Annotated in this window: 65 protein-coding genes and 1 pseudogene (1 of these 66 only partly in view); 26 read left to right on the forward strand and 40 right to left on the reverse strand. The window is 69.3% G+C overall.

The annotated features are described in order from the left end of the window. Window positions 1-906, forward strand: a 906-nt coding sequence (locus ABQE89_RS18820) for a 1,4-dihydroxy-2-naphthoyl-CoA synthase (RefSeq protein WP_448419362.1), incomplete at its 5' end; no start/stop codon positions are given. A 55-nt stretch (window positions 907-961) separates the two neighbouring features. Here ABQE89_RS18820 and ABQE89_RS18825 read toward each other — a convergent pair. Then, on the reverse strand, window positions 962-1,456 hold the full coding sequence (locus ABQE89_RS18825; protein WP_448419637.1) for a pyridoxamine 5'-phosphate oxidase family protein: 495 nt from the start codon (window positions 1,454-1,456) through the stop codon (window positions 962-964). Window positions 1,457-1,521: 65 nt separating this feature from the next. On the opposite strand from ABQE89_RS18825, the gene ABQE89_RS18830 reads away from it, so the two are divergent. The 9 genes and pseudogenes from ABQE89_RS18830 (at window position 1,522) to ABQE89_RS18870 (ending at window position 9,562) form a co-directional block, all read left to right on the forward strand. Then, window positions 1,522-2,400 carry an SDR family oxidoreductase gene (locus ABQE89_RS18830; RefSeq protein WP_448419364.1) on the forward strand — a complete coding sequence of 293 codons (879 nt, stop codon included), beginning with the start codon at window positions 1,522-1,524 and terminating at the stop codon, window positions 2,398-2,400. Window positions 2,401-2,402: 2 nt separating this feature from the next. Next, the gene (locus ABQE89_RS18835) at window positions 2,403-3,968 is read left to right on the forward strand and encodes a long-chain-fatty-acid--CoA ligase (protein WP_448419366.1); all 1,566 of its coding nucleotides are present in this window, start codon (window positions 2,403-2,405) and stop codon (window positions 3,966-3,968) included. 55 nt (window positions 3,969-4,023) lie between these two features. Continuing rightward, window positions 4,024-4,395, forward strand: a complete 372-nt coding sequence (locus ABQE89_RS18840) for a VOC family protein (RefSeq protein ID WP_448419368.1) — start codon at window positions 4,024-4,026, stop codon at window positions 4,393-4,395. 53 nt (window positions 4,396-4,448) lie between these two features. Beyond that, complete coding sequence (locus tag ABQE89_RS18845) at window positions 4,449-5,681, forward strand: inorganic phosphate transporter (RefSeq protein WP_448419370.1); 1,233 nt, start codon at window positions 4,449-4,451, stop codon at window positions 5,679-5,681. 18 nt (window positions 5,682-5,699) lie between these two features. Then, window positions 5,700-5,993, forward strand: coding sequence for a hypothetical protein (locus tag ABQE89_RS18850; RefSeq protein WP_448419372.1), 294 nt, complete (start codon window positions 5,700-5,702; stop codon window positions 5,991-5,993). A 14-nt stretch (window positions 5,994-6,007) separates the two neighbouring features. After that, complete coding sequence (locus tag ABQE89_RS18855; RefSeq protein ID WP_448419374.1) at window positions 6,008-6,310, forward strand: DUF3349 domain-containing protein; 303 nt, start codon at window positions 6,008-6,010, stop codon at window positions 6,308-6,310. After that, window positions 6,307-7,437, forward strand: coding sequence for an o-succinylbenzoate--CoA ligase (gene menE / locus ABQE89_RS18860; RefSeq protein WP_448419639.1), 1,131 nt, complete (start codon window positions 6,307-6,309; stop codon window positions 7,435-7,437). The genes ABQE89_RS18855 and menE overlap by 4 nt, the downstream gene beginning before the upstream one ends. A 124-nt stretch (window positions 7,438-7,561) precedes the next feature. Beyond that, window positions 7,562-8,175 (forward strand): annotated as a pseudogene (locus ABQE89_RS18865) (pyridoxamine 5'-phosphate oxidase family protein). 22 nt (window positions 8,176-8,197) lie between these two features. Then, on the forward strand, window positions 8,198-9,562 hold the full coding sequence (locus tag ABQE89_RS18870) for a hypothetical protein (RefSeq protein WP_448419376.1): 1,365 nt from the start codon (window positions 8,198-8,200) through the stop codon (window positions 9,560-9,562). Here ABQE89_RS18870 and ABQE89_RS18875 read toward each other — a convergent pair. Genes ABQE89_RS18875 through ABQE89_RS18900 form a run of 6 tightly spaced genes read right to left on the reverse strand, consistent with a single transcriptional unit; the run spans window position 9,488 to window position 14,637 of the window. Continuing rightward, the gene (locus ABQE89_RS18875; RefSeq protein WP_448419378.1) at window positions 9,488-10,207 is read right to left on the reverse strand and encodes a TIGR04282 family arsenosugar biosynthesis glycosyltransferase; all 720 of its coding nucleotides are present in this window, start codon (window positions 10,205-10,207) and stop codon (window positions 9,488-9,490) included. The genes ABQE89_RS18870 and ABQE89_RS18875 overlap by 75 nt on opposite strands. After that, complete coding sequence (locus tag ABQE89_RS18880) at window positions 10,204-10,848, reverse strand: glycosyltransferase family 2 protein (protein ID WP_448419380.1); 645 nt, start codon at window positions 10,846-10,848, stop codon at window positions 10,204-10,206. Before ABQE89_RS18880 ends, ABQE89_RS18875 begins: the two co-directional genes overlap by 4 nt. A gap of 12 nt (window positions 10,849-10,860) precedes the next feature. Beyond that, window positions 10,861-11,985, reverse strand: coding sequence for an NAD(P)H-dependent flavin oxidoreductase (locus tag ABQE89_RS18885; protein WP_448419382.1), 1,125 nt, complete (start codon window positions 11,983-11,985; stop codon window positions 10,861-10,863). A 13-nt stretch (window positions 11,986-11,998) separates the two neighbouring features. Beyond that, complete coding sequence (locus ABQE89_RS18890; RefSeq protein WP_448419384.1) at window positions 11,999-12,814, reverse strand: alpha/beta hydrolase; 816 nt, start codon at window positions 12,812-12,814, stop codon at window positions 11,999-12,001. After that, entirely contained in the window at window positions 12,815-13,846 is a 1,032-nt protein-coding gene (locus tag ABQE89_RS18895) for an NAD-dependent epimerase/dehydratase family protein (RefSeq protein ID WP_448419386.1), read from the reverse strand. It abuts the gene before it with no gap. After that, window positions 13,843-14,637 (reverse strand): S-methyl-5'-thioadenosine phosphorylase, encoded by a 795-nt coding sequence (locus tag ABQE89_RS18900; RefSeq protein WP_448419388.1) that lies wholly within the window; start codon window positions 14,635-14,637, stop codon window positions 13,843-13,845. The genes ABQE89_RS18895 and ABQE89_RS18900 overlap by 4 nt, the downstream gene beginning before the upstream one ends. Before the next feature lie 15 nt (window positions 14,638-14,652). On the opposite strand from ABQE89_RS18900, the gene ABQE89_RS18905 reads away from it, so the two are divergent. Next, window positions 14,653-15,525, forward strand: a complete 873-nt coding sequence (locus tag ABQE89_RS18905) for a 1,4-dihydroxy-2-naphthoate polyprenyltransferase (RefSeq protein WP_448419390.1) — start codon at window positions 14,653-14,655, stop codon at window positions 15,523-15,525. A 34-nt stretch (window positions 15,526-15,559) separates the two neighbouring features. Here ABQE89_RS18905 and ABQE89_RS18910 read toward each other — a convergent pair whose 3' ends face one another. Further along, window positions 15,560-16,660: a DUF1214 domain-containing protein gene (locus ABQE89_RS18910; protein ID WP_448419392.1), complete on the reverse strand. Its 1,101-nt coding sequence runs from the start codon at window positions 16,658-16,660 to the stop codon at window positions 15,560-15,562. Then, on the reverse strand, window positions 16,657-17,232 hold the full coding sequence (locus tag ABQE89_RS18915; RefSeq protein ID WP_448419394.1) for a TetR/AcrR family transcriptional regulator: 576 nt from the start codon (window positions 17,230-17,232) through the stop codon (window positions 16,657-16,659). Before ABQE89_RS18915 ends, ABQE89_RS18910 begins: the two co-directional genes overlap by 4 nt. A 28-nt stretch (window positions 17,233-17,260) precedes the next feature. On the opposite strand from ABQE89_RS18915, the gene ABQE89_RS18920 reads away from it, so the two are divergent. The 7 genes from ABQE89_RS18920 (at window position 17,261) to ABQE89_RS18950 (ending at window position 23,583) form a co-directional block, all read left to right on the forward strand. Continuing rightward, complete coding sequence (locus ABQE89_RS18920) at window positions 17,261-18,508, forward strand: sulfotransferase family protein (protein WP_448419396.1); 1,248 nt, start codon at window positions 17,261-17,263, stop codon at window positions 18,506-18,508. 149 nt (window positions 18,509-18,657) lie between these two features. Further along, on the forward strand, window positions 18,658-19,659 hold the full coding sequence (locus ABQE89_RS18925) for an AAA family ATPase (protein ID WP_448419398.1): 1,002 nt from the start codon (window positions 18,658-18,660) through the stop codon (window positions 19,657-19,659). A gap of 8 nt (window positions 19,660-19,667) precedes the next feature. Then, window positions 19,668-20,528, forward strand: a complete 861-nt coding sequence (locus tag ABQE89_RS18930; protein WP_448419400.1) for a DUF58 domain-containing protein — start codon at window positions 19,668-19,670, stop codon at window positions 20,526-20,528. Further along, window positions 20,518-20,991 (forward strand): hypothetical protein, encoded by a 474-nt coding sequence (locus ABQE89_RS18935; protein ID WP_448419402.1) that lies wholly within the window; start codon window positions 20,518-20,520, stop codon window positions 20,989-20,991. The genes ABQE89_RS18930 and ABQE89_RS18935 overlap by 11 nt, the downstream gene beginning before the upstream one ends. Further along, complete coding sequence (locus ABQE89_RS18940; protein WP_448419404.1) at window positions 20,982-21,977, forward strand: vWA domain-containing protein; 996 nt, start codon at window positions 20,982-20,984, stop codon at window positions 21,975-21,977. Before ABQE89_RS18935 ends, ABQE89_RS18940 begins: the two co-directional genes overlap by 10 nt. Further along, the gene (locus ABQE89_RS18945) at window positions 21,974-22,879 is read left to right on the forward strand and encodes a vWA domain-containing protein (RefSeq protein WP_448419406.1); all 906 of its coding nucleotides are present in this window, start codon (window positions 21,974-21,976) and stop codon (window positions 22,877-22,879) included. The genes ABQE89_RS18940 and ABQE89_RS18945 overlap by 4 nt, the downstream gene beginning before the upstream one ends. Continuing rightward, on the forward strand, window positions 22,879-23,583 hold the full coding sequence (locus ABQE89_RS18950) for a hypothetical protein (protein WP_448419408.1): 705 nt from the start codon (window positions 22,879-22,881) through the stop codon (window positions 23,581-23,583). Before ABQE89_RS18945 ends, ABQE89_RS18950 begins: the two co-directional genes overlap by 1 nt. Before the next feature lie 8 nt (window positions 23,584-23,591). Here ABQE89_RS18950 and ABQE89_RS18955 read toward each other — a convergent pair whose 3' ends face one another. Next, window positions 23,592-24,629, reverse strand: a complete 1,038-nt coding sequence (locus ABQE89_RS18955) for an aminotransferase class V-fold PLP-dependent enzyme (protein WP_448419409.1) — start codon at window positions 24,627-24,629, stop codon at window positions 23,592-23,594. Further along, window positions 24,626-24,934: a DUF4229 domain-containing protein gene (locus ABQE89_RS18960; protein ID WP_448419411.1), complete on the reverse strand. Its 309-nt coding sequence runs from the start codon at window positions 24,932-24,934 to the stop codon at window positions 24,626-24,628. The genes ABQE89_RS18955 and ABQE89_RS18960 overlap by 4 nt, the downstream gene beginning before the upstream one ends. A 52-nt stretch (window positions 24,935-24,986) precedes the next feature. Between ABQE89_RS18960 and ABQE89_RS18965 the strand changes: the two genes are divergently transcribed. Then, window positions 24,987-25,148, forward strand: coding sequence for a hypothetical protein (locus tag ABQE89_RS18965; RefSeq protein ID WP_448419413.1), 162 nt, complete (start codon window positions 24,987-24,989; stop codon window positions 25,146-25,148). 9 nt (window positions 25,149-25,157) lie between these two features. Here the strand turns inward: ABQE89_RS18965 and ABQE89_RS18970 are convergent, their stop codons facing one another. From ABQE89_RS18970 to ABQE89_RS19010, 9 genes are all read right to left on the reverse strand, one after another. Continuing rightward, window positions 25,158-26,279, reverse strand: coding sequence for a MinD/ParA family ATP-binding protein (locus ABQE89_RS18970; protein WP_448419641.1), 1,122 nt, complete (start codon window positions 26,277-26,279; stop codon window positions 25,158-25,160). A gap of 158 nt (window positions 26,280-26,437) precedes the next feature. After that, window positions 26,438-27,760: a PGRS repeat-containing protein gene (locus tag ABQE89_RS18975; protein ID WP_448419415.1), complete on the reverse strand. Its 1,323-nt coding sequence runs from the start codon at window positions 27,758-27,760 to the stop codon at window positions 26,438-26,440. Window positions 27,761-28,226: 466 nt separating this feature from the next. Next, window positions 28,227-29,201, reverse strand: a complete 975-nt coding sequence (ccsB, locus tag ABQE89_RS18980) for a c-type cytochrome biogenesis protein CcsB (protein ID WP_448419417.1) — start codon at window positions 29,199-29,201, stop codon at window positions 28,227-28,229. Continuing rightward, window positions 29,198-30,772 carry a cytochrome c biogenesis protein ResB gene (gene resB / locus ABQE89_RS18985; protein WP_448419419.1) on the reverse strand — a complete coding sequence of 525 codons (1,575 nt, stop codon included), beginning with the start codon at window positions 30,770-30,772 and terminating at the stop codon, window positions 29,198-29,200. Before resB ends, ccsB begins: the two co-directional genes overlap by 4 nt. After that, entirely contained in the window at window positions 30,772-31,608 is an 837-nt protein-coding gene (locus tag ABQE89_RS18990) for a cytochrome c biogenesis CcdA family protein (RefSeq protein WP_448419421.1), read from the reverse strand. Before ABQE89_RS18990 ends, resB begins: the two co-directional genes overlap by 1 nt. Beyond that, window positions 31,605-32,201, reverse strand: a complete 597-nt coding sequence (locus ABQE89_RS18995) for a TlpA disulfide reductase family protein (RefSeq protein WP_448419423.1) — start codon at window positions 32,199-32,201, stop codon at window positions 31,605-31,607. Before ABQE89_RS18995 ends, ABQE89_RS18990 begins: the two co-directional genes overlap by 4 nt. Then, complete coding sequence (locus ABQE89_RS19000; protein WP_448419425.1) at window positions 32,198-32,806, reverse strand: histidine phosphatase family protein; 609 nt, start codon at window positions 32,804-32,806, stop codon at window positions 32,198-32,200. Before ABQE89_RS19000 ends, ABQE89_RS18995 begins: the two co-directional genes overlap by 4 nt. Further along, window positions 32,803-34,119 (reverse strand): glutamate-1-semialdehyde 2,1-aminomutase, encoded by a 1,317-nt coding sequence (gene hemL, locus ABQE89_RS19005; RefSeq protein ID WP_448419427.1) that lies wholly within the window; start codon window positions 34,117-34,119, stop codon window positions 32,803-32,805. Before hemL ends, ABQE89_RS19000 begins: the two co-directional genes overlap by 4 nt. 53 nt (window positions 34,120-34,172) lie before the next feature. After that, window positions 34,173-34,553, reverse strand: coding sequence for a nitroreductase/quinone reductase family protein (locus ABQE89_RS19010; RefSeq protein WP_448419429.1), 381 nt, complete (start codon window positions 34,551-34,553; stop codon window positions 34,173-34,175). 23 nt (window positions 34,554-34,576) lie between these two features. On the opposite strand from ABQE89_RS19010, the gene ABQE89_RS19015 reads away from it, so the two are divergent. Further along, the gene (locus ABQE89_RS19015) at window positions 34,577-34,966 is read left to right on the forward strand and encodes a nitroreductase family deazaflavin-dependent oxidoreductase (protein WP_448419431.1); all 390 of its coding nucleotides are present in this window, start codon (window positions 34,577-34,579) and stop codon (window positions 34,964-34,966) included. An 80-nt stretch (window positions 34,967-35,046) separates the two neighbouring features. Here ABQE89_RS19015 and ABQE89_RS19020 read toward each other — a convergent pair whose 3' ends face one another. Then, window positions 35,047-35,406 (reverse strand): Rv2640c family ArsR-like transcriptional regulator, encoded by a 360-nt coding sequence (locus ABQE89_RS19020; protein ID WP_448419433.1) that lies wholly within the window; start codon window positions 35,404-35,406, stop codon window positions 35,047-35,049. Window positions 35,407-35,504: 98 nt separating this feature from the next. On the opposite strand from ABQE89_RS19020, the gene ABQE89_RS19025 reads away from it, so the two are divergent. The 4 genes from ABQE89_RS19025 to ABQE89_RS19040 all read left to right on the forward strand — a co-directional run bounded on the left by ABQE89_RS19025 (window position 35,505) and on the right by ABQE89_RS19040 (window position 38,310). Continuing rightward, complete coding sequence (locus ABQE89_RS19025) at window positions 35,505-35,984, forward strand: ArsI/CadI family heavy metal resistance metalloenzyme (RefSeq protein WP_448419435.1); 480 nt, start codon at window positions 35,505-35,507, stop codon at window positions 35,982-35,984. A gap of 153 nt (window positions 35,985-36,137) precedes the next feature. Beyond that, window positions 36,138-36,518 (forward strand): ArsR/SmtB family transcription factor, encoded by a 381-nt coding sequence (locus ABQE89_RS19030; RefSeq protein WP_448419437.1) that lies wholly within the window; start codon window positions 36,138-36,140, stop codon window positions 36,516-36,518. 41 nt (window positions 36,519-36,559) lie between these two features. After that, the gene (arsB, locus tag ABQE89_RS19035) at window positions 36,560-37,648 is read left to right on the forward strand and encodes an ACR3 family arsenite efflux transporter (protein ID WP_448419439.1); all 1,089 of its coding nucleotides are present in this window, start codon (window positions 36,560-36,562) and stop codon (window positions 37,646-37,648) included. After that, on the forward strand, window positions 37,645-38,310 hold the full coding sequence (locus ABQE89_RS19040; protein WP_448419441.1) for an arsenate reductase ArsC: 666 nt from the start codon (window positions 37,645-37,647) through the stop codon (window positions 38,308-38,310). Before arsB ends, ABQE89_RS19040 begins: the two co-directional genes overlap by 4 nt. 142 nt (window positions 38,311-38,452) lie before the next feature. Here the strand turns inward: ABQE89_RS19040 and ABQE89_RS19045 are convergent, their stop codons facing one another. From ABQE89_RS19045 to ABQE89_RS19110, 14 genes are all read right to left on the reverse strand, one after another. Beyond that, complete coding sequence (locus ABQE89_RS19045; RefSeq protein WP_448419443.1) at window positions 38,453-39,811, reverse strand: cytochrome P450; 1,359 nt, start codon at window positions 39,809-39,811, stop codon at window positions 38,453-38,455. 1 nt (window position 39,812) lies between these two features. Continuing rightward, window positions 39,813-40,268, reverse strand: coding sequence for a pyridoxamine 5'-phosphate oxidase family protein (locus tag ABQE89_RS19050; protein ID WP_448419445.1), 456 nt, complete (start codon window positions 40,266-40,268; stop codon window positions 39,813-39,815). A 59-nt stretch (window positions 40,269-40,327) separates the two neighbouring features. Then, window positions 40,328-40,606 (reverse strand): hypothetical protein, encoded by a 279-nt coding sequence (locus ABQE89_RS19055; protein ID WP_448419447.1) that lies wholly within the window; start codon window positions 40,604-40,606, stop codon window positions 40,328-40,330. Between the two features lie 44 nt (window positions 40,607-40,650). Continuing rightward, window positions 40,651-41,247 (reverse strand): TetR/AcrR family transcriptional regulator, encoded by a 597-nt coding sequence (locus tag ABQE89_RS19060; protein WP_448419449.1) that lies wholly within the window; start codon window positions 41,245-41,247, stop codon window positions 40,651-40,653. Then, complete coding sequence (locus ABQE89_RS19065) at window positions 41,234-42,112, reverse strand: oxygenase MpaB family protein (protein ID WP_448419451.1); 879 nt, start codon at window positions 42,110-42,112, stop codon at window positions 41,234-41,236. Before ABQE89_RS19065 ends, ABQE89_RS19060 begins: the two co-directional genes overlap by 14 nt. Before the next feature lie 109 nt (window positions 42,113-42,221). Further along, the gene (locus ABQE89_RS19070) at window positions 42,222-42,461 is read right to left on the reverse strand and encodes a hypothetical protein (protein ID WP_448419453.1); all 240 of its coding nucleotides are present in this window, start codon (window positions 42,459-42,461) and stop codon (window positions 42,222-42,224) included. Beyond that, window positions 42,458-42,949 (reverse strand): transport-regulating membrane protein Mce1N, encoded by a 492-nt coding sequence (locus tag ABQE89_RS19075; protein ID WP_448419455.1) that lies wholly within the window; start codon window positions 42,947-42,949, stop codon window positions 42,458-42,460. Before ABQE89_RS19075 ends, ABQE89_RS19070 begins: the two co-directional genes overlap by 4 nt. Then, window positions 42,946-43,323, reverse strand: coding sequence for a hypothetical protein (locus ABQE89_RS19080; protein WP_448419457.1), 378 nt, complete (start codon window positions 43,321-43,323; stop codon window positions 42,946-42,948). The genes ABQE89_RS19075 and ABQE89_RS19080 overlap by 4 nt, the downstream gene beginning before the upstream one ends. 20 nt (window positions 43,324-43,343) lie before the next feature. After that, window positions 43,344-43,790, reverse strand: a complete 447-nt coding sequence (locus ABQE89_RS19085) for a hypothetical protein (RefSeq protein ID WP_448419459.1) — start codon at window positions 43,788-43,790, stop codon at window positions 43,344-43,346. Next, window positions 43,787-44,767, reverse strand: coding sequence for a porphobilinogen synthase (gene hemB / locus ABQE89_RS19090; RefSeq protein ID WP_448419461.1), 981 nt, complete (start codon window positions 44,765-44,767; stop codon window positions 43,787-43,789). Before hemB ends, ABQE89_RS19085 begins: the two co-directional genes overlap by 4 nt. 21 nt (window positions 44,768-44,788) lie before the next feature. Continuing rightward, window positions 44,789-46,498, reverse strand: a complete 1,710-nt coding sequence (locus ABQE89_RS19095) for a bifunctional uroporphyrinogen-III C-methyltransferase/uroporphyrinogen-III synthase (RefSeq protein WP_448419463.1) — start codon at window positions 46,496-46,498, stop codon at window positions 44,789-44,791. 48 nt (window positions 46,499-46,546) lie between these two features. Beyond that, a complete protein-coding gene (gene hemC, locus ABQE89_RS19100; protein WP_448419465.1) occupies window positions 46,547-47,482 on the reverse strand; it encodes a hydroxymethylbilane synthase in 936 nt (311 codons plus the stop codon). A 3-nt stretch (window positions 47,483-47,485) separates the two neighbouring features. Further along, a complete protein-coding gene (locus tag ABQE89_RS19105; RefSeq protein WP_448419467.1) occupies window positions 47,486-48,832 on the reverse strand; it encodes a glutamyl-tRNA reductase in 1,347 nt (448 codons plus the stop codon). Between the two features lie 78 nt (window positions 48,833-48,910). Beyond that, entirely contained in the window at window positions 48,911-49,165 is a 255-nt protein-coding gene (locus ABQE89_RS19110; RefSeq protein ID WP_448419469.1) for a glutaredoxin family protein, read from the reverse strand. 72 nt (window positions 49,166-49,237) lie between these two features. Between ABQE89_RS19110 and ABQE89_RS19115 the strand changes: the two genes are divergently transcribed. Further along, on the forward strand, window positions 49,238-50,122 hold the full coding sequence (locus ABQE89_RS19115) for an HAD family hydrolase (protein ID WP_448419643.1): 885 nt from the start codon (window positions 49,238-49,240) through the stop codon (window positions 50,120-50,122). Window positions 50,123-50,146: 24 nt separating this feature from the next. Then, window positions 50,147-50,686, forward strand: a complete 540-nt coding sequence (locus ABQE89_RS19120) for an FAS1-like dehydratase domain-containing protein (protein WP_448419471.1) — start codon at window positions 50,147-50,149, stop codon at window positions 50,684-50,686. Between the two features lie 19 nt (window positions 50,687-50,705). On the opposite strand, the gene ABQE89_RS19125 is transcribed toward ABQE89_RS19120, so the two are convergent. From ABQE89_RS19125 to proC, 5 genes are all read right to left on the reverse strand, one after another. Further along, window positions 50,706-51,779 (reverse strand): lysophospholipid acyltransferase family protein, encoded by a 1,074-nt coding sequence (locus ABQE89_RS19125; RefSeq protein ID WP_448419473.1) that lies wholly within the window; start codon window positions 51,777-51,779, stop codon window positions 50,706-50,708. 42 nt (window positions 51,780-51,821) lie between these two features. Continuing rightward, window positions 51,822-52,910, reverse strand: coding sequence for an SDR family oxidoreductase (locus tag ABQE89_RS19130; protein WP_448419475.1), 1,089 nt, complete (start codon window positions 52,908-52,910; stop codon window positions 51,822-51,824). Between the two features lie 29 nt (window positions 52,911-52,939). Next, window positions 52,940-53,041 (reverse strand): 30S ribosomal protein bS22, encoded by a 102-nt coding sequence (locus ABQE89_RS19135; RefSeq protein WP_003402602.1) that lies wholly within the window; start codon window positions 53,039-53,041, stop codon window positions 52,940-52,942. A gap of 113 nt (window positions 53,042-53,154) precedes the next feature. Continuing rightward, window positions 53,155-53,421: a helix-turn-helix domain-containing protein gene (locus tag ABQE89_RS19140; RefSeq protein ID WP_448419477.1), complete on the reverse strand. Its 267-nt coding sequence runs from the start codon at window positions 53,419-53,421 to the stop codon at window positions 53,155-53,157. 150 nt (window positions 53,422-53,571) lie between these two features. Then, window positions 53,572-54,333 carry the 3' portion of a pyrroline-5-carboxylate reductase gene (gene proC / locus ABQE89_RS19145; protein WP_448419479.1) on the reverse strand. It continues 120 nt past the right edge of the window, so 762 of the gene's 882 nt are visible here — the last part of the coding sequence; its start codon lies off the right edge, out of view; the stop codon is at window positions 53,572-53,574.

Consider the following 54,333-nt stretch of genomic DNA (forward strand, 5'->3'; position numbering starts at 1 on the left):
GACAACCCCTTTGACGAGTCACTGTGGCAGCCCATCGACGGCTTCGAGCTGACCGACATCACCTACCATCGCCACGTCGTGGACGGGCGCCCGCAGCCGACGGTGCGGGTGGCGTTCGACCGGCCCGAGGTGCGCAACGCGTTCCGGCCGCACACCGTCGACGAGCTCTATCGGGTGCTCGACCACGCCCGGATGTCGTCGGACGTCGGTGCGGTGCTGCTGACCGGCAACGGCCCGTCGCCCAAGGACGGCGTCTGGGCGTTCTGTTCCGGCGGTGACCAACGCATCCGCGGCCGCACCGGCTACCAGTACGCCTCGGGCGAGACGGCCGAGACGGTGGATCCCGCGCGGGCCGGACGGCTGCACATTCTCGAGGTGCAGCGGCTGATCAGGTTCATGCCGAAGGTGGTGATCTGCCTGGTCAACGGCTGGGCGGCCGGCGGCGGGCACAGCCTGCACGCGGTGTGCGACCTGACGCTGGCCAGCCGCGAGCACGCCCGGTTCAAGCAGACCGACGCCGATGTCGGCAGCTTCGACGGCGGATACGGCAGCGCGTATCTGGCCAAGCAGGTGGGGCAGAAGTTCGCCCGCGAGATCTTCTTCCTCGGCCGTCCCTACACCGCCGAACAGATGCACGCGATGGGCGCGGTCAACGAGGTCGTCGAGCATGCCGAGCTGGAGAACGTCGGGCTGCAGTGGGCCGCGGCCGTCAACGGCAAGTCTCCGCAGGCGATCCGGATGCTCAAGTACGCGTTCAACCTGACCGACGACGGACTGGTCGGCCAGCAGTTGTTCGCCGGTGAGGCCACCCGCCTGGCGTACATGACCGACGAGGCTGTCGAGGGCCGCGACGCGTTCCTGCAGAAGCGGGACCCCGACTGGAGCGATTTCCCGCGCTACTTTTAGCGGTTTCGGCGTGGGCAGTCGCGCTCAGCGCGACCCAGCACGCCGAAATCACCAGCTACCAGGTGAACGTGGTCTGGCCGTGCGGGGACTTCGCGAACGCGATCACCTTCGTCGGCTGTACCCGAAACACGCGTGCGCGCCCGCCCTCGGGGTCGAAGACCTCCTCGTCGGCGTCGAAATCCCAGTCGTCGCCGTACTTGTCGCGGTAGTCGTCGGCCAGCGCGGTCAACGTGTAGATCCCGGTGACGCGTTCTGCGCGGCCCTCCACGACCACGTCGAGCCCGAGGTTCCAACTGTTGGCGCCGGTGGTGACGGCGACGGTGTCGCGGTGCTCGAGATTGCGGGCCTTCTGCTCCTCGCCGCCGGTGCAGAACACGAAGGTGTCGTCGACCCAGACCCCGACCAGCGGTGTGACATGCGGCCGTCCGTCCCGCCGCACCGTGGTCAGCCAGTAAAGCTCCGCGTTGGCCAACGCCTTTCGGACGGTGTCGCCGTCGAGCGCCTCTTCGGCCTCGCTGAACCGCTTGTCGAGCCTGCCTCTCATCGTCATGGTGACCTCGACCATATGACGACCGCCCGACCGTGGGGGCGACAACCGGACCTACACTCCCGATCGTGAGCAAGAAACCGCTGCGGCGGTTCACCGAGCAGCTCGTGCTGGCGGGCATGCGGCCGCCGCTGTCCCCGCAACTGCTGCTGTACCGGCCTGACCTCGGCGATGTCGACCTGCGCGGTAAGCGCGTGCTGCTGACCGGCGCGTCGTCGGGCATCGGCGAGGCCGCCGCGGAGAAGTTCGCCCGCAGCGGCGCCGTGGTCGTCGTGACCGCGCGCCGGCGCGACCTGCTCGATGCGGTCGTGGAGCGGATCACCGCGGCCGGGGGCACGGCGACCGCGCACACCTGCGACCTGGCCGACCTGGACGCCGTCGACGAGTTGGTCGCCACCGTGCACGACGATCTCGGCGGAGTCGACATCCTGGTCAACAACGCCGGACGGTCCATTCGCAGACCGCTGGCCGACTCGCTGCAGCGCTGGCACGACGTCGAACGCACCATGGCGCTGAACTACTACTCGCCGCTGCGGCTCATCCGCGGCGTGGCGCCCGGCATGCGCGAGCGTCGCGACGGCCACATCATCAACGTGTCGACATGGGGCGTGCTCAGCGAATCCTCGCCGCTGTTCTCGGTGTACAACGCGTCCAAGGCCGCGCTGTCGACGGTGAGTCGGGTGATCGAGACCGAGTGGGGCGGCGCCGGGGTGCACTCCACCACGCTGTACTACCCGCTGGTGGCCACCCCGATGATCGCGCCCACCAAGGAATACCAGGGCCTACCCGCGCTCACCCCGGCCGAAGCCGCCGAGTGGATGATCGTCGCGGCGCGCAAACGGCCGGTGCGGATCGCGCCGCGCGTGGCCATGACGGCCCGCGCGCTGGACACCGTCGCGCCCGCGTGGGTCAACAGACTGATGAAGCGCCAGAGCGTCCAGCCCTGACCATGCCCGGCCCCGACATCGCCACGATCGCCGATCTCGCGCGGGTGCACGGCGCGTGCCGGCCCGACGCCGTGGCGCTGGTGGTCGGCGAGCGGACGCTGACCTTCGGCGAACTCGACGCGCGCTCAAACCAAGTGGCCCAAGCGTTTCGCGCCGCCGGGGTCGGATTCGGCGACCGCGTCGCGTTCGTCGAGAAGAACGGCGCGGAGTTCTTCGAGGTCACGCTCGGACTGGCCAAACTCGGCGCGGTCGGCGTGCCGGTGAACTGGCGGCTGACCGGCCCGGAGATGCTGGCGATCATCGAGGACGCCGGGGCCCGGGCGATCGTGGTCGGCTCGGAATTCTTCGGACGCGTCGAGGTCATCGAGGACCGGCTCACCACCGTCGAGACCGTCGTCGCGATCGGACGGCACCGACGCTGGCCCGCCTTCGACGACTGGATCGCCGGTCACCGTGCCGAAGATCCCGGCGTCACAACGGAATCCGACGACATCGCGGCGCTGGTCTACACCTCGGGCACCACCGGCAGACCCAAGGGCGTGATGCTGACCAACGCCAACTACATCAGCAAGTCCGTCGGCGTCGCCGAACCGTGGCGCTTCGGCGCGGACAGCGTCAGCCTGGCCGTGATGCCGCTGTTCCACCAGGCCGGGTCGGGTTGGGCGCTGGTCGGGCTGCTCGTCGGCCGCCCGACCGTGGTGCTGCGCGACGTCGACCCCGCCGCGATCATCGACGCGGTCGTGCGCCACCGGATCACCAACATGCTGCTGGTACCGGCCGTCATCCAGATGCTGCTCGTCACACCGGGTGTCGACGAAGCGGACCTGTCCAGCCTGCAGACCATCGTCTACGGCGCGTCGCCGATCACCGACGACGTCCTGGTGAAGGCGCTCGCGCGGTTCGACTGCGAGTTCATCCAGGTCTACGGCATGACCGAATCCACCGGCTCGGTAACCCAACTCGACGGCGTCGACCATGATCCGGTGGGCCGGCCGCACCTGCTGCGCTCGTGCGGTAAGCCGTTCGGATGGGTCGAGGTCCGCATCGTCGGCGCCGACGGACGGGACGCGGCCACGGGCGCGGTGGGTGAACTATGGACCCGCTCGACACAGACCATGCGCGGCTACTGGAACAACCCGCGGGCCACCGCGGAGGCGATCACCCCCGACGGTTGGCTCAAGACCGGCGACGCCGGCTATCTGGACGCCGACGGCTACCTCTATCTCTACGACCGGGTGAAGGACATGATCGTCTCCGGCGGCGAGAACGTCTATCCCGCCGAGGTGGAGAACGTGTTGATGACCCACCCGGGCGTGGCCGACGTGGCGGTGATCGGAGTGCCCGACGAGAGGTGGGGCGAAGCGGTGAAGGCGATCGTGGTGCCCGAGCCGGGCGCCTCGGTGACCGCCGCGCAGCTGGTGGCGTTCGCGCGCGACCGGCTGGCCGGCTACAAGCTGCCCAAGTCGGTCGACTTCGCCGCGGAGCTGCCCCGCAACCCCAGCGGCAAGCTGCTCAAGCGCGAATTGCGCGAGCCGTACTGGGAAGGTGTGCAACGTCGCGTTCGATGACGGATTTGAGGGTGTCGCAGCCGATCGAGGCGCGCGACGTGATACACAAATCGGTATGGAGATCCTGGCCAGCCGGATGCTCATCCGACCGGCCGACTACCAGCGTTCGCTGCGGTTCTACCGCGACGAGCTGGGCCTGGCGATCGCCCGTGACTATGGCGCAGGCACCGTCTTCTTCGCAGGTCAGTCGCTGATCGAGGTGGCCGGTCACGGCGGCCCGCTGGCCGGCGGCACCCTGTGGCTGCAGGTCCGGGACGTCTACGCCGCCGAGGCCGAACTGGCCGGCCGCGGTGTGCCGATCGCGCGGGAATCCCGACAGGAGCCGTGGGGTTTGCACGAGATGCACGTGATCGATCCGGACGGCGTCACGCTGATCTTCGTCCAGGTTCCCGACGACCATCCGCTCCGGCGGGACAACAGGGCGTGACACAAGGGTGTGGCGAACGAAAGTGACGCGATGCGACCGATAGGATCTGCGCCGTGAGCCTCGAGCTCTTCCTTCTGGTCATCGTCGTCATCACGGCGCTCGCCTTCGACTTCACCAACGGCTTCCACGACACCGGCAACGCCATGGCCACCTCGATCGCCAGCGGCGCGCTCAAGCCCAAGGTCGCCGTGTCGATGTCGGCGGTGCTCAACCTCATCGGCGCGTTCCTGTCGACGGCGGTCGCCGCGGCCATCGCCAAGGGGCTCATCGAACCCGGCCTGGTCACGCTGGAGCTGGTGTTCGCCGGGCTGGTCGGCGGAATCGTGTGGAACCTCGTCACCTGGCTGTTCGGCCTGCCGTCGAGTTCCTCGCACGCGCTGATCGGCGGCATCGTCGGCGCCATGCTCGCCGCCGTCGGCGGGCACGGGGTCATCTGGACCGGGCTGGTGTCCAAGGTGCTGGTTCCCGCGGTGCTGGCGCCGCTGGTCGCGACGCTGGTCGCCGGGGTCGGCACCTGGTTGGTGTACCGCATGGTGCGCGGTGTGCCCGAGAAGCGCACCGAGTCCGGTTTCCGCTACGGCCAGGTGGGCTCGGCGGCGTTGGTGTCGCTGGCCCACGGCACCAACGACGCGCAGAAGACGATGGGCGTCATCTTCCTGGCGCTGATCGCCTACGGTTCGGCCAGCGAGTCCGATCCGATGCCGCCGTTCTGGGTGATCCTCGCGTGTGCGATGGCGATCGCGCTGGGCACCTATCTGGGCGGCTGGCGCATCATCCGCACCTTGGGCAAGGGACTTGTCGAGATCAAGCCGCCGCAGGGCATGGCGGCCGAGTCGTCGTCGGCGGCGATCATCCTGTTGTCCAGCCACTTCGGCTACTCGCTGTCCACCACGCACGTCGCGACCGGTTCGATCCTCGGCAGCGGGGTGGGCAGGGCCGGCGCTCAGGTGCGCTGGGGCGTGGCCGGCCGGATGGCCACCGCGTGGCTGGTGACGCTGCCCGCCGCAGGCATGGTCGGTGCGCTCACCTACTCGATGGTGCACTTCATCGGCGGATTTGCCGGTGTGACAATAGGTTTCCTGCTGCTGGCCGCAGTGTCGGCGGTGATCTGGCTGCAGTCGCGCAAGGCGCCCATCGACCACACCAACGTCAACCACGAGTGGGCGGGCAACCTGACGGCGGGCACCGGTGCCGCCGCGCCGACGCTGACCGTGCCCGCGTCGCCGGCCGAACTCGGAATGGCGCCGGCAGTCGCCACGGCACCCAAGACCCCAGAGCCCGTCTAGGCCGGAGAATCCCCCGACATGATCGACTGGTTCAACTACCACGCCGCCGCCAAGATCCTGATCTTCGGGCTGCTGCTGGGCGCCGCACTGCCCGCGCTGTTCGCCGTCGGTGTCCGGTTGAGCGCCGAGGGCGCTGGCGTCGTCGACCACGACGGTGACGGCGGCGGTGCGCGCAAGCCGATGCTCACCGCAGCCAGTTGGGCGCTGTTCGGGCTGGTGCTGGTGGCGGTCGTCATCGGCGTGTTGTTCATCGCGCGCGACTTCATCGGCCATCAGACCGGCCTGTACCTGCTTGGCGCCGAACCCAAGTAGCATCGCGGGCGACTGTGAACAAGTTTCTCGCCAGGGTCGTGGCATGGATCACCGACGGCTACCCCGAGGGGGTGCCCGGCCCCGACCGGGTTCCGCTGCTGGCGTTGCTGAGACGACGGCTCACCGACGACGAAGTCAAGGCCGTCGCCCGCGAACTGATCCGCCGCGGTGAGTTCGACGAGGTCGACATCGGTGTGCTGATCACCCAGATCACCGACGATCTGCCCACTCCCGGCGACATCGACCGTGTGCGAGATCGGTTGGTGGCCAAGGGGTGGCCGCTCGACGATCCGCGTGAGCCCGAGGAGTCCGAATAGCCACCCTGCGTCCTGTCGCCGTGCCCGCGGGTGCGTCGGCGCTTTCGATCCTGCCGGTGGTGGAGGACATGCTCGCCGGACGCACGTCGGTGCTGCCGGTGCCTGCCGGTAATGAGCGTGAAACATCGCTGCTGACAACGACATTGCGTGCCGGCTCGGAGATCGACGACGATGTCGCACTGGTGGTGTCGACCTCCGGTACCACCGGCGCCCCTAAGGGGGCGATGCTGACCGCCGGCGCGTTGACGGCCAGCGCCGAGGCCACCCACCACCGGCTGGGCGGACCAGGTCGCTGGCTCTTGGCGCTGCCCGCCCATCACATCGCCGGGCTGCAGGTGCTGGTGCGCAGCGTGGTCGCGGGTACCTCGCCGGTCACCGCCGCCGGCGTCGACGAATTCGCCTCGGCGGTCGCGGCGCTCGACTCCGGGCGTCGGTACGCCGCGCTGGTGGCGGCCCAGCTCGACAAGGCGTTGCGCGATCCGGCCCCGACGGCGGCGCTGGCCGAACTGGACGCGGTGCTGATCGGCGGAGGGCCGATGCCCGCCGGCCTCGGCGAAAGAGCAGCCGCGGCAGGCATATCCGTGGTGCGCACGTACGGCATGAGCGAAACCGCAGGTGGCTGTGTGTACGACGGCGTGCCGTTGGCCGGGGTCCTGGTGCGCATCGACGACGGCCGCATCGTGCTCGGCGGCGCGACGCTGGCCAAGGGGTACCGCAACCCGGTGGACCCCGATCCCTTCGCCGAGCCCGGCTGGTTTCGCACCGACGACCTCGGTGCGCTGTCGGCGACCGGTGCCTTGAGCGTGTCGGGGCGGGTCGACGACGCGATCAGCACCGGCGGCCTGACGGTGATGCCACATCTCGTGGAGTCGATGCTGGCCACCCACGAAGCGGTGGCGGACTGCGCGGTGTTCGGCGTCCCCGACGAACGGCTGGGCCAGCGGGTGGTCGCCGCCGTCGTCGTCGCCCCTGGCACCGCCCCGCCCACGCTGGCCGATCTGCGCTCCCACGTCGCCACCCGGCTGGACGGCACCGCCGCGCCCCGCGAGCTGCACGTCGTCGCCGAGATACCGCGTCGCGGCATCGGCAAGATCGACCGACGGGCGCTCGCCGCGCGCTTCGGCTAGCCAGCCTTGTCTCCCGGGGGATGGTGGTCGTCGTGCCAACCTCTGAGCGATTAACTCGCTGACGTCAGTGCCAACACGATGGGTTACCCCCGCGGGCGCGTGCGCCCGCGGGCATGATGTCCGGATGCGCCGTGAAGTGAACACCGTCGACGAACTGCGGGCGATCGTCGGCCACCCCAACACCTACGTGGCCAACAAGGTCGGCGACCGGCTGTCGGCCGTGCAGCGGCAATGGCTCGCGGCCTCGCCGCTGGGCTTCGTCGCGACGACCGATCACCGGGGCCGCGTCGACGTGTCACCGAAGGGCGACCCGGCCGGCTTCGTTCACGTCATCGACGACACCACGATGGCGATTCCCGAGCGGCCGGGCAACAAGCGCGTCGACGGTTACCTCAACGTGCTGCAGCGTCCGCACGTCGGCACGTTGTTCGTCATCCCCGGCCGCGGCGACACGCTACGGATCAACGGCACCGCCCGAATCCTCTCCGACGCTAAGTATTTCGGCGCGATGGCCGTCGACGGCAAACGGCCGATCCTCGCCCTCGAGATCACGATCGAAGAGGTGTTCTTTCACTGCCCCAAGGCTTTCCTGCGCTCGGAAGCCTGGAAGCCGTGACGTGGAACCCCACCGCTGTGCCGAGTGTGGCGCGGATCGCACAGGCGCTCAAGCACGACATGACCCTCGCCGAGTTGGAGAAGTACTACGACGAGGACAACCTGCGCAAATTGCTGTACTGACCGGCCGACCTACACTGGCGGCGTGGGTAGTTGGCAGATTGGTCGACGGGAAACGGTCGCGGCCACTGTCGGCGTGGTGCTGGTGGTGGCGGCGTTCGTCGTCCCGCACCTGAGCCTCGGTATCGTCACCCCGTTGATCAACGCGACCCCGGAACGGCTGCGGGCGTTCACCGACGCCGCTCCGATCTTCGGGTGGTGGCACGCCCATGTCGGATGGGGCACCGTACCGGCGGTCGCGATCGGCGCGGCCGCCGTGTGGTGGGGACCGACTGTCGCACAGCGGCTGTCGTGGCGCTGGCTGCCGTGGGCGGTGTGGGCGACGGCGTGCGGGTGGGCGTTTTCCCTGGCGATGGTCGATGGCTGGCAGCGCGGTTTCGCGGGGCGGCTCACCGCCCGCCACGAGTACCTGCGCCAGGTTCCCTCCGTCACCGACATCCCCGAAGCGTTACGCACATTCGCAGCCAGAATCCCTGATTTCCAACCGGATTCGTGGATCACTCACGTGTCCGGGCATCCGCCCGGCGCGCTGCTGACGTTCGTGTGGCTGGACCGCATCGGGTTGTCCGGGGGCGCGTGGGCGGGGCTGTTGTGCTTGCTGGTCGGCTCCAGCGCCGCGGCGGCCATCGTGGTCGCGGTGCGGGCGCTGACCGACGAGGACAAGGCGCGGATGGCCGCCCCGTTCGTCGCTGTCGCGCCGACCGCGATCTGGGTCGCGGTCTCGGCCGACGGGTACTTCGCCGGCGTCGCGGCGTGGGGCCTGGCGTTGTTGGCGCTGGCCGCTCGCCGCGCGGTGCGCCTGCCCCTGCTGGCGGGCGCGGCCGCGGGTCTGCTGCTGGGCTGGGGAATCTTCCTCAACTACGGCCTGGTGCTGCTGGCGTTCCCCGTGCTCGGCGTGCTGTTGTCGGCGGTGGACTGGCGGGCGGCGCTGCGCGCGATCGTGCCGGCGGTGCTGGTGGCGCTGGTGATGGTGGCGGTGTTCGCGATCGCGGGCTTCTGGTGGTTCGACGGCTATCTGCTTGTGCAAGAACGCTATTGGCAGGGCATTGCCAGCGACCGGCCGTTCCAGTATTGGGCGTGGGCGAATCTGGCGGCGGTGGTGTGCGCGATCGGGTTGGGCAGCGTGGCCGGTGTCAGCCGGGTGTTCGACCGTTCGGCGATGATGTCGCGGCCGGGTCTGCGGCTACTGATCTTCGGGGTGCTGGTCGCGATCGTGGTCGCCGATCTGTCCATGCTGAGCAAGGCGGAGACCGAACGGATCTGGCTTCCGTTCACAATCTGGTTGCCGGCCGCGGCCGCACTGCTGCCGCGGGGTTCACAGCGGTGGTGGCTGGCCGTCAACGTCGTCGGCGCGTTGTTGCTCAACCACCTGATCCTGACGAACTGGTAGCAGGCGGGCCGCCCGAGCGAACCGGCTGTCGGGCCGGCACGCGCGTCGCACCGCGTCGACGTCCTCGAGGGTGTCGACGTCGGCGAGCCGCTGAACCAGGCGAACGTCAAAGCCCCTGTCCCGCAGCGCCGCCAACGTCCGTGCGCCGGTGTCGGGTCGCGACATCGGCACCGCCCGCAGGCAGTCGGCGGCGACGGGATCGGTGACGCCGAGTAGCCACCAACCCCCGTCGTCGGCCATCCCGAGCACCGCGTCGCCGCCCCGCAGTCGGCGCGCGCACCGGGTGAGCAGATCGGCGCTCACCTGCGGGGTGTCCATTCCGATCTGGACCACCGGCCCGCCCTCGGAGGCGTCCAGGTGGGCGTTGGCGAGCCGGGCCGCGAAATCCTCGCCACGCTGCGGGATCACGGTGAACCCGTCGAGCCTGGCCGCGAGTTCGGCCGCCGCGCGGGCGCCGTCGAGGCGCCCGGTCAGCGCCACGACCCGGCGGCGCACCGCGGTGGCGGCCACCGCGTCGAGCGTGTCCAGCAGTGCGGCGGCGGCGATGTCGGCCGCCACGTCGGCACCGACGGCCGCTGCCAGACGGGTCTTCGCCAGCCCCGGCACCGGCGCCTTGGCCACCACCAGCAGCGTGGCCGGGATCACGAGATGGCCCGCCAGAAGTCCAGCGCCGCGGTGGCGCTGCCGCGCAGCGAACCGCTGACCTTGGACCGGCCGCCGGTGCGTGGTCCGTAGCCGACGTCGTGCTCGACGACCGTCCAGCCGGCCCGCGCCGCGCGCACCAGCAGTTCGACCGGGTAGCCCGATCGACGGTCGGTCACCGCCAGGCCGAGCAGGGCGTCGCGGCGGACCACCCGCATCGGCGCGATGTCGTGCACGGCCAGCCCGTACCGGGTGCGCAACCGCCAGCACACCGCGGCGGTGCCCAGGCGGGCGTGCCAGGGCCAATCCAGTCCCGCGGCGGCGCGGCGGCGCCCGATGGCCATGTCGGCATGGTCGAGGTCGGCCACCAGGGCCGTGAGGTCGCCGGGGTCCAGGGAGCCGTCCGCGTCGAGCACCGCGACGATCGGCGTGGCCGCCGCCACGATGCCCGCGTGCACGGCCGAGCCGTATCCAGCGCGCGGTTCGTCGACGACGGCGGCGCCGTGGGCGCGGGCCACCTCGGCGGTGCCGTCGGTGCTGTTGTTGTCGACCACCAGCGGCCGGTACCCGTCGGGGATGGCCGCCAGCACCCCGGGCAGCGAGGCCGCCTCGTTGAGGCACGGCAGCACGACGGTGACCGTCATCGCCCGAAGATTTCAGTCCGGGAGCGAGTTGCTCAGCCGTTCGGTCGCGGCCAGGTAGTCCTCGATGAACTCACGGACCACCTCACGGGCGGGTTTGACCTTGTTCATCAGCCCCACGCCCTGCCCGACGAAGTAGGTGGCCAACGCCTGCGCGCCGGGATGGCCCTGGGCGGCGAGCACGTCGACCCGTCGGATGGCGGGTTCGGCCAGCATCGACTGCAGCGGCAACGGTAATGGTTGGCGCCCGCCCTCGTTCGGCAGCCACGCGTCCGTCCACTCCGAAACCAGTTGCCGGGCAGGCTTTCCCGTTCGACCGGCCGAACGCACGGTGTCACGCGAGGTGGCCTCGAGGAACTTCTGCACGGTCGCGGGCGCCGTCTCGGCCTCCTCGGTGGTCAGCCACACCGACCCGGTCCACGCGCCCGCGGCGCCCATCGCCACCGCGGCCGCCATCTGCCTGCCGGTGACGATGCCGCCCGCGGCCAGCACCGGCACGTTCGCCCCGGCGTCCTCGATGGCCTCGATCACCTCGGGGATCAGCACCATCGTGGTCACCTCGCCGCAATGGCCGCCGGCTTCGGTGCCCTGCGCGACGATCAGGTCCACGCCGGCCTGCACCTGCTTGACGGCGTGCTCCTTGGCGCCGACCAGTGCGGCGACCGGCACACCGTGCTTTTTGCCCGCCTCGATCATGTAGTCCGGCGGCACCCCCAACGCGTTGGCGATCAGCTTGATCGGATGGCTCATCGCCACCTCGAGCAGATCGCGGCCGGTGTTGCCGGACAGGATCGGCGGGCCGGTGCGCGGCTCGTCGGGTTCGATGTCGTGGGCGGCCAGCAGGTCGGCGATGAACGTGCGGTAGTCCTCGGGGATCCGGCCGGCCAGATCGCCCGCGGACAGCTTCTCGCCCTTGCCCTCGAACTTCGCCGGCACGATCAGGTCCAGGCCGTAGGGCTTACCGTCGACGTGGTCGTCGATCCACTTCAGTTCCTGGTCGAGCAGGTCGGGCGGATACGCGGTGGCGCCCAGCACGCCGAAGCCGCCGGCGTTGGTGACCGCGGCCACCACGTCGCGGCAGTGGCTGAACGCGAAGAGCGGGAAGTCGATGCCGAACTGCTCACAGATAGCGGGCTTCACCGCACCAGTATCGCTATGTGACACCGGTTGCCGACAGGAACCCGCCGATCTCCGCGAGCATCTGCCTGCCCGCCAGCAGTTCGAGGTCGTTGTGGCCGGCGCCGGGCACCAGCACATAGCGCTTGGGGTCGTTGGCGGCCTCGTACAGCCGCCTGCTCAGCCGCTCGGGGACGATGTCGTCGCGGTCGCCGGCGATCACCAGAACCGGCGCGTGCACCGAGGCGATCCGGTCGATCGACGGATAGCGGTCCAGCAGCAGCCTGCGCACCGGCAGCCACGGGTAGTGCACCGCCGCGACGTCGGGCAGCGAGGTGAACGGTGAGCGCAGAATCAGCGCCGCCGGTGGGCGCTCGACGGCGAGTTCGACCGCCACCGCCGCGCCGAGCGACTCACCGAAGTAGACGATCTTTCGCACCCCCGGCTGCGCGGCCAGCCACGCCTGGGCGGCGCGCACGTCGGCGGCCAGCCCGTCCTCCGACGGCCGTCCCGGGTTTCCGCCGTAACCGCGGTAGTCGAACAGCAACACCGACAGCCCCCTCGCGGAAAGCGCCGCGGCCAACTCGACGCGCATCGACCGGTCGCCACCGTTGCCGTTGGTGACCAGCACGGCGCTGCGCGCGTCCGGTACCGGGAAATACCAGGCGCCCAACCGGATTCCGTCGTCGGTGGTCAGCACCACGTCGCGCCCGTCGGGAAGCGCCGAAGCGGCCGACGGCACCGGTCCCGGCGACGGGAAATAGATCAGCCGCCGCTGCTGCGACCACACCAAACCGAGCAGACCCGACGCCACAAGCGTGACGATAACGACAACTACCGCGGTCCGCCGCATCTAGCCCCGCAGCGGCGCGAACGCGAACTCGCGAAGCCCGTCGCGGGGGTCGACGGCCGCACGGAATCCGAGCACCTCGGCGGTGCGGGTGGGGTCGGCGACGATGTGGCGGACGTCGCCGCTGCGGTACTGACCGGTGACCACCGGTGGCGCCTCGCCGCGGGCCTCGCACAGTTCGGTCGCGACGTCCTTGATCGAGATCGGTCGACCGGAACAGACGTTGAACGGGTGGAAGCCCTCGAGGTCGCTGTCGACCGCGGCCACGTTGGCCGCCGCCACGTCGTCGACGTGGACGAAGTCGCGCATCTGGCCGCCGTCTTCGAAAACCCGTGGCACGTCGCCGGATTCCAACTCGGAGCGGAAAATCGCGGCCACTCCCGAGTACGGGGTGTCGCGGGGCATGTACGGGCCGTAGACGTTGTGATAACGCAGCGCGGTGACCGTGCCGCCGGTGGCGTCGGCCCAGGCCAGCGCGTAATGCTCCTGTGCGGTCTTGCTCGCCGCGTACAGGCTGCGCGGGCGCAGCGGTGCGTCCTCATCGACCAGCCGCCAGGCCACCGTCGCGCCGCATACCGGGCAGCGATGCTCGAACACCCCGGCATCCAGGTCGGCGCGCGTGCGCGCGACGGGGTCGACGGGGCCGTGTTCGGCACAGTCGTAGCGCCCCTGCCCGTAGACCACCATCGACGACGCCAGTACCAACCGGGCACACCCCGCCGCGAACATCTCGGCCAGCAACACCGCGGTGCCGTAGTCGTTGTGGCTGCCGTAGGCCGGCGCGTCGGCGGCGTTGACCCCGGCCCCGACCACCGCGGCCTGGTGGCAGACCACGTCGACGCCGCCGAGCAGCGGCGCCAGCGCCGACGGATCGCGCACGTCGAGCACCCGGCAGTCCGGCGGCGGTTCGGCGCCGGGCCCGTGTGCGGCGGGCAGCATCGCGTCGACCGCGACGACGTCGTGCCCGGCGCTGCGCATCGCGGCGCCGACCCGGGCTCCGATGAACCCCGCCGCGCCCGTCAGCAGAACTCTCACGGCAGGTCGAAGGGCAGTTGGACACCGTCGTGCGCCAGACAGTGTGTGCAGGACCGCTCCGGGTCGACCCGCTCGATCGCCTCGTGCACCAGCTTGCGGAACGGCACCAGGTTGCGTTCGAACTCCGCGAACACGTCCACCGCCCGCACCCCGTCACCGGACTCGATGCCGGCGTCCAGGTCGGTCACCAAAGCAATTGCCGCATAACATATCTCAAGCTCGCGAGCCAGCACCGCCTCCGGATAGCCGGTCATGTTGACCAGCGTGAAGCCCTGGTTCGCGAACCATCTGCTCTCCGCGCGGGTGGAGAACCGGGGGCCCTGGATCACCACCATCGTCGCGCCGTCGACGACACCGGGCGAGTCGGCGGCGACCGCACGCAACGTCGGGCAGTACGGGTCGGCGAAACCGACGTGGATCCCTCCGGTGTCGAAGTAGGTGTCGTCGCGGCCGGTGGTGCGGTCGACGAGCTGGTCGGGCACCACGGTCGCGCCGGGGCCGAGCTCCGCGGTGAGGCTGCCCACCGCACACGGCCCGAAGATCCGCCGCACTCCCAGCGCCCGCAGCGCCCACATGTTCGCCCGATACGGCACGGTGTGCGGGGAGTACTCGTGGTTGACGCCGTGCCGCGGCAGGAAGGCGACCTCGTGTTCTCCGACCGTGCCGATGGTGATCGCCGCGCTGGGCGCGCCGTACGGGGTGTCCACGCTGACGCTGCGCGCGTCGGCTCCGAAGAACGAATAGAACCCGCTGCCACCGATCACCGCCAACACCCCATCATTGTGGGCCATGCAACGATTGCGGTCGTGGCCAGTTTCGGGCAGTGGGTCCAGGGTGCGCGTCCGCGAACGCTGCCCAACGCGATCGCCCCGGTGATCGCGGGCACCGGCGCGGCGGCCTGGCTGGGTTCGGCGAGCTGGTGGAAGGCGCTGCTCGCGCTGGTGGTCGCCGTCGCCCTGATCATCGGGGTGAACTACGCCAACGACTACTCCGACGGCATCCGCGGCACCGACGACGTGCGCGCCGGGCCGTTGCGGCTGGTCGGCTCGAAGCTGGCCGCCCCGCGGTCGGTGTTGACCGCCGCGCTGGTCAGCATGGGCGTCGCCGCGGTCGCCGGGATCGTGTTGGCCTGGGTGAGCGCGCCCCGGCTGATCGTGGTGGGAGCGGTGTGTCTGGCGGGCGCCTGGCTCTACACCGGCGGCGCCAAACCGTACGGCTACCTCGGGCTGGGCGAGGTCGCGGTGTTCGTGTTCTTCGGCCTGGTGGCCGTGCTCGGCACCCAGTACACCCAGGCGCTGCGGGTCGACTGGGTGGGCGTGGCGATGGCCGTCGCGATGGGAGCGATGTCCTCGGCGGTGCTGGTGGCCAACAACCTGCGAGACATCCCCACCGACAGGGAATCCGGGAAGATCACGCTGGCCGTGCGGCTCGGCGACCTGCGCACCCGGCTGCTGTTTCAGGCGCTGCTGGCGCTCGCGTTCGTGCTGACGCCGGTGCTGGCGGCGGCCACGCCGTGGGCGGCTGTCGGGTTGGTGGCGCTGCCGTTGGCGGTGCGCGCCGCGGGTCCGGTGCGCCGGGGGCTCGGCGGCAGGGACCTGATCCCGGTGCTGCGCGACACCGGGCTGACGATGCTGGTGTGGGCGGTGGCCGTCGCGCTGGCCCTTGCGATTTCGGCGTGACGGGTCGCGCTGACCGCGACCGCCCACGCCGAAATCACAACGTGGGGGCGTCGATCGCCTTCACCAACCGCACCTCCGGCCGCGCGGGTACCTCGTCGGCGAGAAACCAGCGGAACGCCAGGTTGCCCCGCGGATAGCCCACCGTGCTGATCGAATTGGGATGGTCGGTCAGCTGCGCCGAGACGACGATCGTCACCGAGCCGTCGACGTTGGGGACCGCGGTGTGGCCGTTGATCGAGCAGCGGGCGTCGCCGGCGTTGTGGGCGGCCATGAACTGATTCCACACCACCAGGTTCCAGAACCGGCACGTCGGCGGGCGGTGGGTGATGACGAGCGCCTCGTCCTCCTCGAGCACGAAACTGCCGTAGGCGTAGCAGGCGTCGCGCGCCGACCAGCCGAAGTTGGCGTCGGGCACCTGATACGGATCGGCGAATTGGTTTGCCACCTGCGAGATCTCGTGGCCCAGCGTGTGGGCGTCGTCGACGCGCACGCCGACCGCGAGCGGCACGATCGCGAACATCGTGCGCAGCCACGCGGCGCCGGCCCGCAGCGCCGCCGCGGTCTCCGCGTCCCCGTGCCGCACCGGGTCGGGTTCGTCGAGCGCCTCGATGTGCCAACGCACCGGCCTGCCGACGTCGGGGTCCGCCTGGTAGTCGCGGGTGACCAGCACCACGCCACCGTCGGTCGGGCCCAGCTCGAACGAGAAGTTGCCGTCGTCGTCGATCTCCAGGTCGTCGTCGCGGACCAGCGCCACGATGCGGTCCGACCACGCGCCCGGCGACGGTTCGTTATAGGCGGTCACCGAGAAGTACACGCTGTCACCGCGATTGCCGCTTATTCGGTACCGCCGCGCCGGGTCCACCGGGCACATGAAGTAGTAGGCGTCGGTGTTGTCGCCGCCCCACCGGCGGTCGCGGCGAAACGGCGTGTTGAGCTCGATCCACACCGGTCGGCTCGGTTCGGCGAACAGGTAGGTGTCCAGCGCGACGCCCAGCGTGGTCGCCAGCATCCGATAGCCGTCGGCGATATGGCGGTCGTCGCTGACCGCACGGTCGCCGGAGAGGAACGTGGAGTCCAATTCGCGCAACGTGTCGAGCAATTCGCGCCACGCCGCGGTGGAGTCATGGTCGGTCACGGGCTGATTCCTCTCGTGATGAGCTCGGCGGTGCGGTCCACCCACGCGGCGTCGAGCGTGTCGCCGTGGGTGATCAGGGCCAGGAATGTGATGCCTGCGATCGCGTCGACGACGTCGGCGGCGGTCACCTCGGCGCGGACCTCGCCGCGGGCGACCGCATCCGAAAGCCAGTCGGTCAGCCCGCGTGACAGCAGGTGGGCGAAGCGCTCGAGCAGCGCGGCGTGCAGCGTCGGGTCGGCGGCCGTCTCCCCCACCAACCCGGGCAGCGCCGCGCGCGCGGCGGGTGTGGTCAGCACGGCGACGGTGCGGCGCATCGTCTCGCGCACATCGCCGATCACCGACCCGGTGGCCGGCAGTTCGGTGGTCTCGTTGAGCGGGAACACCGCCTCGTGCACGAGGTGCGCCTTGCCCGGCCAACGCCGGTAGATGGCCGGCTTGCTGGTCCCCGCCCGGCGGGCGATGGCCTCCACCGACAGCGCTGCGTATCCGGTCTCGCCGAGCAACTCGACCGTCGCGTCCAGCACCGCGCCGTCGATGCGCCGATCACGGGGTCGCCCGATTTCCACCGTCATTACGAAACTGACAGTAACATAAGTCGATGTGACCGACGCCACTGCTTCGCCCGTGTACCTCGACGACCTGGCGCAGCCGGAATTTTCCGCCGAGGCGCAACCGCTGCGCGAGATGATGGCGGCGATGGCGCCCGAATGTCCGCTCGACGCCGACGTGCTGCATGCCAAGGCCGCCGCCGAGACCGGGCTCGACGATTTCGGGCCGGACGACTACCGTGCGCGCCTCGACGTGTATCTGACTGCACTGCACGAGATTCCGACGCTGCATGACGCCGGCGTGGTGAACTTCCACGCTCAGCTGCTGCAGCTGCTCAAGAACCGGCTGCTGCTCACCGACCTGCTCAAGCGCCACCCCGAGATCCACGACATCGAACTCGAGCCGCCGGTGGTGATCGCGGGCCTGCCGCGCACCGGGACCACGCATCTGCACAACCTGCTGGCCGCCGGCGAGACGTTCCGCACGATGCCGTACTGGGAGAGCAACGAGCCGTTCCCGCTGCCTTCGGAGGCCGGCGTCGAGCCCGATCCGCGCCGGACCCGGATGGACATGGCGGTGGGGTTCATGAACCTCGTGATGCCCCACTTCCCGCTCATGCACGAGATGACGACCGACCATGTGCACGAGGAGATCCAGCTGCTGGCCAACGACTTCTCGTCGATGCTGTTCGAGACCCTCGGTCACGTGCCGCGCTGGCGCGACCACTACCTGACCCACGACCAGACCCCGCACTACCGGCACCTGGCCACCCAGTTGAAGGCGATGCAGTTTCTGCGCGGCGGACGGCGCTGGCTGCTCAAGTCGCCGCAGCATCTCGAGCAACTTCCGGTGTTGGACAAGGTGTTTCCCGGCGTGGTGGTCGTGGTCACCCATCGCGACCCGGTGCCGGTGGTGCTGTCGATGCTCGCGATGCTCACCTACAGCGCCCGCATGCACTGCTCGCCCGTACCCGTGGCGGACATCGCCGCGAGCTGGATCGACCGGCTCCAGCGCATGCTCGACGCGTTGATCCGGGACCGCGACGTGCTGCCGCCCGAGCGCTCCGTCGACGTGCGATTCGACGACTTCATGGCCGACGAGATGGGGGTCGCCTCACGCATTTACGACCTCGCCGGCGAAGACATGACCGACGCCGCGCGGACCGCGATCACGCAGTACCTGGCCGGCCACCAGCGCGGCCGGCTGGGCCGGATCGCGACGTCGGCGCAGATGTTCGGCCTCGACGATGACGACCTGCAGGCCAGGTTCGCACCGTACGCGCGGCGCTTCCTGGCCTAGCGTTCCCAGCGTTTTTGGCGCGAGCAGACGCAAACTACGGCGACACGCCGGTGCGTGGGCGGATTTTGCGTCTGCTCGCGTCGGGGGCGAAGTGTGTGAATGCGCCGGCCCGGGTATCCGACGCGGACCCCTCACCCCGAAAGGCATCCATGACCACAGCGCGCCTCGAGCTCGATCGCCGCGACCTTGCCGACGCCCAGCGCATCGTCGGTGCGGTGTCCGCGGCGTTCTCGGCCAAGGTGGTCGGGCAGCAGAACCTGCGCGAATCGCTGCTCATCGGCCTGCTCGCGGGCGGGCACATCCTCATCGAGAGCGTGCCGGGGCTCGCCAAGACGACGGCCGCGCGCGTCATCGCCGAATCCGTCGACGGCGGCTTTCAACGCATCCAGTGCACACCGGACCTGCTGCCCAGCGACATCATCGGCACCCAGGTCTACGAGGCCGCCACCAACTCGTTCGTCACCCAGCTCGGGCCGGTGCACACCAACATCGTGTTGCTCGACGAGATCAACCGTTCCAGCGCCAAGACGCAGAGCGCGATGCTCGAGGCGATGGAGGAGCGCCAGACCACCATTGCCGGCGAGGTGTTCGCCATCCCGGAGCCGTTTCTGGTGATCGCCACCCAGAACCCGGTCGACCAGGAAGGCACGTATCCGCTGTCGGAGGCACAGACCGACCGGTTCATGCTCAAGGACATCCTGCGTTACCCCTCCGCCGAGGAGGAGGTGGAGGTGATGGCGCGGCTGGACGCCGGCCTCTACGACCGAAGCCAGCGCACCCGGCCGGTGGTCGGCCTCGACGACATCCGGCGACTGCAGGGCATCGTCGGCAGGGTCCACATGGATCGGGCGCTGATGCAATACGCGAGCGAGCTCGTCGGCGCGACCCGCAGCCCCGAGGGGTTTCTGCCCAAGCACCTCGCGCGTCTGGTCGAGTACGGGGCCAGCCCGCGCGCGACGATCGCGTTCTGCAAATCCGCCCGCGCGCTGGCGGTGCTGTCGGGCCGCGGCCACGTCATCCCCGACGACATCGCCAACCTGGCCCACCGCGTGCTGCGGCACCGGCTGATCCTCGGGTTCGAGGCGGCCAGCGCCAACATCACCGCCGAGGCCGTCATCGACGCCGTGCTGCAGGCCGTTCGGGTGCCCTAGAGGCTGCGGTGGGCAAGCATCTCAACAGGGCCAAGGCGCACTTCGGCACCGACACCCGCGGCATGCTCGAAGGTGGCCGCTACGCGCTGCTGCACACCCGCAGCCTGGAATTCGACGACCTGCGGCCCTACGTGGCCGGAGACGACGTCCGCGACATCGACTGGAAGGCGTCGGCGCGTTCGGGGCAAGTGCTGATCAAACGGTTCGTCTCCGAAAAGCACCACAAGATCCTGCTGATCGCCGACGCGGGCCGCAACATGACCGCGCTGTCGCCCACCGGCGAGCGCAAACGCGATGTCGCCGCGCACATCCTGGGTGCGGTCGGCTTGATCACGCTGGGTCGCGCCGACCAGATCGGCATGGTGTACGGCGACGCCCGAGGCAATGTGAACATTCGGCAACGGCGCGGTGAGACACACATCGAAAGCATGCTGCACCGGCTCTACGCGCACACCGCGGGCACCCCCGGCCCCAGCGACATCGTCTGCCAACTAGACTATGCGGCAACCCATTACCGCCACCGGATGCTCGTCGTGGTGGTCTCCGACGAGCCCCACGTCGACGCGCGTCTCCAGGACGTGGTCACCCGGCTGGCCGCGCGCCACGACGTGATGTGGGCGATGGTCGCCGACATGCCCGCCCTCGGCCCGGTCGCCGGCTACGACGTCGCGACCGGCCGCGCGGTGCTCGACGGCGCCGTGCTGGGCCCCCGCATCGCGAAGGCCTATCGGCGCGCCGAACAGGCGCGAAGCCGGGCCCTGGCCGAGTTCATGACCGCAAGGGCGATACCGCACACCACGATCGGCGGCAGCCGCGACATCCGCGCCCGCCTCGTCGAGCTGACCGGGGTGTTCGCCCGTGCCGGATGACCTGCTGCGGTTCGTCAGCGGGCCCATCCCGTACTCCGGCTGGTGGCTGTGGCTGGGGATGGGCCTGCTGGCCGTGGTGATCGCCTTCTATGTCGGCGTTTTCGTGTGGACGCTGCCGTCGCACCGGCTGCGGAGTCTTCCGGTGGTGCGGTCACTGCACGCAACGCTGTTGCGCCGCCGGTTCGCCGCGGCCATCGCAACTGTCGGCGAGCGATACCGCACCGGAGAGCTGTCGGCGGCGCAGACGGGCGCGGCGATGAGCCGCACGCTGCGAAGCTTCCTGCACCAGGCGACGGGTGTGCGCGCGCAGTACATGCACGTCGACGACCTCGGGTCGAGCGAGCTCGCCGCGGCCGCCCCGCTGATCGAGGCGCTCAACGACGTCCGGTTCAACACGGCCTCGGCGGTCGACGTCGAGGGTGCCGGCGCGACGGCCGAGGAGTTGATCCGCTCGTGGCCCTGAGCTGGTGGCCCGTCGCGGTCGTCGGGTTATGCTGTCTGGCAGGGGCTTTCGCGCTCGCGCTGCTGCCACCGGCCGACCAGGTCCGCCGTCAGCTGCGGCCCCTGGCCAACACGTCGCGACTGACCCGGTTGCCCGAATACATCCGGCTGGCCCGGGCCAGGACCCTGTCGACGGTCGTGACGATCGTGTTGCTGGTGGTGCTGTTCGGCGCGGCCGTCACCGCAGGCGCCCGGCCGACCGGCTGGGTGTGGTCGACGACGACGGCCGAGGCCGCCGAGGACGTCATGCTCTGCGTAGGTGAGCCCGTCACCTCCGAAGTCACCGGCGAATTCCTGTCCTACTTCGCCCAGCAGGCCGGAAGCTACGGCACCGAGCGGATCGGGCTGACCTCACCGAACCGCCGGGTGGTTCCGCTCACCCGCGACCACCAGTACGCGGTGGCCACCTTCGCCGATCTCGCGCAGGCCTCACAACCCGACGCCGACCCCGACGTCGTCCGCGGCCGGGTCGCGGCGTTCGCGGCCCCGGTGTCCTACGTCGACTACGCACCCAGCGTCGCCGACATCCTGGCGTTGTGCGTGACGGGATTTCCGTCGTTCGACACCCCCGGCGAGCACCGCCGGTCACTGATCTATCTGGGCCCCGAAGACATCCGCCGCCCCGGTGACACCAGACCGTCGCTGTTCACCGACGAACAGCTCTCCGAGCTGGTCAGCCGGTCCGGGGTACAGGTGAACGCGCTCGCCACCGCACCCGGCGGTGAGCTGCGGTCGTTGGCGAAATCGACCGGAGGACAGTTCTTTACCGTCGACACACCCGACATCGACGCGGACCTCGACGCGATCCGCGCGCACCCGCCGACCGAGGCGCCACCCGCACAGAGCACGGCCCGAGGGTGGCTCGGCGACTCGCCCGCCGTGCCGTTGACGGTGGCGGTGGTGGCGTCGTTGCTGCTGTGCCTGTCGTTGGTGGTGGTGCGCCGATGACGTTCGCGCCCGTGCTGCCGCCGCTGATCCTGGCATCGGTCGCCGTGGCCGCACTGCTGCTGCGCCTGGTGACGATGCGCCGACTCGCCACCACCTCGGCGCGCTGGCCGACCGTGTGGCGGTGGTCCGGGCTGACCCTGGCGGTGCTGCTGCTGATGATCGCCGCGGCCAACCCCGGTATCGGCCACGACGGCCCGCACCCCGCGCCACGGGCGCACTCCGACACCGGTGCCAACGTCTTCCTGGTGGTGGACCGGTCGATCGACGCGCCGGGTATCCGCGCCGACGTCGAGGCGCTCATCGACCGGCACCGAGGCGCCCGATTCGCGATGATCAGCTTCGCGTCACGGCCGTCGCTGGACTGGCCGCTGTCCGAGGATGTGTGGAGTCTCGAGCCCGTGATCGCCACGCTCGCGCCGTACCGTACGGCGGCTGAATCCGGCGAACAGGTCAACGCCGCCGCGGCGGCCACGATGCTGCGCTACCAACTCATCGCGGCGGGCCAGCAGTACCCCGGCGCGCAGACGCTGGTGTACTACCTCGGTGCGGGCGCACCCGGATCACGCGCCCCGCAGGGCGATTTCGATCCGGTGCCGGGTTCGGTCGACGGTGGTGCGGTGCTGGGGCACGGCGCTGCGCGCGACGAGGCGACGCTGCGGCGAATCGCCCGCGAACTCGGTGTGCCCTACATCAACCGCACCGGGAGTGAGCCTCTGGCCGAAGCGGTCCCGGACCCGGGCACGCCAGACGCCACCGAGCCCGGTGCGCCGCCGGTCACCGAGCGCGCCGATCTGTACTGGATGTTCGCCCTGGTGGCGGCCGTACTTCTGGTGTTCGAGATCTATCTGAGCCTGCGCGATTTCCGGCGTACCCGGATGCCCCGGCGGGAGATGACGCTGTGATGCGCGCCAGACGACTACGGTTGCGGCGGCGGCTGGTGATGCTGTCGGTGCCCGCCGCGGTGGTGGTGCTGGTGGCCGCGGTGAAGATGATCTCGGTTGTCCTCGCGGGCAATTCGGCGGTGGCCGACTTCGAGGCGGGCGATGCCGACCGGTTACGGTCCAACGCCGCGATCCTGGGGCTGCTCAACGTGATCGAACCGGCGAAGGCGCCGTTCGCGGCGGGCACCTCGGCCGTGCTCGACGGCCGCCTCGACGACGCCGACGCGCGGTTCGCCGACGCGTTGTCGCGCACCGGGGTCGCCGAGTCGTGTCCGGTGCGGATCAATCTCGAACTCGTCCGCGAGCGGCTCGGTGACATCGCGGCGTGGGAGGCGCGGCCCGACGAGGCCGCAGACCGCTACCGTGGCGCGCTGGCGATCGTCGAGGGCGCGCCCGGCGCATGTTTCGCGGGCAACACCGACCCCGACCCCGAACGGCGGGCGGTCCGCGACGACACCGCCGCCCGGCTGGCCGCCAAGATGGCCGGGCTGCGGGCGCCGCCGCCACCGCTCGCGCCGCCACCGCCACCGCCGGCGGTCACCCCACCGCCGCCTGCGCTCGTCGCGCCGCCACCCGACACGCCCGCCGTCGAGCTGCGGCTGGAACCGACAAGCACCGACCCCGTGGACCGGCTGCGTCGAATCCTTCAGGACGCTGCCCGCTGACCGTCGGCTTATCGCAGCGCGTCGAGCAGCAGGTCCAGATCCTCGTCGGTGTTGTAGAGGTGAAAGCCCACCCGCACGGCCCCGGCACGCACGGAGGCCCGGATACCCGCCCGCTCCAGGCGCTGCGCCGCATCCGAGATCGGCAGCGAGGCAATCGCCGAATCCCGCTGCGGCAGCTGCAGCTCTGCGCGCAACCGGTTGGCCAGACCCACCGTGTGCGCCTCGACCGCGGCGGTGTCCAGCGCCGCCAGCCACGGCAGCGTCAGCCCGGCGCCCAGCGCGCTGAACCACGCCGGGGAGGTGTCGAAACGCCGGGCGTCGCGCGCCAGCCGGATCGGCAGCCCGTAGATGCTCTGCCAGGGGTCTTCGCCCGCATACCAGTTGGCGGCGTGCGGGGTCATCGACCGGCTCATCCTGTCGCTCAACGACATCCACGCCGTGCCGCGCGGAGCAAGCAGCCACTTGTACACGGCGGCGACGGTAACGTCGACCCAGCCGAGGTCGACGTGCTTCCAGCCGAGCGCCTGTGTGATGTCGATGACGGTCAGCGTGTCGGTGCCCGCGACGGCGCGGCCCAGTGCCGCTGTGTCGAGAACCGCGCCATCTGCCGACTGCACGAGGCTGGCGGTCACCACGTCGTAATCGGCCGCGGCCGACACCAGTTCGTCGGCCGAGTGTTCGGTCACCGTGACGCCGCGACCGGCCTGCGCGGCGAACGGGAACGAGGTGCTGGTGAACTCGCCGGCAAGCGTGGCCACCCGACTGCCGTCGGGAACCGCGGCGGCGACCAGACCCAGCAGGGCCGAGACGGTCGCGCCCATCACGACGTCTGCGACCTCCACCCCTGCCAACGCCGCGTACCCTCGCCTGCCCGCACGCACATGGTCGTCGAACGAGGGCACGTCCATGGTGCCCGCCTGCCACCTGTCGAGACAGTCGCGCAGCGCCTCGACGAGGAACTGCGGCGGCAGGCCGTAGGTGGGGGTGTTCAGATAGCCCCGCGCACCTAGAAATTCGGCCCCGAACGCGTCGCGCGCCGAGGTCACGATTTCGGCGGGTCCTCGCCGCGCAGCCTGGCCTGAAGCTGTTCGCGATCCTTGCGACGCCGTTCGTCGATCACCGCGATGCTCGCGCTGGCCCGGCGGCGCAACGGCGCGAACACCCAGATGCCCAGCGGCAAACCGATCACCATCGCGAACAGCAGCGCGACGATGAGCGGAAACTCCCGCAGCCCCAGCAGGTGCCCGATTCCGAGGATGGCCGCAGTCAACACGGCGACCAGGACCAGTCGGGCCAATGCGTAGGCCACCACGTCCAGCACCAGGCGAGATCCAACAGAGCGGTCAGGCATGACCGGAGATTACCGCCGACGCGTATATTCGGTGCAAGGAGGTTTCAAAGGCGTGGCGTATCTGGTTCTGACTTTCGTGCTGGCCGGGCTGGCCTACGCGGGCTGGCGGCTGGTGCAAGCGTCGGCGAACCGGCCCAAGACTCGGGTGATCGGCCCGGACGACGATCCCGAGTTCCTGCGCCGACTCGGCTCGGACGACAACCCGCGACCGTAGCCGCGGCCGTCAGGCCACGGGGTCTCGTCGCGCCCCCGGGAAACCCGCAGCGACGACGGCTGCCAACTCGACCAGCGCCTCCCGCGTCTCGGGCTTCAGCCGGTCCAGGCTGACCTCCGCCCCCTCCTCCAGATGCGGGTCGAACGGCACCTGCATCACCGCCCGGCAGCGCCGGTTGAAGTGGTCGACGACCTTTTTCATGTCGACCTTGCCCGAGCGCGGCCGCACCGCGTTGATCACGGCGATGGAGTTGCGCACCATGTCCTGATGACCGTGCGCGTCGAGCCAGTCCAGCGTCGCCGACGCGCTGCGGGCCCCGTCCACCGAGCCCGAACTGATCACCACCAGCATGTCCGCCTTGGCCAGCACCGCCGACATCGCCGAATGCATCAGACCGGTGCCGCAGTCGGTGAGCACCACGCTGTAGAACCGTTCGAGCACTTCCACGGCGCGGGTGTAGTCGTCGGAACTGAACGCCTCCGACACCGCGGGGTCGCTCTCGGAGGCCAGCACCTCCAGCCGGCTGGGCCCCTGTGAGGTGTATGCGCGCACATCGCTGTAGGCCTCGATGCCCTCGGCATCGCGCAGCAGGTGCCGCACGGTGGCCGGGGTCTGCAGCGGCACCTTCTGGCTCAACGTGCCGCGGTCGGGGTTGGCGTCGACGGCGACCACGCGGTCTCCGCGCAGCGACGCCAGTGTCGCGCCCAGCGTCGCGGTGATCGTCGTCTTGCCCACGCCGCCTTTCAGCGACAGCACCGCGATCCGGTAACAGCCCCGCAGCGGTTGCTGAACCTGCGCGATCAGGGCATTGCGGCGAATGGCCTTCGGGCTCTCGCCGACGTTGATCAGTTTGAAGGACGCCAGGTACAGCCACCTGCGCCAGCCTTCCGACGGTGCGCGCCTGCGTTGGCCCAGCAACGCCACCGTGGACAGGTCGAAGTACGGCGCCGGGTCCTCGGACGGCAACGGCATCGGGGGCGCCGCCGGACCGGCGTGCAGCGGCAGCCCGTTGGGCGGGGTCGGCGCGGTCCATTCCGGCGGCGGTTGTGCACCGGGGTCGCTGAAGCGGTTCTGGGCCCGGAAACCTGTTGCCGCTGAAGGCTTTTCGGATGCGACGGGTGGGGTGGCCATGCCCTTGCCGAGACGATCCGCGGCGCGGTGCGCCGGATGTTCAGACACGCAGACGGCCCCCTCGGTCGCTCGGCTTCTGTGCGTGAAGTCTAGCGAAGAGCTGCCGTGGCGCCCCGATGCGCGCCGGACGTCACCTCGACACGAGCGGTGGACCGGGGCTACTCGCCGCCGCCCTCGCCGCCACCACCACCGCCGGCGTCTCCGCCGCCACCGCCGTTGTCATCGCCGCCGCCCGATCCCGGGCCCACGCCGCCGGGATCCGTCCCGGCGCCGCCGATGTCGTTGGTCGCAGTGGATGTGACGGTCGCCGACTCGGTCGGATCGGGATAGCTGTCGGGGTCGAAGATGTCGCCGCCGCCGTCGCCACCCGGTCCGCCGTTGCCGCCGGGGCCGCCGATACCGCCGTCACCGGCAGTGTCTCCCCCACCGCCGACACCGCCGGCACCACCGTCGCCGCCGACGCCGCCGGGACCACCGTCACCGTCGTCCTTGGGGACCTGTCCGCCGGGGCCGCCGTCGCCACCCGGTCCGCCGTTGCCGCCGGGGCCGCCGTTGCCGGCGTCGCCGCCCTCACCACCGGGCACATCCTGTCCGTTGCCGCCGGCACCGCCGACACCGCCCGCGCCGCCCGCGCCACCGTTGCCACCGATCCCGACGACCATTCCGGCGCGCCCGCCGAGACCGCCGCCGCCGCCGTCACCGCCGGGGCCGCCGTCCGTGCCGTTTCCGTCCGGCCCGGTGACGCCGGGCGTACCGGGCGTACCGGCCCCACCGGTGCCACCGTCACCGCCGTTACCCGCATACCAGCCGGCGTTACCGCCGTTGCCGCCGTCGGCGCCCGGGGCGCCGGTCCCGCCGACGCCGCCTGCGCCGCCGTTGCCGGCGAACCAACCGCCGTGTCCGCCGTTGCCGCCGGCCTGGCCGGGCGCGCCGTCGCCGCCCTTACCGCCGTTGCCGAACAGCCAGCCGCCGCTCTGGCCGTCTTCGCCGGGTGCACCGTCGGCGCCGTTGCAGATCAATCCGCAGCGGTTGGTGACCTGAAGACCGCTCATGATGATCGCGATCTGCATGTTGGTGCTGATCGGGATGCCCGGGATGGGTGCTCCGCCGCTGCCGACCGTCGCGGGATCGAAGCGTGGGAACAGCGAGCCGGGGTTGAAGGCGTTGGCCGCCAACGTCTCCAGGTCGCCGGAGTCGTCGATGTCGATCGGATCGCCGTTGCCATCGACCACGCCGAGCACGGTGAACGGCGCGAGCGCGCCGCCGCTGCCGGGGCCCGGTGACGCGGTCGGCACGTACGTCTGGGTGGGGCCGGGCTCCGAGGCGACGCTGGCGCCCGTCATCGCGACCCCGGTGGTCACCGTCTGCCGCACCGTCTCGGGCGCCCACGAGGCGCCGGCGTCCGAACCGCCGCCCATCGGTCCGACATTGGCGGCGAGCACCGGCAGGCCGATGCCGAAGGCAACCGCCAAGGTTCCCACCCGACCGATGTATTTAGCGTGCACGTCAGCAACTCCCCTTTTCGCCTGGTGCCAGGGCGACGGCTTCGTCGTGGGCAATCAACTCGCACGCCTGGTGCGAGCGATCCGCTAACGAATCGCCCTTGTGCACGGTGCCTCCCCTGTTGCGATCCGGCGCCGCCGAATGGGCGCGCCCTGCCAGGCAGTATCACAGTTAAATCACGGGAAATCCAGAGATCTGCGCGAACTGCCCGAGGAAATGTTCGACGCCAACACCTGCTTGCCGGGGCAAATCCGCTGACCAGCGGAAGCACCGTGATCGGCACGGGCTTTCCACACGCTTCAGCTACCTAATAGCGCGCAACGAAAAGCTGCTTGCCACGACCGTAATCGAGTGGGCCGTTAATTCGGCGGACCCGCGCCCGCAAACCCCATACTCGCAGGTATTTGACAGCGAAACTACCGGTTCGGGCCGATTGCCCGACCGCTAGCCGACCCCGGCGTACGAATGCAGACCGGCGGTGACGAGGTTGATGAAGAACAGGTTGAACACCATCGCCACGAAGCCCACCACGTTGATCCAGGCGGCCTTGCGGTCGCGCCACCCCGCCGTCGACCGGGCGTGCAGGTAGGCGGCGTAGATGACCCAGGCGATGAACGACACCGTCTCCTTGGGGTCCCAGCCCCAGTAGCGGCCCCACGCCTCCTCGGCCCAGATCGCGCCGAAGATGACCCCGAAGCCGAACACCGGGAACGCGAAGATCGTGGTCCGGTAGGCGATGCGGTCCAGGATCTGCGCGTCGGGCAGTCGCTGCACCACCCGGGCCAGGAACCCGTCGGCCTCCGGCGCCCCGAACCGCGACATCTTCAGCAGGAACAGGATGCTGGCCACCCCGGCCACCAGGAACACCCCCGAGCCGAGGCTGACCACCGACACGTGGATGGGCAGCCAATAGGACTGCAGGGCGGGCATCACCGGTGCGGCGGTGGCGTACAGCCAGCGACCGGAGATCGTCAGCAGGATCAGCACCGGAATCAGGACGAACACCCAAAGCGGACGGAACTGCTTGCGGCGCAGCACGATCGCAGCGGCAACCAGACCCGAGAAGCAGGTCAGGTTGATGAACTCGTACATGTTGCCCCACGGCACCCGGGAGGTGGACAGTCCGCGCAGCACGATGCACGCCAACAGCAGCCCGATGCCGACGTAGGTCAGGGCCAGTCCCGCACCGCCGAACCGTTCGTCGACCCCGCGCCGCGGTGCGTCGGCGACCACGCCCACCGCCGCCGGGGTCGGGGACCCGCCGGCGGTGACGAAGTCGCGTTCGAGCGCCTTGCTGCTGCGCCGGTAGGCCAGCTCCACCGCCAGCAACAGCAGCGCGCCGACCAGCACCACCACCGAGGTGGTGAACGCCCAGTCCGAATAGCGGGCCAACCCGATGTCGACTCCGTCGGTATTCACGCCCGATTCACCTTCTCTCGCTCCGTGGCATCCGGGGACGCCGGCACGAGGCGCTGCGTCAGGCGATCGAACTCCTCGCCCCACCCGGAGTTGTCGGTCCTGGCCAGCCCGCCCAGCTCGACGCTCACCGTACCCGCGTCGACACCGCTGATCCGAACCCAGATCCGGCGCCGCCGAACCACCAGCGACACCAGCAGCCCGGCCATCATCGTCATCGCGAACACCAGCACCCAGATCTGCGCGGGGTCGTGGGAGACCTGCACGTTGACGAACGGCACCGCACCGTCGAAGCGCACGACAGTGCCGTCGGGCAGGCGGGTCGACTCGCCCTCGCCGAGGTTCACTCGCGCCTGTTTGACCAGCCTGTCCTGCTCGATCAGCCGGGCGTCGAGGTTGAACAGCGACTGCGGGCGCCCGGTGTCCAGGCCGGTGTCGCCCTTGTAGATGTCGATGGCCACGGCCGGGTCGTTGAGCGCCGGGAAACTCGACGACAGCAGGGTGCCGTGCAGCAGTTCGGTCGGGGCGAACAGGCCCTGGATCGCGATCTGGTTGTCACGTCGCTGCTCGGCGTCGGGATAGGTGCCCGCGGGCGGGTCGAACCGCATCGCGCCCGACGACAGCAGCGTCATCTGGTCGTCGGGCCGCCACTGCAGCGTCTGGGTGCGGGTCTGGCCGTCGGGGAAGGTGACGGTGAACGTCGGGGCGTAGCCGTGGCCCTGCAGATACACCCGGTCGCCGCCGACGCGCAGCGGCTCGTTGACCTCCAGCCGGTAGGGCTGCCAGCTTCCGGTGGTCAGGTCCTCGCCCGCCTGGTAGTCGATGTCGGCGGCGTAGGAGGTGGCCTGCCCGCTGGGCAGATAGTTCGCTTCGAAGTTGTTGACCCGCAGGCAGATCGGATGCAGTGACGTGCCGTCGACGGTGTTGCCCGCCCGGAACGAGTCGAACGCGGCCGGGGAGGCCGAGCAGAAACCGGGGCCGCCGTCGGCGATGACGATCACGTTGCCCTCGTAGCCGAACATCTTGCCCGCGGCGACCGCGACGAGCAGGCCCAGCAGCGAGAAGTGGAACACGATGTTGCCGAACTCGCGCAGATAGCCCTTCTCCGCCGAGATCTCGACGGTGTCGTCTGAGACGCGGGTGGTTCTGCGCCAACCGCGCAGTCGTTCGGTGATCGTCGAGGCCACCGCCCCCGCCTCACCGGGCACCTCGGTGCTGTGGTGTTTGGGCAGCCGGCCGAAGTTGCGGGGGGCGGCGACGGGTGTGGCGCGCAGGCTGCGGATGTGGTCGATCAACCGCGGGGTCAGGCAGCCGACCAGCGAGATGAACAGCAGCGCGTAGATCGCGGTGAACCAGAAGCTGGAGAACACGTCGAAGGCCTGCAGCCGGTCCAGCCAGGGCCCGATCGTCGGGTGCTCGGCGATGTACTGGTCGACCTTGGACTGGTTGAGGTTGCGCTGCGGCAGCAGGGCGCCGGGGATCGCCGCGAGCGCCAGCAGGAACAGCAACACCAGCGCGGTGCCCATCGAGGTCAGGGTGCGCCAGGTGTTCCGGATCGGCGCGAACAGTCTCATCAGATCGGGAGCCTGACATCGCTGACGAACGCGTCGCGCACCCACGACACGAACTCGTTCCAGGCACCGGTCACCAACGCGGCGCCGACCAAGATCAACAGCACGCCGCCGAACACCTGAATGGTGCGGGTGTGCCTGCGCAGCCAGGCCATCCCCTGCACCGCGCGGGCCGAGCCGAAGGCCAGCAACACGAACGGGATGCCCAGGCCCAGGCAGTAGGCCAGCACCAGTGCGACACCGCGCGCCACGTTCGCGCCGTCGGTGGCCGACGCCACCGTGATCACGCCGGTCAGCGTGGGCCCCAGGCACGGGGTCCACCCCAGCGCGAAGACCGCGCCCAGCAGCGGGGCGCCCGCGACGGTCGACAACTGGCGCGGCGTGAACCGCGCGTCGCGCTGCAGCGCGGGCACGAACCCGACGAACACCAGGCCCATCAGGATCGTGATCACCCCGCCGATGCGTTGCAGCAGAAGCTGATTGCTGATCAACGTGGTCGTCATGCCGAGCACCGCGACGGTGCCGAGCGCGAAGACGGCGGTGAACCCGGCGACGAACAACGCCGCCGCGCCGGCCACCCGCAGCCGGGCCGCCTTCGTCGAGTTCGACGTTTCGGCGGAATCCACTCGCACTTTCGCGCCCGAACGTGTGTTTCGGCGTGACGGAGGGTGAGGACCGGGGGCTTGCTCGACGCCGACCACCGCGGCCAGGTAGGACAGATACCCGGGCACCAGCGGCACCACGCACGGCGAGGCGAACGACACCAGGCCGGCCAGCACGCACACGCCCAGCGCAAGCAGCACCGGCCCTGCGGCGGCGATCTCGGCGAACCCGGTCATGCCTTCGACTCCTGCTCGGCCGCCAGCCGTTCCACCACCGGCTGCAGATCCTCGGCGAGCAGCTCACGCAGGAACACCGCCGCCACCCGGTGCTGGCGGTCGAGCACCACGGTGGACGGGATGACGGTGGTGGGATAACGACCGCCGAAGGCGATCATGGTCCGCATCGGCGGGTCGTAGATGGACGGGAACGTGATGTTGCGGTCGAGTATGAAATCGCGTGCGGCATCAATGTTGTTGTCCCGCACGTCGATACCGAGAAACGCGACACCTTGCGCGCGGGTGGCGTGGTAGACGCGCTGCAGCTGGGTGATCTCGGTGCGGCACGGCCCGCACCACTGCCCCCACACGTTGAGCACCACCACGTCGCCCGCGAAGTCGTCGAGCGAGATGGTCTTGGCCGGGTCCATCAGGTCGGGGCCCTGCACCGGTCCCGGGCGGCCGCGACTCTCGGGCGGGTCGTAGAAGATGTCGGTCTGGCCGCCGGGCGCGACGAACTCGAAGGTGCCGCCCTGCGCGACGGCGTCGTCACCGGTGGAGCACCCGGCGAGCACAGCCGCGGCTGCGCTCAGGATGATCACCCATCGCCTCACGGCCCGGCCGGCTCGCTGTAGCGCCAGTCGACGAGCTTGTCACCCTCGAAAACGAATGTGTTCAACGACGCGAGGCCGCACATGCGTCTGCGCGGATCGTGGGCAAACCGCTTGCCGGTCATCGCCCTTCGCAGGATCTCGACGGGCAACTGGTGGCTCACACACACCGCCTCGTGGCCCTGCGCCTTGGCGCGGGCCCGGTCCAGGGCGTTGCGCATGCGCGCGGCGATGTCCTTGTACGGTTCGCCCCACGACGGCCGCAGCGGATTCCACAGGTGCCGCCAGTTGCGCGGGTCGCGCAGCGCACCGTCGCCGGGCGAAACCCGCAGGCCCTCGAAGATGTTGAGCGATTCGATCAGGTCGTCGTCGGTGTCGATCGGCAACCGCAGTCGCTCGGCGATCGGCGTCGCGGTCTCTTGGGCCCGCAGCAGCGGGGAGGCCACCACGTAGACGATGTCGCGGTCGGCCAGCGCCTCGGCGACCCTCTCGGCCTGCGCGCGTCCCCTCTCGGACAGGTGGTAGCCGTCGAGGCGGCCGTAGAGGATGCCCTCCGGATTGTGCACCTCGCCGTGCCGCATCACGTGCACAGTCGTCGTATCGGTCATGACGGCTCGACGGCCTCCGCTGCGGCACGTGCGGCACCGGGTAGCGCCGCGGCGATGCGCTCGAAGGCGTCGTCGTCCAGTGCCGTTGAGACGAACCAGGTTTCGAATGCGCTCGGCGGGGCGTAGACACCGGCGTCGAGCAGGGCGTGGAAGAACGCCGGGAACCGCCAGGTCTCGGTGGCCCGCGCCGATGCGAAGTCGGTGACGGGCCGGCCGGTGAAGAACACCGACAACATGTTGCCTGCCCGCGAAACCTGGTGCACCACACCGGCTTCGGTCAGCGCATCGCCGAGCAGTGCGGCCAACCGGTCGGCGTTGACGTCCAGGGCGCGGTAGACGGCGTCGTCGGCAGCCCGCAACGTGGCGAGCCCGGCGGCCATCGCGACGGGGTTTCCGGACAGGGTGCCCGCCTGGTACACCGGCCCCAACGGCGCGAGTCGCTCCATCACCTCGGCGCGACCGCCGAACGCCGCGGCGGGCAGGCCGCCGCTCATCACCTTGCCGAAGGTGAACAGGTCGGCGTCGACGGGATCGATTCCATACCAACCGGATCGGCTGACCCGGAAGCCGGTCATCACCTCATCGGAGATGAGCAGCGCCCCGTGCTCGGCAGTGACCCGGCGCAGCGCCGCGTTGAACCCGTCCACCGGCGGCACCGTGCCCATGTTGCCCGGGCTGGCCTCGGTGATGACGCACGCGATCTCGTCGCCGAACCGGCCGAAGACCTCCTCGACGGCGGCCACGTCGTTGTAGGGCACCACGATGGTGTCGGCTGCCGCGGCGCCGGTGACCCCCGGCGAGGACGGCAGCCCCAGCGTGGCGACCCCGGACCCGGCGTCGGCCAGCAGCGCGTCGCTGTGGCCGTGATAGCAGCCGGCGAACTTCACGATCTTCGCGCGTCCGGTGTAACCGCGGGCCAGCCGGATCGCGCTCATGGTGGCCTCGGTGCCGGAGTTGACCATGCGCAGCCGCTCGACGGGGGCGACCCGGGCGACGATCTCGGCGGCCAGTTCGGTCTCCGACGGCGTCGGCGCGCCGAATGACAGGCCGTCCACGACGACCCGGGTCACCGCGTCGACCACGGCCGGATGCGCGTGGCCCAGGATCATCGGCCCCCACGAGCAGACCAGGTCGACGTAGCGGTTGCCGTCGGCGTCGGTCAGCAGGCAACCGGCGGCGGAGGTGAGGAACCGTGGCGTGCCGCCGACCGAGGCGAACGCCCGCACCGGCGAGTTCACCCCGCCGGGGATGACCCGGCAGGCCTCGGCGAACAGCCGCGCGGACACCTCGGTGGAGATCTGGTCAGCACGCATGGCCACCAGTGTCCCAGCCTGGCCCAACGCGTCAACTACAGGGTGTAGTGGGGTCAGCCCTTCGGGGTGAGCACGAACACCGGGTGATCGGCCTCACGGGGCAGTTGTGTGAAGTAGCCCTCGACCACCCGGCCGGCCTTCTTGCGGTAGGCGGTCAGGATCGGCAGTCGGTCCTGCTCGGGGATCTCGCGCGCGACATAGGCCGTCGACCCGACCTCGACGTTGGGGTCGGCCCGCACGTTCTTCACCCACTCGGATTCGCCGCGGGTGGACACCAGGTACGTGGCGCCGTCGACGTCGACGGTGATGATCGGGATGCGCTGGGGCTTTTTGGTGCGCCGCGCCATCACCGTCAGCGTCTGGCCCATCCCGAAGAACTTCGCGATGGGGTTGAAGACCTTCCTGGTGAACGGGCCGGGCTTGAGGTATGCCATGGCTCCCGAGTTTGATGGCAGGTATGCAACTCCCGCAATGGTTGGCCCGGTTCAACCGGTACGTCACCAACCCGCTGCAACGGGTGTGGGCCGGGTGGGCGCCGACGTTCGGCATCCTCGAGCACGTCGGTCGCCGGTCCGGGCGCGTCTATCGGACTCCCCTCACCGTCTTTTCCACCGATGCCGGTGTGGCGATTTTGCTGACGTACGGCCCAGATCGTGACTGGTTGAAAAACCTCAAAGCCGCGGGCGGAGGCGTGCTCAAGCGCCACGGACGAACGTTCCCCGTGAAGGATCCGCGCGTGGTGAGTAAAGCCGAGGCGTCCGATCACGTGACTGGCATGGGCCGCCTGTTCTTTCCGCGACTGCCGTTCGATTACGCAGTGTTGCTTCGCCGGGAACAGTTGAGCTGACCCGACATCTCGCCGTTCGAATTGCCAGGCCGCCATTGTGCGGTGGAGGCCGGGGTTGCACTGCCGAGTGTTGACGAAATCTAGGTACAACAATTCGGATCGAGCACCACGCACAGCGCCTGCAGCGCCTCGGGGCGTATCCGGTGGAAGACGTTCATTCCACGCCGCTCGGAGTTGACGAGGCCGGCTCGGCGTAGCTGGCCGATGTGGTGGCTGATGGTGGATTCGTTGAGGTCCAATCTGTCGGCCAGTTCGCCGCTGGTTTTCTCCCCGGCGTCGGCGCCGAACAGAAACGACACGATCTTGACCCGGGCCGGGTCGGCGATCGCCTTGAGCCGCATCGCGATCTGCAGCGCGTCGTCGTCGCTGACGGGCCCGGCCGCGACCGGTGCACAGCACACCGGGGTGGACATGTCGATCACGGGTAACGCTTTGGGCATAACATCCATCCTGCCACGTTCTTGACATATATCAAAAAGGAGCGGATTCTGAACTCGGCGCCACTTCGATATATGTCACAACGATAGAGGAGGATCTCATGTCCCGAGTCCAATTGGCCCTCAACGTCGACGATCTCGACGAGGCCATCCCGTTCTACACCAAGCTGTTCAACACCGCGCCGGCCAAGGTGAAACCCGGCTATGCCAACTTCACGGTCACCGAACCACCGCTGAAGCTGGTGCTGCTGGAAAACCCGGGCAAGGGCGGCACCATCAACCACCTCGGCGTGGAGGTCGAATCCAGCCAACAGGTACACGCCGAGATCACCCGACTGAGCAAGGCGGGGTTGTTCACCGACGAGGAAATCAACACCACCTGCTGCTTTGCCACCCAGGACAAGGTCTGGGTGACGGGGCCCGCCGGGGAAAAATGGGAGGTCTATACCGTGCTGGCTGATTCGGACACCTTCGGCACCAGCCCGCAACACCTCGACGCTGAGGCCGAAGGCGAGGTCTGCTGCGGCGGCGCAGCCGCCCCCGATGCAGACCAACCAGCCGACGCCGCGACCTGCTGCTGACAACCGCTCCCAGGTCAGGTGGTCACCCCACCACGGTGGTCACCTGACCTGCGGTGGCGTCTCTCGCCCCGTCCATCCTGACGGTTTCTCGTGCCCCTGCCGCTCGGTGTTCGCGGGCTTGCGGACAGATTAGATGCCTGTCAATATCGATATGTGTCAAAATCATTGCCGGACCTGCCGGGTAGCCGGGGCTCCTGCCCGCCGGGGGCGCTACTGAGCGAGCCGCTGTGCGCTACGGAGGCCGCGGATATCGCGGCCAAGCTCAAGGCGCTGGCCGATCCGGTACGTTTGCAGCTGTTTTCCGCGATCGCCAGCCACACCGGCGGCGAGGCGTGTGTCTGCGACATCTCCACCGACGTCGATGTTTCGCAACCGACGGTGTCGCATCACCTCAAGGTGCTCCGCGAAGCCGGTTTGTTGACCTCCGAACGGAGAGCATCGTGGGTCTACTACGCGGTGGTGCCCGAAGCGCTGGCCAGCCTTTCGGTGATCCTCGGCACAACCAGCGTCGAGCCGGTCGGGGCACCGCAGTGACCGCCACGGCGCCGGCAACCGGATCAGCGGTTGTGCGCAAGATGTCGGTTCTCGACCGATACCTGACGGTCTGGATCGGCGCGGCGATGATCGCCGGCCTGCTATTGGGGCGCGGGGTCCCCGGCCTGAACACCATGCTGGAAGGTGTTCAGATTGACGGGATTTCGCTACCCATCGCACTCGGGTTGCTGATCATGATGTATCCGGTGTTGGCCAAGGTCCGCTACGACCGCCTCCACACCGTCACCACTGACCGCAAACTGTTGCTCTCGTCGTTGGTGCTCAACTGGGTGCTCGGCCCGGCACTGATGTTCACGTTGGCCTGGCTGTTACTTCCTGACTTGCCCGAGTACCGCACCGGGCTGATCATCGTCGGGTTGGCTCGGTGCATCGCGATGGTCATCATCTGGAATGACTTGGCGTGCGGTGACCGCGAGGCCGCCGCCGTCCTAGTGGCGCTCAACTCGATCTTCCAGGTCGTGATGTTCGCCGTCTTGGGCTGGTTCTACCTTTCGGTGCTGCCTGGCTGGCTCAGACTTGATCAGACCACGATCGACACATCGCCATGGCAGATCGCGAAGTCCGTACTCATCTTCCTCGGCATCCCGCTGATCGCCGGATACCTGTCCCGGCGCATCGGCGAACGCACCAAAGGCCGCGACTGGTACGAAGCGAGGTTCTTGCCCCGAATCGGGCCGTGGGCACTGTACGGCTTGCTGTTCACCGTGGTGGTTCTCTTTGCACTGCAAGGTGAACAGATCATCAGCCGACCACTGGATGTGGCCCGTATCGCGCTGCCGCTGTTGGCCTACTTCGCCATCATGTGGGGCAGTGGCTTCGTACTGGGTGCCGCGATCGGTCTGGGCTACGAACGCACCACCACCCTGGCGTTCACCGCCGCGGGCAATAACTTCGAACTGGCGATCGCGGTGGCCATCGCCACCTACGGTGCCACCTCCGGACAGGCGCTGGCCACCGTTGTCGGCCCGCTCATCGAAGTCCCGATACTGGTCGCGTTGACCTATGTTTCGCTGGCGTTGCGCAGCCGCTTCACCAACAGCACCATGTCTTCGAATTCGTCACCGACCCTTGATCAGCCGGCCGTCATCGACAAAGAAAGCACCCCATGACCGACAGTTCTGTCCCTCACCCCGGCCGCGATCTGTCCGTCGACCAGCAGTTGGCATTGCGCACTGCGGTTACCCGCCTGCAGGCCGAATTCGCCGAGGCCTTCGCCGTGGAAACCATCGAACGAGTCCTGAGATCCTCCTACGATCAATTCGCCAGCCGCGCCACCATCCCTAACTTTTTACCGCTACTGGCTGAACACTTTGCGCGCCAACAGCTTTCTGCTCTGGTCCGCGTTGAGGGCAAGGCCAGTGACGGCAAACCCACCGTGCTGTTTCTGTGCACACACAACGCCGGCCGCTCCCAGATGGCCCTCGGATTCTTCGCGCACCACGCCGGCGACAATGCCATCGCCTGGTCGGGTGGGTCCGAACCTGGTGACGAAGTCAACCCCGCCGCCATCGCCGCCATGCGTGAAGTCGGCATCGACATCACCGGCGAATTCCCAAAACCCTGGACCGACGAGATCCTGGAAGCCGCCGACGTTGTGATCACCATGGGCTGCGGCGACGCCTGCCCCATCTATCCCGGAAAGCGCTACGAGAATTGGGACCTGCCCGATCCGGCCGGACAAGACGTCGACGCGGTGCGCCCCATCCGCGACATGATCGACACCCAGGTGAGAGCACTGCTTGCCGAACTCGACGTCCCCATCACCCAATGACATCTTGACAACGCCAGCCGCGCGGTTGCCCCGCAACGCGTTGCCCGGGAAACGGGGCGGCCGCAGACTCCACGGTCACCGAGGGCGAGATCGACGTTTCGGCATCTTTTACTCGCACTTTCGGTGCGAAATGTCCGGCGGGTCATCCCCGCGGCCGCAGGCGCGCCGGGATCGGGCCCTTGGCCACCGTGGTCAACGGCACCTCGCAGTGGAACTCGGGGTCCACCGACTGCACCTCCATCGCGCGCACGATGGTGGCCAGCGCCAGCGTGGTCTCCAGCCTCGCGAAGTGCTCCCCGATGCAGGGCCGGCCCCCGCCGAGGAACGGCAGGAACTGCCAGCGGTCGCGGCCCTTGGAGTTCTCCGGGCTGAACCGGTCGGGGTCGAACTCCATCGGCCGCTCCCACAGCGTCGGGTCGTGGTGCAGCGCGTAGAGGCCCACCGCCAGCAGGCTGCCCGCCTCCACCCGGTAGCCGTCGACGGCGATGTCTCGGGTGGCCAGTCGCGCCACCCCCGCCGCGGGCGGACACAACCGCAGCGACTCGTGCAGCACCTGCAGCGTGTACCCCAGCCGCGGCACGTCTTCCGGGGTCAGTTCCCCGTCGCCGATCGATGCCGCCTCGGCGGCGACGCGGTCCTGGATGTCGCGGTGGTGGCCGAGGATCCACAGCGTGTGAGTCAGCGCCGTCGCGGTGGTGTCGTGGCCGGCGAGCATGAAGATCAGCAGGTCGTTGGAGATGTCCTCGTCCGACAGCGGTAGACCCGTCTCCGGGTCGGTGGCAGCCAGCAGCGCCTGCACCAGCGGCGCGTCCCGGTTCGGGTCGGCGCGGCACGCCCGCACCATGTCGTTGGTGATCTCGCGCATCGCGGTGACCGCGCGCGCGGCCTTTCGTCGCGCGGAGGTCGGCAGCCAACTGGGGGCCCGCACCGGGCGCAGGGCGCGGTCGGCGGTGTAGGAGGACGCCACGTGCATGCAGCGGGCGATGATGTCGGCGCGCTCGTTGAGGTCGATGCCCAGCACCGAACGGCCCAGCGACTGCATCGCGACCTTGCGGCATTCGACGTCGAGGTCGACCTCGCCGCCGTCGGGCCAGCGATCGACGAATCTCTGGGCGGCCCCCGACATGTGGCCCCCGAAGGCCCGCACGTTGTGCTTGGTGAACACCGGTTGCAACGCGCGCTTGCGCGGCCGCCACAGCTCGTTGGGCAGCACCCAGAGGCTGTCGCCCGCCATCTGGCGCACCTCTTCGTGGATGATGCACCGATCCGAGGAGGCGTCGCTGCGGCCCAGCACGTCGCGCATGCCCGCCGGTGACATCACCGCCACGATCGGCGGGTAGACCTGCTTCGGCGCGAATTGGATGCGGGTGATGGGTCCGCCCGCGTCGCGGATCTCTTCCTGGCCGGTGTCGAGCCTGCGTACCAGCTTCACGAGCTGCCAGAACGGCAACGGGTTCTTCGGCGCCAGCGGGAGCGCGCCGACATCGAGCGTCGAGGTCATATCAGGATTGTCTCGCAGCACTCCACGTTAAAGGCGCGCCTTCGCCTTTCGTCATGACCGCACCGGGCATCACCCGCAGCCGGTACGGGGTCAGCCGCAGCACCGCGAACTGGCTCGACGTCGGCCCGTCGGCCCACATCGGGATGATGCGGGGGTCGTAGCCGACCGGTGCGGGGGCGGTGGCGAACTTGTCCCAGACCGCCGCGCGGGTCTCGTCGTCGAGATACCACTCGACCAGACAGTCCACGCTACAGGTGTCGTGGCTGGGCGCCCAGTAGCTCACCGACATTTGCGGATTCACCGCCAGGTGCGCCTTCTTCACCGGACTGGGCACCGTCGCGATCCAACCCAGCAGATCGGTGCCGTCCCACTCCCACAACGGGTGCAGGATGCGGGTGCGCGGCCTGCTGTTGGCGTCGACGGTGGCCGCCGAGGCCCACACGATCGCGTGGGCCATCTCGACGAAGGCGGGCGCGATCCGCTCCAGCGGGGTCGCGCCCGGCGCCGGGTGCGCGCTCAGTTGTCGTTCTCGGTGTTCTGGTCGCTGAATTTCGGGTTGCCCTCGTCGTCGATCCACTCGTTGACCGCCGTCCCCACCACCGCACCGCCGGTGCCCGGCATCTTGGTGGTCGGCCGCTGATCATCGTAGGCCTTGGCCATCTCCTTGGCCTTGGCCTTGTGCTCGTCGGTGATCTCGGGTTTGGGTGTGAGCTTCTGGTCCTGGTCGGGTTCGTCGAGGACCTGATGGTGATCGTCGGTCCTGGGTTCGGAACCGTGCCGTTCTTCGGTACTCATGGACAACGTCTGCCCAGCGGTCCGACAAACAAAACGCAGGAGACCTAACCAGCCGACACCGTGCGCAACGCGGCGGGCAGGCTGGGCAGGAAGTGCGCAGTGGCGAACGCGCGGATGTCTTCGGGGGTCTGCAACGGCTGGGCGCTGGGCAGCAGCAGCACCATCGCGGCGTACCGCAGGATCGTGTCGGCCAACTCGTAGACGGTCGGCTCACCGATGCGCTCGGCGAACCCCGCGGGAAAGATCACCCGAAGGGCCTCGGCCATCCGGACGATCGCCGCGCCGTAGTGCCGATCGGCCAGTTCCAGTACCAGCGCGGGCTCGTCTCTGATCATCCGGTCCAGCACCCGGTGGCGGCGGAACCGCACGATCGCGTGGGTGAACGCCTCCACGTAGTAATTCGACTGTGGCCCAGCCTGTTTCAATTCGTTTGCGATGTCGGCGAACAACATCACGTTCTCCCGCTCGATGACGGCGGCGATCAACTCGTCCTTGTTGGCGAACCGCCGGTAGATGGTGGTCCGGCTGACGCCTGCGCGACGGGCCACGTCCTCGAGCGCGACCCGCCGAAACCCGTGCTGTTCGAACTCGACGACCGCGGCGTCGAGGATGGCTTCTGTGGTGCGGTCAGCCCCTGGCATAGCCGCGGCAGGCATATCCGTTGTAGCGCACCGACATCGGCAGACGATCCCACACCCAGTTCACCGGCCGCGTGCGCCACAGCGCCGCGAAACGCTGGTAGCGCCGCTCTTGGCGCTCGCTCCACGGCAGGCCCAGCAGATCCCGTGCGCGCGGCGGCAGCCCGCCGGTGGTGAGGAACGCCGCGACGGGGTTGAACACCGGCGCGATGAGCCGCCACGCCCAGCCCGGCACGCCCTTGGGTTGGGGGAAGCCCTTGGTGACGTAGCCGACGCCGTACAAAGCGGTCTTGTGGGCGACGACGATCTCGTCCATCATCCGGTCCCAATACCGTTCGAACTCCGCGTAGTTGGCGGGCATCGGCCGGTCGCTGACGCCGTAGCGCCGGTACCACGTCTTGGACTCGAGGTAGATCTGTTCCTTCTCCTCGCGGCTGAGCCGCTTGACGAAGGTGTCGGCGAAGTACAGCACCTGTTCGACGAACGTCGCGTGCGCCCAGAAGTAGGTCTCGGGATCCAGGGCGTGGTAGCGGTTGCCGTCCGGCATGTCGCCCTTGATCTCGGTGTGGAAGTCACGCACCTGCAGGCCGGGGTTGTCGTCCTCGGACCCGTAGACCGTGTTGAAGATCGGCGGCAGCGAGCGCTTCACCCGCGCCGCGGTGTCGGCGAAGAACACCGAGTGATCGAGCACGCCCTGGCCGAGTTCGGCGAGCATGTTCTGCAGCACCGCGGGCCGCGGGCCGATGAGAAACATCCGGTTGTCGCCGAAATAACGCCAGACCAGCGATTGCGGCCCCAACGGCAGAGCATCGGGCAGGGCATCGGGGGCGCTCTCGACGGCGTCTCGGGCGTCGGCCAACTCAGTCATGTGCAACAGTGTTACAGATTTCGCACTTTGTACCAAATCTGAGCCGCGAGCGACCGCGTATGCACGTCGAAAGCCGCGAAAATGCGTACATTCGCGGTCGCTCGCCGGATCAGCCGGTGCGGCGAAGCCGCGCGACCCCCAGCACGGCCAGCACCCCGGCCGCGGTGGCCAGCAGCAGCGACAGCACCACCCGCGGCGCGCTGTACATCACCGACTCGGTCCACGGCTCACCGTCGAGAATCGGCGGCACCGCCACCGTCGTGCTCGCCGCCAGCCAGCACAGCACGGCGCCGACGGCCGCGGCGAGGGCCAGCGTCAGCGCGATGATCGCCCGCCCGCGGGTTTTCACGGCGCGGGATCCCCGGGGATGCGTTCCTCGACGAGCTGGGTCAGCGCCGCCCGCAGCCGCTGATGTTTACGCGCCCACGCCTGCGCACCGCGGCCGTTGGTGAGCTTGAGCCCGATGCCGGTGCGCCCGCGTGGCACCCCGGTGAGCTCGCCGAGCGCGCGCGACGACTGCCACTTGGGCTCCTCGGGGCCGCTCGGTTCGGGGTAGATGCGCACGATGTCGTCGATGGCCAGCCGTTCGGTGCCCTGGCGCAGATAGTCCGGGGTCAACTCGACCGACGTGTGGATTCTAGCCGCCTTGACCTGGATCGCCAGGAAGCCGCCGACGAGCACCAGGAACAGGCCCGGGATCAACAGCTGCACGCCGTAGCCCGCCGACGCCTGGATCAGCGCCATCGCGATGGCCGCGGCGGGTCCGGCCAACAGCCACCACCAGCTCGCGCCCTGCTCGTAGTAGAGAACCGGTGGGGCGTCGATGTCGTCGGTCACTGCGTCTCCTCACGGGTCTGTGCGGCGGGCCGCGTCATCAGCACCGCTCCGGCGCCGAGCGGAAAGACGGCCAGCAGGGTGAATATGTGCAGCACGCCGAGGGTGGCCACCACACCGACCAGCACCACGATCGCCAACGCCAACGCCACCGCGGCGCGCCGGAACCGGGGGTCACCGGCGCGGGCCCGGCCCGCCAGAAACGCCATCGCGCCGCCCGCCACGATGGTGAGCACGGCCGCGCCCCGGTAGGCCGTCGGCAGGTCCATCCCGGCGGTCGCGGCGATCAGTCCACCAAGGATCAACATGACGGCCGCGGCCAACCAGCACCAGAACCCTGCGACGACGACCCGCGGTCGCGACTGTGGAGCTGTCATGGTCGAGCCAGCCTAACCCGTCACCGCGTGAAGAACGCCTGGGTGTCCTTGCGGTGCAACAGGAACATCCCGCCGGCGATCAGCACCGACCCGATGATCGTGGTGACCGCGTAGATCACCGCCACCACGGGCGGACGGTCGACGGTGAACAGGCTCCTGGCCACGAACACGACGCTGGCCACCGCGCCGCCCGTGAGCACCGTGCGCGCCCATCGGTAGCCGTGCCGCATCAGGATCGAGAAGGTCAGCACCACCGCCGCCAAGATCAGCACGAACAACACCGACATCGCGAGCAGCGGGCCCGCCAGCGCGCCACCGACCCCGCCGACCAGGTCGGCGATGTACCCCGCGACAAGCAGTGGCAGCGCGATCACCCACAGCCAGAACCCGGTGTCGACGTCGGGCGGACGGCCTTCGGGTTCCTTCTGGTCCGGGCCCGCGCCCTGCGGCGGTTGCTCAGGGCTCACGCCAGCCAACCGGCGACGTCGGCCGCCCAGTACGTCAGCACGATGTCGGCCCCGGCCCGGCGGATGCCGGTCAGCGTCTCGAGGGCCACCGTCGGCAGGTCGATCCAGCCGTTGGCCGCCGCCGCGCTGATCATCGAGTACTCACCGGAGACCTGATAGGCCGCGACGGGCACCGGCGACATGTCGGCCGCGGCGCGCACGACGTCGAGGTAGCCCATCGCGGGCTTGACCATCACGATGTCGGCGCCCTCGTCGATGTCCAACTCGATCTCGTGCAGCGCCTCGCGGGCGTTGCCCGGATCCTGTTGATACGTGCGACGGTCCCCGTCCAGGCTGGAGGCCACCGCCTCCCGGAACGGGCCGTAGAAGCCGGAGGCGAACTTGGCGGCGTAGGCCAGGATCACCGTGTCGGTGTGGCCCGCGGCGTCCAGGCCCGCCCGGATGGCGGCGACCTGACCGTCCATCATTCCGCTCGGGCCGACCACCGCAGCGCCCGAGTCAGCCTGCGCCACAGCCAATTCCACGTATCGCGCGTTGGTGGCGTCGTTGTCGACCCGCCCCGTCGCGTCCAACAGCCCGCAATGCCCGTGATCGGTGAACTCGTCGAGACAGGTGTCGGCCATCAGCACGGTGTCCTCGCCGAGGTCCTTGGCAAGGTCCCGCAGCGCGACGTTGAGGATGCCGTCCTCGGCGACCCCGGCCGAGCCGTCCGCATCCTTGTCCTCGTCGCGCGGGACGCCGAACAGCATCAACCCGCCCACGCCGGCGACGACCGCGTCGGCGGCGGCCCGGCGTAGCGAGTCGCGGGTGTGCTGCACCACGCCCGGCATCGAACCGATCGGCCGCGGTTCGTCGATACCGTCGACGACGAACATCGGCAGCACCAGATGCCTTGGCTGCAGCGATGTCTCGGCGACCAGACGGCGCAGCGCCGGTGTCGACCGCAGCCTGCGGGGGCGGTGGCTAGGGAAGGCCATGCAGTGACATCCCTTGTCGCCCTATCGCCGGCGGCTCTTCTTACGAGGCGGCGGCAGCGCACCCTCCGCGCGCAGCCGGGCGGCATGCTCGGCGAGCGCATCGACCAGCGGACCGACCGCGGCGACCTCGGGCTGCACGTCGACCCGCAGCCCGAATTCCGCTGCGGTTTCCGCGGTCTTGGGCCCGATGCACGCCACGATCGTGCGCGCGTGCGGCTTACCGGCGATACCGACCAGGTTGCGCACCGTGGAGCTCGACGTGAAGCACACCGCGTCGAAACCACCGGTCTTGATCATCTCGCGGGTGGGCGCCGGCGGCGGGGCCGCCCGCACCGTGCGGTAGGCCGTCACGTCCTCGATCTCCCAACCCCGTTCCCGCAGCCCCTCGGCCAGGGTCTCGGTGGCGATGTCGGCACGCGGCAGCAGCACCCGGTTGACCGGGTCGAAAACGTCGTCGTAGGGCGGGAACTCGTCGAGCAGGCCCAGCGAGGACTGTTCACCCGACGGCACCAACTCCGGCTCGATACCGAACGCGCGCACCCGGTCGGCGGTCGCCTCCCCCACACACGCGATCTTGACCCCGGAGAACGCCCGGGCGTCCAGACCGAACTCGTTGAACTTCTCCCACACTGCGCGCACGGCGTTGGTCGAGGTGAACACCACCCACTGGTAGCGGCCGTCGACCAGGCCCTTGACCGCACGCTCCATCTGCGCGGGGCTGCGCGGCGGCTCGACGGCGATGGTCGGCACCTCCATCGGCAATGCGCCGTGCGACACCAGCCGATCGCTCATCTCGCCGGCCTGGTCGCGGGTACGCGGCACCAGCACGGTCCAGCCGTACAGGGCGCGGCTCTCCCACCAGTTCAGTTTCGCGCGATTGGCCACCGTCTTACCTATCGTCACCACCAGCGGGCCGGCCAGCGGCCCGGCCGGTTCCATACCCGCGGGCTTGTCCAGCACCGCCTTGTCGAGCAGGCCGGCCAGCGTGGTCTCCACCGAACGCTGTTGGCAGGTGGTGCCGTTGGCGGTCACCACCGCAGGCGTCGTGTCGACCAGTCCGTGCTCGATGAGCGTGCGCGCCGCGTCGGGCAGATGCGTCGCGGTGGCGCGCAGGATCAGCGGGCCCGGCGCGGCCGCCAGTGCGCCCCAGTCGACGTCACCGCGGACGTCGGACACGGTGTGCGCCGACCCCAGCGGCAGGCCCGCGTAGGTGGGCACCGCGGTGGTGTCGGGCAGTCCCGGCACGATCTCGAAATTCAGGTGGGTCCTGGTCAACGCCAACACCTCGGTGATCACCGCGTCCACCGACAGCGGGTCACCGGCCACCAGCCGGACCACGTCGACGCCGGTGCGCGCTTCGCCCGCCAGGGTCTTGGCCACCTCGGCCGGATCCCCGAGCGCGGGCCGGATGTCCGGACCGCCGGGGATCTCACCGGCCGCATCGGCGTCCGCCGCTGCCTGCGCGTCCCCCGCCTTCGCGTCCTTGGCGTCCTTCGCGTCCTTGGCCTTCTCCGGCTTGGCCGGCTGAGGTCCCGACGGCGGCGGCAGTTCGCAGCCCACCAGCGCCAGCACCGCTTCGGGCACATCGGGGTCGGTGAAAACCAGGGCGGCGTTGGCCAGCACGGTGCGTGCCCGCGTGGTCAGCAGGGCCGGGTCACCCGGGCCCGAGCCGACGAACGTGATGCGGCCCGGCTTCGGCTTGCGCCCTCGCCCGCTACCTTGGCCTGTCATCTATCACTCCGCTCTAAGTGCTCTGTGTGCGCGCGTTCGGCGACCGCGTCACGCGCCCGATCCGCCCATGAGCTCGCGCGCCCCGAGTTCGAACAACTCCTCGGCCACCGAGAGCCCGAGCTCCCGTGCCCGATCGGGTGTCCCCACACCGGACGCGCGGATCACGTCGGATCCGTCCAGTGCCGCCACGCAGGCGCGCAGCGACACCTCTTCGAAGACCCGGCCGTCCTCATCGATGGACTCGACCACCTCGGCGATCGTGCCCACCGGAGCCGAACAGCCGGCCTCCAGTGCGGCGAGCAGGGCGCGTTCGGCGGTGACCGCAGTCCGCGTGTCGGCGTCGTCAAGCTCGGCCAGCAGCGCGGCAAGCTCGGTGTCGCCCGCGCGGCACTCCACCGCGAGCGCGCCCTGAGCCGCTGCCGGCAACATCTGCACCGGCTCGAGGGTCTCGGTGACATCGGCCAGTCGTCCGATGCGGGCCAGTCCCGCGCGGGCGACGACGATGCCGTCGAGTTCACCGTTGCTAACCCTGTTCAACCTGGTATCCAGGTTGCCTCGTAGGGGGCGAATTTCCAAACCGAGACCCAGTGCACTAAGCTGTGCCATCCTCCGCGGGCTCGACGTGCCGATCAGCGAGCCCGCCGGCAACTCCCCGAGCACCAGCCCGTCGCGGGCCACCAGGGCGTCTCGCGGGTCTTCGCGCGGCGGAACCGCGGCGACGGTGAACCGCGGGTCGACCGCGGTGGGCAAATCTTTGTGCGAGTGCACGGCGGCGTCGACGCGGCCGTCGTGGATCGCCTCACGCAGCGCGGCGGTGAACACCCCCACGCCGATGTCGATGATGGGGCCCAGGTGGCGGTCGCCCTCGGTGGAGATGATGACGAGCTCGGCGTCCTGCCCCTTGGCGATCAGGGCGTCTCTGATGGTGCCGGCCTGGGTGGTGGCAAGCAGGCTGCCGCGGGTGCCTATCCGAAGAACGGTCAAGTGTTACTCAGTTTTGTCGAGATCGTTTGTGAACAAGGGCAATTCGGGACCTGCGACGGCGTCGACGGCCTGCTGGTCGAGTTCGAACAGTTCCCGCAGCGCCTCGGCGTAGCTGTCCCCGCCCGGCGCGCTGGCGAGCTGTTTGACCCGAACCGTGGGGGCGTGCAGCAGCTTGTCGACCACCCGGCGCACGGTCTTGGCGACCTCGTCGCGCTGCCCGGTGTCCAGCCCCGGCAGCCGGTTGTCCAGCCGCAGCAACTCGGCCTCGACCACGTCGGCGGCGCGCTGGCGCAACGCGGTGACGGTCGGCGTCACCTCGGCCATCCGCTGGCCGGCGAGGTACTTCGCCACCTCGGCGGCGACGATCGCGCGGGCGGCCTCGGTGTCGCTGGCCGCGGCGCGGGCCGTCGGCTCGCGCTGGATGCGCTCCATGTCGATGACGTGCACGCCGGGCAGGCCGGCCACCGCCGGGTCGACGTCGCGGGGCATTCCGAGGTCGCAGATCACCAGCTTCGTCTTGGTCTGCAGGCCCTGCGCGAGGCCGCGGTGCACGTCGGCGAGCGACACCACCGGCCGTACCGCCCCGGTGCAGCTGACGACGAGGTCGGCGTCGGTGAGCAGCGGGGGCAGATGGTCGAACGGGAACGCCTCGGCCTCGACGCCGAGTTCACGCACGTTGTCGGCCAGCCGCTTGGCGCGCGGCAGGCTCCGGTTCACGACGTGCACCCGCGCGATACCCGCGCGCGCCAGGTGGCTGGCGGTCAACGCACCCATCGAGCCCGCGCCGACGACCACCGCCGAGCGGCCGGCCAGCGCGCCCAGCCGGGTGTCGGCCATGCCCAGCGCCACCGATACCACGGAGGCGCCCGCCGCGTCGATCCCGGTCTCGGAGTGCACGCGTTTGCCCACCGACAGCGCGCGCTGCGACAGTTCGTGCAGGGTGCGGCCGACGGAGTGGTTGGTCTCGGCGGCGGCGTAAGCGCGGCGGACCTGCCCGAGCACCTGCTGTTCGCCGACCACCGCGGAGTCCAGGCCGCTGGCCACCGCGAAGAGGTGTTCGACCGCCGCCTCGGCGTAGCGCACATAGGCGTGTTTGGTCAGTTCGTTCAGCGACATGCCGGAATGCTCCGAGAGCACCTGTCCGATCACCGACAATCCGCCGTGGAACGCGTCGACGACGGCGTAGATCTCCACGCGGTTGCAGGTCGAAAGCACCATCGCCTCGGTGACCAATGACGACTGCAGGACCTGATCCACGATCTTGGCCTGGTCGGATTCGTCAGTGGTCAACTGCTCGAGGACGGACACCGGCGCGCTGCGGTGCGAAACCCCGAAAAGCAACACGCTCACGGCCGCATCACCACGTCGTCCAAGGTAGTCGGTAAACAGTTAGCCGACCAAATTCGCGACGAGACCGACATCGAGACGTCATCGCCCCAGGTCGGCCCGCAGCCGCGGTTCGTCGACCTCCCAGTAACTGTGTTCGGCGCCGTCGAGCAACACCACCGGCAGCCGGTCGCCGTACTCCTCACGCAGGGTGGCGTCGCCCGCGGCCGCCGCGGCATCGACATCGGTGACCGTCAGCCCGAAGCCCAGTTCGGTGGACAGTTCGGCCAGCCGGGCCGCGGCCTGCGCGCAGATGCCGCAGCCGTCTCGCGTCAACAACTCCACTCGGCGGTGCACTCGACCAGTATCGCCTCGACACGATTTAGGGTTGAAGGCGTGTCGGAATCCGGTCGCATCGAGACAGAGCAGCTGGCGGGGCCGACCACTCCGGCGAACCACCAGCTCGCCGGTCAGGCCAGCGCCGAAGCGGCCATCACCGACCTCGCCCAGGGGCAGTCCGCGCCACCACCGGCCCCGCCCGCCGATCTGACCGCGGCGGCGTTCTTCGACGTCGACAACACCCTGGTGCAGGGCTCGTCTCTGGTGCACTTCGCGCGCGGGCTGGCCGCCCGCAAGTACTTCACCTACGGGGATATCGCCAAGTTCATCTATGCCCAGGCCAAGTTTCAGGTCATCGGCCGGGAGAACAGCGACGACGTGGCCGAGGGCAAGCGCAAGGCGCTGGCGTTCATCGAGGGCCGGTCGACCGCCGAGCTGGAGGCGCTGGGTGAGGAGATCTACGACGAGATCATCGCCGACAAGATCTGGCCCGGCACCCGCGCGTTGGCGCAGATGCACCTCGACGCCGGCCAGCAGGTGTGGCTGGTCACCGCGACGCCGTACGAGCTGGCCGCCACCATCGCCCGCAAGCTGGGTCTGACCGGCGCGCTGGGCACCGTGGCGGAGTCCGTCGACGGCGTGTTCACCGGCCGGCTGGTCGGCGACATCCTGCACGGCACCGGCAAGGCGCACGCGGTGCGGTCGCTGGCGATTCGCGAGGGCCTCAACCTCCGGCGCTGCACGGCCTACTCCGACAGCTTCAACGATGTGCCGATGCTGTCGCTGGTCGGCACGGCCGTGGCCATCAACCCGGACGCCGACCTGCGCGAACTCGCCCGCGAGCGCGGCTGGGAGATCCGTGACTTCCGCACCGCGCGCAAGGCCGCACGCATCGGCGTGCCCTCGGCGCTGGCGCTGGGCGCGGTCGGCGGCGCGCTCGCCGCGATCGTGTCTCGCCGCCAGGAGAGCCGTTGACGCGCTGATAGGCTTTCGCGCCAAATGGCTATCGCTGAAGACATCATCGGGACCCATTACCGCTATCCCGACTACTTCGAGGTCGACCGGGAGAAGATCCGCGAGTTCGCCCGGGCGGTCAAGGACGAGCATCCCGTCCACCACAGCGAGCAGGCCGCCAAGGAGTACGGCCATGACGCGCTGGTGGCCTCGCTGACGTTTCTGGCGGTGGCCGGGCGCCGGGTGCAGCTCGAGATCTTCAACCAGTTCAATGTGCCGATCAACATGGAGCGGATGCTGCACCGCGACCAGAAGCTGACCTTCCACCGGCCGATCGTGGCCGGCGACAAGCTCTACTTCGACTCCTACCTCGACTCGGTCACCGAGTCGCACGGCGCCGTGGTCACCGAGGTCCGCGGTGAGGTCACCGACGCCGAGGGCAAGCCGGTGATCACCAGCGTCATCACGGTGATGGGTGAGGCCGCGTCGGACACCGAAGCCGACGAGGTGACCGCGCAGATCGCCGAGGCGCGCGACGCGGCCATCAAGGCGATGATTGCCAAGCAAAGCGCCAAGGACAGCTAGCTTTTCGCCAGCCCAAACCTCAGCCGAAGAATGTGTTTCGCCGGTTGGTCAGCAGCTGATAGAGCGTCTGCTGAATGTTCTCGCGCACGTGGTCGGTCAATTCGAACGTGACCATCGGGTCGTCGGCGGCGGACTCGTCGTAGTCCGCGGTCTCGATGGGCTCACCGAACTGGATGTACCACTTCGACGGCAGCGGTACCATGCCGACCGGGCCCGCCAGCGGGAACAGCGGCGTGATCGGGAAGTACGGCACGCCGAGCAACCTGGCCAGCAGCTTGACATCGGCGATCATCGGATAGATCTCCTCGGAACCGACGATCGAGCACGGCACGATCGGCGCCCCGGTCCGCAGGGCCGCCGACACGAATCCGCCACGGCCGAACCGCTGCAGCTTGTAGCGGTCCTTGAAACGCTTGCCCAGCCCCTTGTAGCCCTCGGGGAAGACCGCGGTCAGTTCGCCCGCAGCCAGCAGTCGGTGCGCGTCGGAGGTGCAGGCCATCGTGTGGCCGGCCTTGCGTGCGGCCTGGCCCAGCACCGGCATGTCGAACACCAGGTCCGCCGCCAGCAGTCGCAGGTCGCGCTGGGCCGGGTGGTGGTCGTGCACCGCCACCGCGGCCATCAACCCGTCAAACGGCAGCACCCCGGCGTGGTTGGCGACCACCAGTGCCGCACCGTCGTCCGGCAGATGCTCGATACCGGACACCTCGACCCGAAACCACGACCGGAAGAGCACACGCAGCAACGGCAGAAAGATTGCGGTGTTGAGATGCGGGTCGAATCCGAATTCGTCGACGGTGTAGTCGCCGGACATCCTCTTGCGGACGAATTCGGCGACCGCTGCGATCCCCTTGGCGAGTTCGGTCGGGGTCTGCGCGACGGGTTCCGCGCCGGAGGCGGCGCTGCGGCGCTCGTCGATCTCGCGGACCACCGCGGCGATCTGTTCGGCCGACGCGTGCGCGGCGGCGTCGGAGAGCATCGAGGGATGTCGACGAGAATTGTTGGCGCGCGCGGCCGCCGCTGCGCGTCGCTGAGCCGACGATCGGCCCGAATTCGTATGCAGCGGAATCACTTTCGCCTTTTGTTCGCCCGCCACGTTGTACCTTCTCCCCACCCCGACATGAATTGTTAGTTACTACTAACGGCCCCACCGCTGCGCCGCCGCCACGGCGCGACTCTCCAATGAGCGTACCCATCGTGGGTCGATGATCGGAGCCAATCCGCGACCCCGCACGTAGTCGTCGAAGGCTTCTGCGGTTGTCCACTTCGGGCTGTAGCCGAGTTCGGTGCGCATCCGCGTCGTGTCCATGACACGGCCATAGCTCATGTAGTCGATCTGCTCGCGATCCATTTCAGTGTAGCGAGTTGCGCGCCATAACGAATCGACCGCCCACACCGCTGCCCGCGGCAACGGCAGCGGCAGCCTGCCCGCTCGCCGGATCGCCTGGCTCATCATGATGATTCCCGACGCTCCGATGTTGAACGTGCCCGCCTTGCCCGCCATCGTCGCGCGCTCCAGGGCACCCAGCGCGTCCTGTTCGTGCAGCAGTTGCAGCCGCGCGTCGTGGCCGATGACCGTCGGCACCACCGGCCCGGCCAGATACCGCGACAGCGCCGTATCCATCGCGGGCCCGATCATGTTGGCCAGCCGCAGGATCGTCACCGCGATGTCGGGTCTGCGCCTGCCGAGTCCACGCGCGTAGCCCTCGATGTCGATGCTGTCGCGGGCGAACCCCTCCCCCGGTGGCCGGCGCGCGCTGGTGTCCTCGGTGAACATCACCGGGTCGCGGGGACCCGAGCCGTAGACCTCCGACGTCGACTTGAGGACCACCCGGCGCACCGAGGGCGCCTTCTGACAGGCGGCGAACAACTGCATCGCGCCCATCACGTTCAGTTCCTTCAGCGTGGCCCGCCCGCCGGAGCCCGGCGCATAGGACGCCGCGGCGGCGTGCACCACGGTGTCGACGTCCCCGTTGCGGATCACCTTGGCGATGAACGGGTTCCGGATGTCGGCACGCACGAATTCCGCGCGGCCCATCCGACGCAGCAGATCCTTGCTCGGTGCGATCGCGTCGACGGCGATGACGTGATCGATCAGCGGATTCTGCGCCAGCCGGGCGGTGAGATAGCCACCGAGAAACCGGCATGCGCCCGTGACCAGGACGATCTTGGGGTAGTGCACGGTATCGCGGGAATCGGAGTCCCCGGGACGACCCTCAGGAGCCATCCGGCCAGCCTATCGGCCGAACCGAGAACCTACTTGCCGAGCTTTCTGCGCTGGACCCGGGTGCGACGAAGCAGCTTGCGGTGCTTCTTCTTCGACATGCGCTTACGCCGCTTCTTGATGACTGAACCCATGAACTCCGCTACCTACGCTCGACTGTTGACCCGGCCACCTTACCTGTGCGGTCGGGGCGGACGAAAAATCTGTCGCCCCGGGCGTGACAGACGGCCGGGAGCTGCGGGTCCGGTCAGCCCGCGTCGAAGTACGAGCTCTCCAACATGTCGTGCACCGCCTTGGCGTGCACCCGAAACGAGCGGCCGACCCGGACGGCGGGCAGTTCTCCGTTGTGCACCAAGCGGTAAACCGTCATCTTGCTGACCCGCATCAGGCTGGCCACCTCGGCAACAGTGAGGAATTGAGCACGTGGCGGTTGACCGTCGGAAGCTCCCGAACTCGAACTGTCTCGCTTTCCGCTCGACGAATCACGCCCCGATGGCCCGTTCATAGACGTCATCGCAACCCAATCAGTCAGGCACGGGCTGTCCCAGCGGCTTCCCCACCGCTGGCACCCACCCGTGCTTACACCCTGGAGAATAGCGTGGCGGATGGGATTACTGCGACGGGTGTGGGCTATTCATTTCGAAATCATTTCGAACTCACCGAATTACTCCGGTGTAATTCCTAGCTGCTCAGCGCGTGTTTTTGCGGCATGCACCGCCGCGGCCACCGCCGCCCGCAAACCGCCTTTTTCCAGTTCCCGCAGACCAGCGGCGGTGGTGCCACCCGGCGAGGTAACCGTCGCGCGCAGCTGCGCGGGGCTGGTGTCGACCGGCGCCACCATGGACGCGTCGGGGCCGCCGTCCGCGGCCCTGACATCGTCGAGTTGCTGCAGCAGCATCGCCGCCGAACCCGCCATCGTCTGCGCGGCCAGCCGGATGGCCACCTCCCGCGACAGGCCCGCCTCGACGCCCGCGTCCACCAGGGCCTCGACCATCAGGAAGAAATAGGCCGGGCCCGAGCCCGAGACGGCGGTGACGGCGTCCAGCTGTGACTCCGGCACGGTGAGCACCTCACCGACCGCGTCGAAGATCGCCGACACCTCCTTGACGTGCTCGGCGGTGGCGAACCGGCCCGGCGCCAACGCGCTGGCACCGCCGCCGACGGTCACCGGCGCGTTGGGCATCACCCGGATCACCGGCGCCCCCGCGGGCAGCCTGTTCTCGAAGAAGGCCGTCGTCACCCCGGCCGCGATGGTCACGAAAACCTGTTCGGCCGTGTCGGTTTCGGCTTTGGCCGCGGCATCGGCGATCTCGGCGACCAGACCCTCGACGTCGAACGGTTTGACCGCGACGATCACATAGTCGGCGGTGTCGACCGCCTCGGCCACCGTCGTCACCAACACCGAGTGCGTCTCGGCCAGGAACTT

The sequence above is a fragment of the Mycolicibacterium sp. XJ1819 genome, from assembly GCF_053483675.1.

What these genes read in the sequence shown, in the direction of transcription:
- ABQE89_RS19040 (WP_448419441.1), top strand. Translation starts at nt 37,645, where the DNA reads ATGACCGACAGTTCTGTCCCTCACCCCGGCCGCGATCTGTCCGTCGAC.
- ABQE89_RS18945 (WP_448419406.1), top strand. Translation starts at nt 21,974, where the DNA reads ATGACGTTCGCGCCCGTGCTGCCGCCGCTGATCCTGGCATCGGTCGCC.
- hemB (WP_448419461.1), bottom strand. Translation starts at nt 44,767, where the DNA reads ATGGCCTTCCCTAGCCACCGCCCCCGCAGGCTGCGGTCGACACCGGCG.
- ABQE89_RS19060 (WP_448419449.1), bottom strand. Translation starts at nt 41,247, where the DNA reads ATGCCAGGGGCTGACCGCACCACAGAAGCCATCCTCGACGCCGCGGTC.
- ABQE89_RS19025 (WP_448419435.1), top strand. Translation starts at nt 35,505, where the DNA reads ATGTCCCGAGTCCAATTGGCCCTCAACGTCGACGATCTCGACGAGGCC.
- ABQE89_RS18835 (WP_448419366.1), top strand. Translation starts at nt 2,403, where the DNA reads ATGCCCGGCCCCGACATCGCCACGATCGCCGATCTCGCGCGGGTGCAC.
- ABQE89_RS19000 (WP_448419425.1), bottom strand. Translation starts at nt 32,806, where the DNA reads ATGACCGATACGACGACTGTGCACGTGATGCGGCACGGCGAGGTGCAC.
- ABQE89_RS19135 (WP_003402602.1), bottom strand. Translation starts at nt 53,041, where the DNA reads ATGGGTTCAGTCATCAAGAAGCGGCGTAAGCGCATGTCGAAGAAGAAG.
- ABQE89_RS19080 (WP_448419457.1), bottom strand. Translation starts at nt 43,323, where the DNA reads ATGACAGCTCCACAGTCGCGACCGCGGGTCGTCGTCGCAGGGTTCTGG.
- ABQE89_RS19020 (WP_448419433.1), bottom strand. Translation starts at nt 35,406, where the DNA reads ATGCCCAAAGCGTTACCCGTGATCGACATGTCCACCCCGGTGTGCTGT.
- ABQE89_RS19130 (WP_448419475.1), bottom strand. Translation starts at nt 52,910, where the DNA reads ATGGCTCCTGAGGGTCGTCCCGGGGACTCCGATTCCCGCGATACCGTG.
- ABQE89_RS18840 (WP_448419368.1), top strand. Translation starts at nt 4,024, where the DNA reads ATGGAGATCCTGGCCAGCCGGATGCTCATCCGACCGGCCGACTACCAG.
- ABQE89_RS19015 (WP_448419431.1), top strand. Translation starts at nt 34,577, where the DNA reads ATGCAACTCCCGCAATGGTTGGCCCGGTTCAACCGGTACGTCACCAAC.
- ABQE89_RS18950 (WP_448419408.1), top strand. Translation starts at nt 22,879, where the DNA reads ATGCGCGCCAGACGACTACGGTTGCGGCGGCGGCTGGTGATGCTGTCG.
- hemL (WP_448419427.1), bottom strand. Translation starts at nt 34,119, where the DNA reads ATGCGTGCTGACCAGATCTCCACCGAGGTGTCCGCGCGGCTGTTCGCC.
- ABQE89_RS19140 (WP_448419477.1), bottom strand. Translation starts at nt 53,421, where the DNA reads ATGACGTCTATGAACGGGCCATCGGGGCGTGATTCGTCGAGCGGAAAG.
- ABQE89_RS18970 (WP_448419641.1), bottom strand. Translation starts at nt 26,279, where the DNA reads ATGGCCACCCCACCCGTCGCATCCGAAAAGCCTTCAGCGGCAACAGGT.
- ABQE89_RS19065 (WP_448419451.1), bottom strand. Translation starts at nt 42,112, where the DNA reads ATGACTGAGTTGGCCGACGCCCGAGACGCCGTCGAGAGCGCCCCCGAT.
- ABQE89_RS18880 (WP_448419380.1), bottom strand. Translation starts at nt 10,848, where the DNA reads ATGACGGTCACCGTCGTGCTGCCGTGCCTCAACGAGGCGGCCTCGCTG.
- ABQE89_RS18915 (WP_448419394.1), bottom strand. Translation starts at nt 17,232, where the DNA reads ATGACGGTGGAAATCGGGCGACCCCGTGATCGGCGCATCGACGGCGCG.
- ABQE89_RS19120 (WP_448419471.1), top strand. Translation starts at nt 50,147, where the DNA reads ATGGCTATCGCTGAAGACATCATCGGGACCCATTACCGCTATCCCGAC.
- ABQE89_RS18850 (WP_448419372.1), top strand. Translation starts at nt 5,700, where the DNA reads ATGATCGACTGGTTCAACTACCACGCCGCCGCCAAGATCCTGATCTTC.
- ABQE89_RS19095 (WP_448419463.1), bottom strand. Translation starts at nt 46,498, where the DNA reads ATGACAGGCCAAGGTAGCGGGCGAGGGCGCAAGCCGAAGCCGGGCCGC.
- resB (WP_448419419.1), bottom strand. Translation starts at nt 30,772, where the DNA reads ATGAGACTGTTCGCGCCGATCCGGAACACCTGGCGCACCCTGACCTCG.
- arsB (WP_448419439.1), top strand. Translation starts at nt 36,560, where the DNA reads ATGTCGGTTCTCGACCGATACCTGACGGTCTGGATCGGCGCGGCGATG.
- ABQE89_RS19045 (WP_448419443.1), bottom strand. Translation starts at nt 39,811, where the DNA reads ATGACCTCGACGCTCGATGTCGGCGCGCTCCCGCTGGCGCCGAAGAAC.
- ABQE89_RS18925 (WP_448419398.1), top strand. Translation starts at nt 18,658, where the DNA reads ATGACCACAGCGCGCCTCGAGCTCGATCGCCGCGACCTTGCCGACGCC.
- ABQE89_RS19055 (WP_448419447.1), bottom strand. Translation starts at nt 40,606, where the DNA reads ATGAGTACCGAAGAACGGCACGGTTCCGAACCCAGGACCGACGATCAC.
- ABQE89_RS18825 (WP_448419637.1), bottom strand. Translation starts at nt 1,456, where the DNA reads ATGACGATGAGAGGCAGGCTCGACAAGCGGTTCAGCGAGGCCGAAGAG.
- ABQE89_RS19010 (WP_448419429.1), bottom strand. Translation starts at nt 34,553, where the DNA reads ATGGCATACCTCAAGCCCGGCCCGTTCACCAGGAAGGTCTTCAACCCC.
- ABQE89_RS18960 (WP_448419411.1), bottom strand. Translation starts at nt 24,934, where the DNA reads ATGCCTGACCGCTCTGTTGGATCTCGCCTGGTGCTGGACGTGGTGGCC.
- ABQE89_RS18890 (WP_448419384.1), bottom strand. Translation starts at nt 12,814, where the DNA reads ATGCGGCGGACCGCGGTAGTTGTCGTTATCGTCACGCTTGTGGCGTCG.
- ABQE89_RS18900 (WP_448419388.1), bottom strand. Translation starts at nt 14,637, where the DNA reads ATGGCCCACAATGATGGGGTGTTGGCGGTGATCGGTGGCAGCGGGTTC.
- ABQE89_RS19050 (WP_448419445.1), bottom strand. Translation starts at nt 40,268, where the DNA reads ATGGCCCACGCGATCGTGTGGGCCTCGGCGGCCACCGTCGACGCCAAC.
- ABQE89_RS18990 (WP_448419421.1), bottom strand. Translation starts at nt 31,608, where the DNA reads ATGACCGGGTTCGCCGAGATCGCCGCCGCAGGGCCGGTGCTGCTTGCG.